Origin of the sequence: Cecembia lonarensis LW9, from assembly GCF_000298295.1 — a bacterium.
Classification (GTDB): domain Bacteria; phylum Bacteroidota; class Bacteroidia; order Cytophagales; family Cyclobacteriaceae; genus Cecembia; species Cecembia lonarensis.
In genome coordinates this window covers 1-57,671 of sequence record NZ_AMGM01000022.1, presented here as the reverse complement: position 1 = coordinate 57,671, position 57,671 = coordinate 1, and the positions used below count along the sequence as shown (strand labels likewise).

The following is a 57,671-nucleotide window of genomic DNA, read 5'->3' as shown; positions in this document are numbered from 1 at the left end:
CCTTTAGGGTCAGGCGATAACTACAAAAAACCATTCCCAAACCATGGGTTTCACCCATGGCTATTTAAATGTTTGACCCCATTCGGGGTCTAGTCTATTTCATTTGGTTGGGACATTTCTAAAATTATCATTAAGCATCAATATTCAAATGGTGGACAAAAGAAACACTAAAATTTTTTGGGTTAGTTTGAGTTCTAATTTATAATTTGGGTTCTAATTAAGGTTAATTTAGATGGAAATTAATTATCCCTGGTAATTACACCAAGTTCTGCAAAGGAGCCCTTCAATCCATCCGTTGTTCCCAATGCCCTCAGCCGGATATACCTGGCATCCACCCCATCAAATCTTATAGTCTGCTCAATAGGATTGTTGTAAATATTTGAGAATTCGCCTAAGGCCCTATCTGTCCAAGTTCTTCCATCTAAGCTACTTTGGAAAACAAACCTTTCAATCACACCACTCATGTACCTATTTTGGGGAGGAAGGTAGGTAAATCCATGGATGGTAGTGACCTCACCCAAGTCTACAATCAATTCATCCCCGGTGCTTTGCCAAAAGGTGTTGGGATCCTCATCAATGGCTTTTTCCGCATTGGGGTCATTGTGGATAACTTTCCATTTGGCTTTGGGCATATCCAAATCTTGCACTAAAATCTCACTAAGTTGACCAGTAACAGGATCATGACTAATGGCCTTCAATTGGACCGCTTGATCCACCATCACAGGCCTTTCATATTTTAGACTGCTGATGCTTGGATTACTGCCATCCAAGGTATAATAAATATCCACATTGCTTCCGGGAACATTCAAAGTCAAGGCTCCCGATTTATCCCTTTTCAACAGCGGCTCGATCAGCAATGCCGGCGCATGGAAAACACCTATCCTGGAAATGGTGGGGCTGGCTTTCGCATCGGTTATGGTAAACCTCAAAGCATCCGTATCCACATCCTCAAATCTCAGAATTCGCTTTGCCCCAATGGTGGTTCCATTGTGGATAAGTTCCCAGCCCTTTTCTGTTTTGGCTTCCAATGTAAAAGCTTTCACCCTTTGGCCTAAGGCAATATGCTCTTGGGCCATAAACCTGTTAATACTCTGTATTTGAGGAAATTGAATGATAATTTCATTGTGGATAACTCCATCTTCTGCTGCCCAATACTTATTTTTATCCTCATTGAGTACCTGTTTGATCTCAAAGCCTCTTCCTCTTTCATTAGAGGCGCTAAGTTTGGCTTTTTGTGCCAGGTCTACAGCGAAATCTTCCTTTATTTTTGTGGATAACTTCATGATCTGTTCCACGTCTTTCTCATGGATCAAGCCTCTTCTATCCACAGGAAAGTTGATCAAGAGGGCGGCATTTCTGCCAATGCTATTGTAATAGATATCCAGCAATTGTGGAAGGGTTTTCACTTTGTGGTCCTCGTATTCGTGGTAGTACCATCCCGGTCTAATGGATACATCCGCTTCCGCCGGCACCCAATGGGTTCCATCTTCCTGTCCCGAAGCATATTTTTCCGGATATTCCGGCATACCGGCATAGACAGAGTCCCGCATCAGATTGGACCAAGTGGTCTCATAAGCATAACCATCTTCATTGCCTACCCAGCGCACGTCAGGACCACCATCGCTGAACAACACCGCCCCGGGCTGCAATTCTCTTACCAAGGCATAGATATTCGGCCAATCATAATAAGTCAACTTATCCACATAGCGGTTTTCATTGGCACCACCATAGTAGCCGGTTCCCCCATTGGCTCCGTCAAACCATACCTCAAAGATTTCCCCATAATTGGTGAGTAATTCCGTCAACTGATTCCGCATATACGTGATATAGGCCGGTGTACCATAATCTGCATGGTTTCTGTCCCATGGAGAATAGTATATCCCCATTTCCAGCCCAAACTCGTCACATGCCTCCCTCAACTCTTGGATCAAATCCCCTTTCCCACCTTTCCAGGGGGAGTTCTTTACGGAATGTTCGGTATATGCTGAAGGCCAAAGACAAAAGCCATCGTGGTGTTTGGCCGTAATGATAATGCCCTTCATGCCCGCCTCCTTGGCTACTTTGGCCCATTGCCGGGTATCCAAAGCCGTGGGGTTAAAATCAGCTGGATCCTCATCCCCCATCCCCCATTCCATATCCGAAAAAGTATTCATATTGAAATGCACAAAGCCATAGTATTCCAGGTCATGCCAGGCCAATTGCCGCTCCGAAGGAATGGGATAAACAGGCGCTGGAGGCGCTACTTCAGGGCCTTGGCAGGCACAAATAATCAATGCAAGAAACAGGAGCTTTTTCATTTGAAAACCAATTGTTCTGAAATATTAATCATTTTTCCAGAAAACATACATACAACAGCCCAAATCCCTATCTACCTTGAGAAAATTTAGGATTAAAAGGATAAAACAGTACTAATTGACTAAATTTCACTGAAATTTATGTTTCTTTTCCAGTAAGCCCTTATCCCCAATGAGAATCGTACAGTTTAAAAATAAAGAGAACACCACCAATGTGGCTTTGGTAGAGGATGAAAATCTGCGCCTGTTGCTTGAAGTAAAAAATACCTATGAATTGGTGCAAAAATCCTTTACATCTGGAAAAAGTCTGGAAAACCTTGTCAACTATCTGGCAGGAGATCAAACAGTAAGTTATCAACCTTTATTAGATAACAAACAGGTTTTACTCCCGCTTACCCATCCTGACCTTTATCGCTGCTGGGTTACGGGCACTGGACTTACCCATTTGGGATCTGCGGCTTCCCGGGATAAAATGCACCAAAAACTGAAAAGTAGCAACCCTGATGCGCTCACGGACTCTATGAAGATGTTCCAAATGGGATTAGAAAATGGGAAGATGCTGAATGGAGAACCTGGCGTACAGCCTGAATGGTTTTACAAAGGAAACGGACTCTCTGTAGTACCCACAGGTCATGAATTGGTTTCTCCCCCTTTTGCCTTGGATGCGGGCGAGGAACCTGAATTGGCCGGCTTGTATGTCATCGATCCGGATGGCAATCCATTTAGAGTGGGTTTTGCTATTGGCAATGAATTTTCTGACCATAAAATGGAGAAGATCAATTACCTCTATCTCGCACATTCCAAACTTAGGGCAAGTGCCTATGGCCCAGAGCTCCTGATCAGCGAACTTCCTGATCATCTTGTTGGCCTAAGCAGTATCAAAAGGGGAGATCATCTGCTATGGCAAAAGGAATTCCTCACAGGAAATGCCAATATGAGTCATAATATAGAAAACTTGGAGCACCACCACTTTAAATATGACATGTTCCGACAGCCAGGAGATGTGCATGTGCATTACTTTGGCACCTCAGTAGCCAGTTTTGCCGATGGCATTGAGGTTCAACATGGGGACAGATTTGAAATTTCGATCCCTGAACTCGGAAAACCACTCATCAACACACTCAAACAGGTATAACAACCATGTTTATAACCCTAATCAACTTCTAATTTAGGTTGATTCAGAACTTTTGTGTAATAACATTAGGTTTAAGTTAGATTGGATTAAGCTTTTGGGTCATTCGTAAAATGCAATCTTTATCCAACTCTTTCATAAAAAATTAGGTTAAAAAAATAGAAAACGTAATTTGCCCACATGCAGCATACCTCTTATATAGAAATCAGTAAATCCGCTTACCAAAAAAACATTGAATTTATTAAAGAAGAAATCGGGCCCAAAACCCAGATTTCGATTGTAGTCAAGGGCAATGCCTACGGGCATGGCATAGAAAATATCGTCCCTATGGCTGAGGAAAATGGGATTAGACACTTTTCCACCTTCTCGGCAGATGAGGCATTGCGTGTTTACCAGGCAAGCCAACACCAAAGTCAGGTCATGATTATGGGTATGCTAGCTAATGAAGACCTGGATCAATTGGTTGAAAAAGGGATCAGTTTCTATGTTTTTGAATTTGACCGGTTGGAAGCTGCCATTGCTGTGGCCAAGAAATTAAACACCAAAGCCAAAGTCCACATAGAGTTGGAAACAGGCTTTCATCGCACAGGCTTTGAATGGGAAGATCGGGAATGGTTGGGTCAAATCCTTACAGAAAACCTTGCTCACCTGGAACTGAAAGGGCTTTGTACCCATTATGCTGGTGCTGAAAGTATCTCCAATTATGTGCGCGTAAGGAATCAGATCAAAAACTACAAAAAATTCAAAAAATGGTTTGATGCCCAGAAAATCAAATTTGAAAAATACCATACCGCTTGTTCTGCAGCCACACTCCTCTACCCAGAAACAAAAATGGACCTGGTCAGGGTGGGCATTGCTTCCTATGGCTTTTGGCCAACCCAAGAAACCTACATGTACCGGTTTCAATCACTGCCTGAGAACAACAAAAATCCCCTCAAAAGACTGATATCCTGGAAAAGCAGTATCATGAACACCAAGGCAGTCAAAATGGGTGAGTTTATAGGCTACGGATCCAGTTATATGGCACCGAGGGATATGACCATTGCTTTGGTCCCCATAGGCTATGGTCATGGCTACAGCAGGATGCTGAGCAATCAAGGTAAAGTCCTCATTTCAGGTATAATTGTTCCAGTAGTGGGAACGGTCACCATGAATAGCATTGCTGTGGATGTCACTGACTTGGAAAAAGTTCAAAAAGGGGATGAAGTAATCATTATCGGTAGCCAAGGCGACAAGGAAATTTCTGTAGCCTCATTTGGAGAATCTTCCCAACAGGTCAATTATGAATTGCTTACCCGCTTACCTCAGGATATACCAAGGAGGGTGGTCGAATGATGAATGGAATTGACCACTAAGCAGATTTTCAAACCAAACACCCAAAAATGGAGTCTTCTTTAAAGATTATCCATTAATTTTCCCCAAAACTAAACTTCTATTACGCTCATGTTTAAAAAGTCCTATCAAATACCATTTGTGTTGGTCTTTGCTTTTTTCACTGCATTTCACACGCAGGCACAGGAAGCTTTGACCTACCAAACTCCTCCACAGGCCATTGCGGACTTGGTAAATGCCGACCCTACGCCTTTGGTTAGTTTCAGCCGTTCAGGTGATTTTATGTTGGTTCTGGAGCGCACAGGCAATCCTTCTATTGAGGAATTGGCCCAAGCAGAACTTCGGATTGGAGGTATTCGGATCAACCCTGCCACCAACGGTCCCAGCCGTACCGGTTCTTTTAAAAATGTCATCCTCAAAAATACCCGTGGTGGTGAGGAGAGACAGGTAAAGGGATTACCTGAAAACCCAAGGTTAGGAGCTTTTTCTCTTTCCAAGGATGAAAAATTTGTGGTCTTGACCAATACCACCAATACAGGTATCAGCCTTTGGGTAGTAGACTTAACTTCGATGGAAGCCAAGCAGTTGACCGATGAAATTGTCAATTCGGTTTATGGAACAGGCATTACCTGGACTTCAGACAATAAAGTATTGTTTACCGGCATCAACCCTGATAGAGGAGCGATGCCAAAAGCACCTTTGGCCCCATCAGGTCCCAATGCGCAGGAAACATCCGGAAATGCAGCCCCATCCAGAACTTATCAGGATCTCCTGACCAACCCTTATGATGAGGCATTGTTGGAATACTTTATGGATTCCCAGGTCATGATGGTGGATTTAAATGGCAATCTGACCGGGATAGGTAAATCAGGGATGATCAAGTCCATGGATTTATCTCCTAATGGGCAATTCCTAACCGTAGAAATGATCCAAAAACCATTCTCCTACCTTGTGCCCGCATCCCGTTTCCCTTACACCGTGGAAGTTTGGGATATGGAAGGTAAGGTTATCAAAACTCTGGCAGAAATTCCTTTGGATGAAGTGAGGCCCACAGGATTTGATGCAACGGTCACTGGTCCAAGGTCTATTTCTTGGAGAGCAGACAAACCGGCCACCTTGTACTGGGTTGAAGCGCAGGATGGTGGTGACCCGAGGGTACAAATGGAGGAAAGGGAAATCATTTACACCCTGGATCCTCCTTTCAATGCAGAACCTTCCAAATTGGCGGGCATTGGATACCGCTATCGTGGCATCTTCTGGTCTGATGACAATTTTGCTTTGTTGAATGAGGGTTGGTTTTCGAGCAGACAGCAAAAGGTAACCCGCATCAATCCTTCCAAACCTCAGGAAAAAGGCACTGTAATCATCGAGCGTTCTTCGGATGACATTTACAATGACCCTGGCACACCGGTTTTCACCACCAATGCCTATGGCAGGTCTGTACTTTTGAGAAAAGGAGATGATGTCTTCATGACCTCAGAAGGTGGTAGCCCAGAAGGAAGCATGCCCTATCTGTCAGCATTCAACACCAAAACCAAGACCGAAAATATCCTTTGGCGCTCTCAGGCTCCTTATTACGAGCGGGTAGCCAAAGTTTTGGATGCCAATGCCACTGAATTTGTGACCTTAAAGGAAAGCACAGACATACAGCCCAACTATTGGTTGGTCAATACCAGAAGACGTATCGCTCCTGTTCAGATTACACAATTTGCCCATCCTTATGAATCCATCAAAGGCATCAACAAGGAATTGGTTAAATACAAGAGGAACGATGGCCTGGACCTATCAGCTGTAGTATATACCCCGGAAGGATATAATCCAGAAAAGGACGGCAGGTTACCGGTATTGATGTGGGCTTATCCAAGGGAGTACAAATCTGCTGCGGTAGCCGCACAGGTAAGAGGCTCCAAATATACTTTTACCCGCTTGAACTGGGGTTCTCCGATCTATTGGGTAACCCAAGGATATGCCATCATGGATCAGACAGAAATGCCTATCGTGGGAGAAGGTGATGAAGAACCAAATGATTTCTTTGTGGAACAGTTGGTGGCCAATGCAGAAGCAGCCATTGATTTTATTGTGGAACAGGGTATAGGTGACAGAAACCGTATTGCGGTGGGAGGTCATTCTTATGGCGCCTTTATGACCGCCAACTTACTTTCCCATTCGAATCTGTTTGCAGCAGGGCTTGCGAGAAGCGGGGCGTATAACAGAACATTGACCCCTTTTGGCTTTCAATATGAGCAGCGTACCTATTGGGAAGCCCCTGATGTGTATAACACCATGTCGCCCTTTATGAATGCCCACAAGGTAAAAACACCGATTCTTTTGATCCATGGAGAAGCGGATAACAATTCCGGTACTTTCCCTATTCAGTCCGAGCGTTATTACAATGCTTTGAAAGGTCATGGCGCTACTACCCGACTGGTATTCCTTCCTCATGAAAGCCATGGCTATGCCGCCAAAGAATCCATCCTGCATACTTTGTGGGAGCAACATGAGTGGTTGGAGAGGTATGTGAAGAATAGACAGTGAGAAGCGAGCTTGCCTACCTTTAGGTAGGAGATTAGAATCGAGAGATTAGAAACAAGACACTAGACACAAATAGCTAGCCTGCCTACCTTTAGGTAGGACTCAAGACCTTTGGATTCGTATCTGCAAATCCGAAGGTCTTTTTACTTCCATTGATCCTATGCAACAGAAAAAAGTTATCCACATCTTTTTGCTACGGTCTTGGCTTGCTTCCCGTTGCGGCCTTTGCGTGAAATTTTCTCTTTGAAAAAATCCTAAATACCACTCCAATTTTACTTTATTACTTTGTGTCTTAGTGGCTATTATAATGAACCACAACAGGAACAAAAGAAAACAAAAGTTATCCACAATAAAATTTTTGGGCAAAGAAATCTGTGTTAATCCCATTCATCCGTGGTTAATTAAAAGCCATCAAAGCTAATTTTTTTAGCCGCAACTTGTCCCATGCATTAAGGATAAATTGGCGACACCCAGCCTTTTTTAAAACCAGACAGTTGGCTCTTGGAAAACTGTATGTACTATGCTTGGAGTTGAAAAAATCCGCCACATAGGAGAAAACATAGCAGGGCAGCAGCAAACCTTTGTTTTTAAAATCAACCGGTTGATACAGGGAAGCTATGTGTGCTATCTTCTCCTATGTGGTTAAAAAAAAATCTGCCACAAATGTCCCTCTGCGGTAGGGAGGGATGAAGCTTCAATGACTGTCATTTCTTTTTCTGAACATTTTCCTAAATGTTGAATTCTCAGAATGATGGATCAAGTGATGTCATTACCTTTCTGTAAATGCAAAATTTTAAAATCTCAGAGTGACGAACATTTCAGTCATCTCTGGTCCAAAATCAAAAAGTACTTCAATAGTGGTTAAACTTAATTCTACTATGTTGTAAAATTCATGGCCTTACTCAACACTTTTTGCCTTTTTCTGCAAAACTGTTTTTTTACATATTAAGAATCAGGTATTCTAAAGACTGCTCATTTTCCAAATTCAACTTGGTGCGAAGCCGGTACCGAGCTTTATAGACGGAATCAGGAGAAACACCAAGAATATCCGCCATTTCTTTAGCGGTGTATTGCATTTTGATCAGGGAAGCCAACCTTAATTCCGCAGTGGTAATGCCTGGCATGGATTGTTTAAGTTGTGTCATAAACCCAGGGTGTAATCTTTCAAAGAGTTTTCTGAATACGGACCAGTCTTCCTCTGTTAGAATTTTCATTTCATTGATTCTCTCCAAGTCTTCCTGAACATCTACGCGATTCTGAATTACTGATAATCGATTTTCAAACTCTTGTAACATTTTCGACTTTTCCATTAAGCTGGATTTAAGCATATCCATTTGGCTTTCAATGGCTTTTTTTTCGGCTACCAAACGCTTACTGTCAGCTTCAGCCAATTGCCTTTGTACTTTCATTCTGTTTCTAGCTACCAGCAAAAAGCTTCCAATGACCAAAAACAATGAAATTATAATCACCAACATGATGTTTCTACGCTGGATAATACTTTCATTTTCTAATTTCGACACACTCAACTCCCAAATTGCCTTTTCATTATCCATGCGCAAGCGGGTGATATTTTGACTGCTCAAAATGGAAATGTACTGAATCGCGTCATTCAGTTCCTTATATTTTTCAAAGTATTCATTTGCAAGCCCATTATCCATATAAACCCTATAAAAATCTGAAAAACTCCTGTAAGTTTCCAGTAAATAAAACTGGGTTTGAAGCAAATATTTGTTTTGCGAATTCAGTAGCCACATTTCTGCATTTTCGAGATGAAACAAGGACTCCTGTTTTAAACCTTTATCCAGATATAACCTTCCTAAATAATTGGATGCATAGGCTGCGACGTTGAGTTCTGCTTCCAGGCATGTTTCAATGGCATGTTTCAAAAGTTGCGCTGCTTTTTCTGACTCTCCCAATGCCAAGTAAACATGGCCCAGGTAGGCATTATTAATTCCCTGCCACAAATTATCATGATACACTAAAATCTTTTCATTGGCCAGTACAAGGTATTCCTTTGCCTCAGAAAAGCTACTTTTTCGCAAAAATGCCTGCCCAATAGCATTGGTGGCAACAATTTTTCTTCGTTTATCGATTTCAGACTCTTCCAGTTTGTATTCCAAAAACAATTTATAATAGCGTATAGCGGCATCATAATCAACTACTTGAAAGGCCATCTCACCCAAAAATTCATATTTATCTGCCAATTTTATTTTCGGAATATATTCTTCCATCACTTCGATGGCATCTATACAATTTCCTAATGCAAGATCAATTTTAAGGAAGTCATGTAAAAGAAATCCACTGTACCACCTAGCGTGGCCCAACAATAAGCGATCTCCTGATCTTAACCCATTTTCTTTTAAAGCAGAAACAGTCTGCTCAAGGTTCATCGACTCGGATTTATCAAAAACCCGATATACCATGACTTCAAAAATCAGAAATCTTGTCCTTAGCCAGTGCTCATTTGGTTTTATCTGTGGACTTATGGTTTGGAGCAAATCTTCAAAAAATTCAAAGCCCATGGATTCATGGGTTTTAATTTCGTTTCTCATCAAATCCAAAAAAGGATCTTCCCTGGAAGAAATGGCTTCAAAAAAATCATTGGATGCACTTTTTGTAATGCTACTCGAGGATAATAAGATTATTAAAATCAAAAGAGCCTTTAGAATTTTGTGCATTTCTTCATAAATGGTACTTCATACCTAAATTATGCAAAAAATATTCTAATCAAAACTGAGCTTAACCGGATTGCCATAGACAGTCTATCAACTACTTAGAACATAAAAGCGAAAAATGAAAAACTACCTGCCGAAACAACAGGTAGTTAGTAGTTTACTTATGCAAAATTTAAAATGCTATTGAAGACTGAAGCGAATGGGTAATTGGTAGTAAGTTTCCACGGTAGTACGTCCTTGAGTTGCTGGATTCCACTGCGGCATTCCCTTGATTAAATCCAAGGCTGCCTCGTCCAAAATGGGTTTACAACTCTTTTTGATGGTGGCCTCCACAATTGTCCCATCTGAAGTAATTTTAAACATTACTAATACTGTTCCTTCCATTCCTTGCCGGATAGCTAAAGATGGGTACTTCAAATTATCCGCTATATAAGTCTCTAAGGCTTCCTGACCCCCAATAAATCCCGGAGGTACCATTTCCAAAAACATGGATTCGTTAACTGCCCCTGATTCTAGCATGGTTAACATTTTCTCTTCCCATTGTGCATTCACACTAAATGATAGCGTAAGTGTCAATAGGGTAATAACAGTAAGTTTGATCTTTTCCATAAGACATTGGATTAGTGAAAAATGAATTTTACATATGCTTAATTGCAGATTGTAAATTTACCTTTCCACTTCCCCTCAGCCTAATTTTCTATTAGGACAAAAATCAGACATCTTCCCTTATGATAAAAGATGTGGATATGGACAAAATCTGGACAAGAAAGAAATAAAATCAAAGACTCATCACATCTGCTTTTGAAAACGCCAAAGAGCATTCAATGGCCTTTTTATCTCAACAAATGCCAAAGTGTATACAATAATTCTTTGTGGCTCAAAGTTTTTGTGACTATCGTCTTGGACCGAAAAAGAATACAAAAGTTAATCACGGCGATTTCTCTGCGATCATGGCGTAAACCCGTTGCGGTCGTTGCGAGAAATTATTCTCTTTAGTTCACGCAGCGGACGCCACAAACACGCAGCGAACGCAACTTATCCACAAAACAAGTCAGAACCGTAATGGCATAAATATCTGCGTTTATCCTCATTCATCAGTGGTCAATTTCTTTAACTTCAATAAAAAAGTTATCCACAGAAGATCTTACAAACTTTTGTACATGATATAGGCATCTACCAATCCCAACTTTTGATGTCTGAAGGCTTGGGGAATTGTCCCGATGATTAAGAAACCAAAACTTTTCCACAACTTAACCGCGGAGGCATTGGTGCTTATTACCATGTTGAACTGCATCCCCAAATATCCTTTTTCCCTGGCAAAATCTATGGAGTGTTGGCACAAAAGCCTGCCTATGCCTTTTCCTTTTTCCTCTGAATGCACCATATACCCTCCATTGGCAATATGGCTTCCCAGACCGGGTTGGTTGGGCTTGACATAATAGCTTCCAACTATTTTTCCTGAGTTATCCACAGCTACAAAAGTATCCATGTTATCTGCAAACCAGAGCTTTTTCAAATCCGATTTGGGGGTTTCCGGTAGAAAGGAAAAGACATCCCCTCTGGAAATCACATCCAAAAAAATCTCCCAAACCCCATCAAAGTCCCTTTCAATATCTGCTTTCCTGATTACCATTTTATTTCATCCAATATACACCAGTATCCTTCAAAATATTTCTACCTATTTCCATTTTTTCCACCTATTTCAATTAGATACATATTTCCAATATCTATCCATATCCACCAGTATCAAACAATATCTCTACCTATTTCAATTTATTTCCACCTATTTCAGATTTATCTTCAACACATAATTATCCGCAGTCATAAAGAAGGATTTCTCATCGGTGGAAAATTCACAATTGGAAGTAGCCTCCCCGGTCCTCAGTCTAGCCAACACATTTCCACTGGAGTCAAATACCCAGACCCCACCTGGGCCGGTGGCGAAGATTATCCCCGAAGTATGAACTTTCAACCCATCAGGCAATCCCTTGAATCCCTCTTTCCGCACATAATCCGTGGCATCATAAAAGAGGCTTCTGTTTGAAAGAGTTCCATCCATTTCCACTTCATACACATACCAAACAGCCAGATCGGGATCAGAATTGGCCACATAAAGTAGGCGTTGATCCGGACTGAAGGCCAAACCATTGGGTCGGGTCAATTGGTCCAACAATTCCAATTCCCCCGAATTTCTCAACATATACAAACCTTGAAAGTCCAGTTCCTTGGCGGGATCGTCCATATTGAATTCCAGCCCATAAGGCGGATCCGTAAAATACATGTTTCCCCGCCCATCAAAAACCACATCATTGGGACTGTTGAGCCGCTTGCCCTGATAGTTATCCACAAGGGTGACAAATTGGGCTTTGGGTTGATCGAGCGGGCTGTCCATCCGTGCCATGCGCCGGTCTCCATGTTGGCACAGCACCAACCGTCCCATTGGATCCAAAGTCAGACCATTGGCCCCCACTTCCCCTCCTCTTGGGGAATCTCCGGTGTAGCCGGAAGGCTTAAGGAAAAGGCTGAGTGCCCCTTTCTCATCTATCTTAAATATTGAATTGTTGGGGATATCCGTAAATAGAAGGCTTTGTTGCCCTTCCAGCCACAGCGGTCCTTCTGTCCAGGCAAAACCTTCTGCCAGGATCTGGAAAGGTGTATCGGGATCCAGCAAATCCAAAATACGATCATCCAAAATCTCAATAAAGGCATCTTCTTTCATGGAGGTAGGTTTTGAGGTGCAGGAAATCAAAAACAGATGTATTAACAAAGTGGCAATTACCAATCTATACATGGTTTCAGATGGTTTTTAGTGATGTTTTCACCTAAATTAAATATTATTGTCTAAACAGTAAATATTCTTGGGGGATCTCAAGGAGATTTAGGGGCTAACATGATAAAGATAAAAGCCAGAGGATTGGGCTTAGTTTTTATAATTGTACAAAGCAGGTCAATGCACCATCCATTAATCACTACTCTCTCCGTCTTTCTCTTCTTTCTCCTTTTTGTTGAAGTGTTTTTCATAAAATTCGAAAACCCTCGTCCAATGATCATGGAAATCACGCTCATTGCTGGCGACACCCGCACCATGACCCCCGTTGAGGTAATTGACCCAGACCACATCTTTTCCTAATCTTCGCATGGCATAATAGAGTTCCCTCGAGTTGGTGCCTGGCACATTCCAATCCCCTTCACCTGTCATGATCAGATGAGGTGTTTTGATCCGGTCTGCATGCAGTACTGCTGTGGTGGCCAGGTATTTCAAAGGTGCATCCCAAAGGGTGCTACCGATTCGGTCCTGACCATATTCCGCTGCGGTATAATTCCTCGTTCCGATCTTGGGACTATCCCCAAGGAAACTGATGATATTGACCTTCCCGGAGATATTGATGGCTGCAGCAAATCTATCGGTCTGTGTAATCAGTAAGGAGGTGGCATAGCCGCCATAGCTTCCCCCCTGCACCCCTACTTTGTCATTATCCACCTTGCCTTCATCCACCAGTTTATTGATGGCTGCGGTGATTCCTTTTACCCAAGCTTCACCGGGATATCCCATTTCCAGGTCCACCGATGGACGCAGGGCGAAATAGCCCTGATTGGCAAAAAGGTTCATGTTCCTGTTGTAGCCATTTGCAAGGAAAGTTTCATAGACTTCGCAGACAAGGGGATACTTTTTGCCCTCTTCATAATCCACAGGATAATAAAGGATTCCTTTAAGCTCTTTGCCGTCTACATTTCTGTAGGTGATCAGCTCAGACCTTGTCATCTTCTTGTCCGCTAACCATGGATTGAGATGGGTCAAAGGCTTCATTTCTGCAAAAGACCAATCGCTCACTACCAAATCAGCAGGCATATCTTCATCGGATAAACTCAAAACGACTACATCTTCATGTTTGGCCTTCTGTAATCCTGTGTAAAGACGATCATCGATAATCAGATCTTCCATGGTACGGTCAGTGAGATCAAACCGGACAAAACCCCTTGTCCAGCGGTCTTTTTCACTGTATGAAAAATACAGGTAATTTTCATCCTTAGACCAATGCTCAAGGTTTAAGCTGGGGGCTTTTTCTTTATCCTCGGGAAATTCATAGACCATTTCCAACTGCTCCCCTTGGGCATTCGCCAACCAATAGCCTTTGTCCGAACTCAGGAGTAATTTGTTTTCCGAAGGAGACCAGGAAGTAATGGAAAACTTTACTTCCTTTTTCTTTTTTTCATCGGTGAAGGCTTTTCCTTTGGTGAGATTGAGTGAATCCAGCTGACCCAATGTCTGCACATATACATAGCCTGAGTCTACCCATGCAAATTTGGTTTTGGAATCAGACCAATTGTAATTTCTGCGTTTTTCGTTGCGTTTGTAGAGAATTTGCGTGGAATCTGGATTGGCAAGTTCCTTATAAGATACTTGGTACTCGGTACCTTCATTGCGGACGTAGGAAGTTTTCAAAGGGAAAGTTTCATTGAAAATCAGGAATTGATTGTCCTCTGAAAGGTAAACACCCCCATAATTGGCCTCAGGAAGCATTTCCTGAGACTGTCCATTCGTCAAATTAACTTTTAACACTTTGGTCAATGCATTGGTATTTCTGATTTCATCCCATTTGAGAAAAGGCTTATTCCCATCATATACCACAACCGGTCCTTTGGTAGCTTCATTGTAAAGGGCCATGGCCCTATCTAACCAATCATGATTTCTGGCATGGAGCAGTATGGACTTGCCATCGGAGGTCCAGGTCAAGTCTGAATTGGCCAACAAAGGATTACCACTGATCTTTATCTCCTTTATGCGTTTGCGGTTGGTATCGTAAAGCATCAGGTGAAGTTTGTCTCCCTTTTGCTCCAAAAATGCCAGTTCCTTGGAGTTGGGAGACCAGGAAAATGAGGTTACTCTGGATTGTTCCTTATAGGGATACAGCATTTCGCCATTTTGGGTGTCGAGGATGACAAATTCACCTGGTAGTACATTGAGGTAGGAGGGGTCCTGAAATCTGAAATGATCCACATCAAATCTGGCCCTGCCATCTGAAATCAGCCCTGCCAACAACTTTCCATCATCGGATAAAGCAGTATTGCCGATGGATTTGACGTTGATGGCATCTGCCACGGTGAAATTGGTTTTTTGGGCAAAAGCCAATGAGGATAACAGCAGGCCAAGCAGGATAAGGGGGAAAGCGAAAAGGTTTTTCATGGGAGGATTGTTGATATTCACTCCAACAAAAAACAGCATTTCCTTGGCTTTCCCCCTACCGTTGGCAAAAAAATCCAACTATCTGAAAAAAAACATCATTTTAAATACTGAAGTAAAAAAATGGTATCAGGGGCCTTGTTAATTACATTCCCCATCTGTAAACTTCAAAATACCTCTGGCACCGGCTTCACAGGCATTGCCGTAGGTTTTTCCATCGCAGCCGCACACTGGTTGATAGATGGCAGCACACATGGTATCCTCCTTGATCTGAAGGCTATCGAAGCAGTCAGTAGCCAACAATACCTCAGGTCCTGGGTCTAAGGTCTCACACATAAAAGCAGTGGATAATAAAAAAGGAAGGGCAAATAGCAGGTTCAGTGTTTTTTTCATGGTCTTGGTATTTTCTGTAAGACGAAAGTGGCTGGTGAAATGCTACAGGGAAGGGGGAAAACTTTTTCTAAAATTTCTATTTTTCGAATTTCTACACGTCTAATGAATTATACAGCTTATCGTCAAAAGTAATTACCAATTTTCAAGAATAAATTGTTATTTTGAAGATAAGTTTTTAATTCATTTCCTTTTTACATAATATGGCGTTGGATATCAGGCATTTAGAAAACGAAATCATTGATCAATACCTTTATGACGAAAATCCAAGACCTTGGATAATTGGGTTTAGTGGAGGGAAGGATAGCACGATGCTTCTCCAAGTAGTATGGAGAGCGTTAAAGAAAGTAGATCCTATCCTTCTAACAAGAAGAATTTATGTAGTATGTAATGATACCATGGTGGAGAATCCCAGAATGGTAAAATTTATTAAAACTACCCTCAATAGAATTCAGATTGCAGCCAAAGATCAACAAATCCCATTGACAGTCCATGAAACCATGCCTAGAATCGAAGATAGTTTCTGGGTCCGATTGATTGGATTAGGTTACCCTGCTCCTAACCGATTTGTAAGGTGGTGTACTGAGCGTTTGAAGATCAATCCTACTACCCGTTTTATCACTGAAAAAATCAACGAAGCAGGAGAGGCCATTATTTTATTGGGAACAAGAAGTGCCGAAAGTGGTAACAGGGCAAGGTCTATAAAAAGACATGAAATAAAGGGTCAAAGACTAAGAAAGCATCAATTACCAAATGCTTATGTGTATGCTCCAATCAAAGATGTAACAACCAATGAACTTTGGCAGTACTTAAACCAGGTACCCCCACCTTGGGGTGGCAATCATAAAGAGCTCGTAACCCTTTACCGGAATGCTAATGCTGGTGATTGTCCGCTTGTTATCGATGACACTACTCCAAGCTGTGGAAATAGTAGGTTTGGTTGTTGGACCTGTACAGTAGTCAATAAGGACAAATCAATGGAAGGTTTGATTGATAATGGGGAAGAATGGATGTTGCCTCTTTCAGAGATTCGGGACTTTTTGGTGGAGACCAGGGATAACCCTGAGAAATATAGAGATCCACGCAGGAGAAATGGAGAATTAAAAGAAGGTGTTTGGGGTCCTTATTTATTTGAGACAAGGGCTGAAATTTTGAGAAGAATTCTAAGGGCCCAAAAAGAGATTCAAGAATCTGAAGGAGTTGAACTGATTACACAGCAAGAGTTAGTATTGATCCAGTATCACTGGTTTAGAGATTGTTTTTTCCATACCAAAGTATCGGATATTTATAATGAAGTTTTTAAAAATAATATTGATATGAGTCGTCAAATTGAAAAACTAAAAGAAGAGGAAGATTTACTTGCTAAATCCTGCAAAGAGGAACCTAAAGACCTCAATTTTATCAGGGATAGCTTGGCGCTTCAAAAAACCAAAACTTTGATGATCCGAAAAAGAGGATTACAGGCTGATTTGGATAGAAGGCTTGAACAGTACATTGATGAATTAAGGATGAATTAAAAATGCTTTGCTTAAAATACTTTTTGAAATGGATGTTGTTTTATCAAAATATCTCAAAATTTTCAAAAAACTAAGGATTGACCGATCAAAAGGTTCAGCTCCTCACAAGCCTATTCTTCTTCTTTCCTTATTACAAACTTTTCAACAAGGAATAAATTTTGAAAAAAAAATATATATAAGTCCGGAATTAGTTTCTTTATTCAAAACTAATTGGAGCTTATTAGTAAAATCTAACCATGATTGTCGGTTTGCTTTACCCTTTTATCACCTGAGCGGGGATAAGTTTTGGAAACTAGTTCCTAAGCAAGGCTTTGAAAACATTCTACTTTTTCCAAACTCAATGAAAACTTTTTCCAACCTAAACATGGTAATTGAGTGCGCGATTATTGATCAGGATCTAGTTGATCTGATGACAAATCCAGAGTCAAATATAATGTTGCAGCAATTTATTCTTCAGGAATATTTTCCTGATACCAAAGATGAATTTGTAGATTCATTATTTGTTCAAAAAAAACATTTTGATACACTTGAAAATAAAATATTTAATGAATCATCGGAGAATTATCGTGAGGAAATCAAGAAATTAATCTTAGAAAAAAATGATGAAGAAATTTTTTTAAGAGGGAGTATTTTCAAAAGGGAAATACCCAAAATCTACGATAATACCTGCTGTATTTCAGGCATGAAAATAGATGCAACTTTAGATATATCTATGATTGATGCTTGCCATGTTGTTCCATTTAGTGAAAGTTATAATGATACTGTAGTAAACGGCATTGCTTTGTGTCCAAATTTGCATAGGGCCTTTGATAGAGGATTAATTGGGATTGATGATAATTATAAGGTAATTGTATCAAAAAGTTTTGTAGAGAGTGAATCGAATTATAGCATAAAGGACTTTGAGGGCCAAGAAATAAGACTACCCAAATTGATAGAGTACTATCCACTTAAGGAGAATATTTTGTGGCATAGAGATAATGTTTTTAAAAATTAATGCTTTTAGTATTTCAACATAACGAATCAAATAGCAGAGGTTATCTGGGCATCAGCCTTAATGAACAGGAATGTCGTGAACATTTACAAGGATTGGTAAAAGGCAATTTGCTTGACCGTGAAGAGAGGGATGATACTTTGGCGCAATTAAGGGCCAAAATAAATGAATCAGGATTTGACGCAACCGATGGTCTTATGGCGGACATTCAGGCTTTAGAAGATGAAAATATTCAAGTTCAAAACTTCAGAGTTGGTGAAGCTTTTGCTGAAGTAATTTTAGAACAAGAGTTTTCTTGCCGTTTTTATTGGAATGAGTTACGGGATGCTCGTAATCCGAGTGGCAACAAAACAGGAGCCGATTTGGTAGGTTTCATTAAAGTGGAAGGTCAAGTACTTTTTTTATTTGGTGAAGTAAAGACATCATCTGAAACGGCAAACCGACCGCCACAAGTAATGACAGGTTCAGATGGGATTGAAAGACAGTTAAGAGATTTATACAGCAATAGATCAAAACGTCAGATTTTAATTTCTTATCTAAAAAATAAAGTCCGTCTTTTCCCAGAGGGACATCCATTTAAAGTAGATTTTGACTCAGGGCTTAGGTCATATTATTCCAATCCTGAAGATTACCAGCTTATAGGTGTTCTTATTCGTGATGTTAAACTCGATGAAAGAGACTTATCTCTGAGTTATGGTAGGTTGAGAACACGTATATTGGAACCAATAGGGCTTAAATTATTGGCTTTATATCTTCCCATTCAACAGAAAGATTGGTTGAATATTATAAATGAGTTAACCGAATGAGCATACAAACTAAATATCAAATCTTAGAACAAGCATATCCTGATATGCTTGCAGGGATTGGTATGCTCATACAAAAGGGGAAGTTATCTAGGAGGTTTGCAAGTCTTCAACTCGATGAAGTTGAAATTCAAGAGCTCATCAAAGCCAAGGAATTATGCGAATTACGCATCATTGAACTTTGGGAACTACGAAATACTGAGCAGACATCAAACGAATTTAAAGCCTTGTGCTCTACCTATTTTGATATTGCCAGTCAGTTACCTGCAATTGTTGAAAGTGAGTATTTCGTTTATGAGACTCTTAAGCTGATTGCATTCGGATATTTAGGAGAGCATTGGCATTTTGTAAAGCAATACCTAAAAGGACTTGAAGAACAGATACATAACATTGAGCTTGTTAATAACTGGAACAATAGAATCTTGACCGTTTCTTTTAAGGCAATTGTACAATTGGTGAAAAAAGAAAATTGGCGAGATGTCAGCGAGGCTGTAAGTCTAATTAATCAATTAAGAACCGAACAACAACAGTTTGAGGCTAACTTTCTTAATCAGGTAAATGAGGAAAGTCGCCCTTATGGAGCGGCTGAATTGGTTTCTTTGTATCATTTCGCCAAGAGCATTGATATTTTAGGACAATACTTATTGGAAGGCAGGCCTTTAGAGCCGGAAGATCAGTTGCGCTATCATTTACAGATTTCAGGTGAGTATGCCCAAAAGTCAAGCAATATAAGTTTGAGCTTGATGTATCAATTCTTTGAAGCATTTGCTGTGAAAATGGTCAGAAATACCATCTGGCACAACACAAGAGGAATCAACAATTGGGTAACACATTTCAACAGATATATTAGTCGTCAGGAAAAAGGACGGTTTGAGTTGCTTTACCCTCAAAAGGAATCAATTTTAGAAGGTCAGCTATTAAATCCTGCACATCGGGCAATTGTTGTAAATCTACCGACTTCCAGTGGCAAAACACTCATTGCAGAGTACCGGATTTTACAAGCCTTGAATCAATTCAGAAATCAGGGTGGTTGGGTTGCTTATGTAGCTCCAACAAAGGCATTGGTTAACCAGATTTATAACCAACTAAAAAGAGATTTGGGAAATATCGGGTTAAGTGTTGAAAAAGCAAGTGGAGCTATTGAATTAGATGGATTTGAACAGCACTTGATAGAAGAAAACGGCAATCAAACCAGTTTTGATGTACTTGTAACCACCTATGAAAAAATGAACCTTCTTGTTCGTCAAGGTCTTGGTACTACTGAAGAAAGGTCATTGGTTTTAACAGTTGTGGACGAAGCACACAACATTGAAGAGAAACAAAGAGGTCTAAACCTTGAATTTCTTCTGTCAACAATCAAAAACGATTGTCAGGAAGCAAATTTCTTATTAATGACCCCTGATATTTCTAATTCTAATGAAATAGTCAATTGGCTTGCCCCAGAAAGAGGGCAAGTTATCAATTTAGAATTGGATTGGTGGCAACCAAATGAACGAGTTATTGGAGCTATTCAGGTAGAAGGTCAAAGAAGAGAGTATGACTATGTTTTACGAACTCTGCATACAGAGAAAGGAACGTATGAAATTGGAGATACAATACCGTTAATCAATCTGGTAAATGCTGATGAAACAGCATCACAAGCTAGAGTATCTAAAGTAAAAGTCGCAAAAACTGTAGCTGCCAATTTTTTAAATCTAGCGTCACCAATAATTGTTTTGGCATCTGATCCGAATGAAACTTATAGCATTGCTGAAACGCTTTTTGAGAAATCGGGTGATAATTTTTGCCATGATGATGATGTAGATTTATTAATCAAGTTGGTGCAAAGTGAGTTGGGAAATGATTTTCCCTTAGCAAAATTTTTAAGCAGAAGAATCGGAGTTCATAGCTCTGCATTGCCGGATGAAATTCGCTATTTAGTTGAAGATTTGATGTCCAATGAAAAATTGCAAGCTTTAGTGGCAACAACTACAATAGCCCAGGGGATTAATTTTCCTGTTTCAGCGGTGATAATGGGCTCATATAATTATAAAAGTAAAGCAGGTTCTGATGCTATGCCAGTTCGTGATTTCTGGAATTTGGCAGGAAGAGTTGGTCGTGCTGGTCAGGAAAGTATGGGTTGGGTTGGAATCGCTGTAAGAGATAAAGATGACTTTTCCAGGGTCACTCAATATGTGAAAAAAGCTTCAGATGAACTTCTTTCACAACTTATTGATGTGATTACTAATGCTATGGAAAATCCCGATGTTGATTTCGGAAGATGGCTTTATCATGATGATAGATGGTCAGCACTACTTCAGTATGTATCGCATTTAAGAAGGCAGTCAAATGCATTGGATTCATTCTTAGCTCAACTTGAACAGAAACTTCAAGGAACTTTTGGTTATCGTCAATTACCACCCGAGAAGAAAGCATTTTTGAGAAATCAAATTAGAAGATATGCTGAAAGTATTTCTGTAACAGATGCTGAAAGATCCGACAAAACAGGTTTCTCAACTGTTTCGGTTAATCAAATGATGTCTAGACTTAGAGGCGCAGGTCTTGTCAATAACGATTGGAATAAAAATCAGTTGTTTTCTGAGCAGAATCAAAGCATGCAAAAACTTGTAGGCATTATGCTAAACACCTATGAGATTCGAAAATCAATCGAAACCCTAAGTACTAGTGAAAGACCCTTAGATCAGTCAAGTATTGCTAGATTGATAATTGATTGGGTTAATGGACAATCAGTATCTCGTATTGCTAGTCGGTTTTATCCTGATGAAGAGTTGAATAATGCGATTCAGAAAACAACGCAAGCTTTATATAAAGTTGTAGCTCATTCCGCAACATGGGGTTTAGCGGCTTTGCAGAGTTTGCCAACAAGTGGAGTTGATTGGGAAAGTCTGTCCGAGATTGATAGAAAAAGGATGGCAAATCTTCCTGCCTACCTTCACTATGGTGTCAATACAGATGAAGGCGTGTTAATGCGAAAGAATAATATTCCAAGAAGCATTGCCAATCGTTTAGGTCAGTTATACGATGCAGCAGTAAATGGCGAAATTTTCTCTCAGCCAACCGATTCAGTTAATAATTGGCTTAGAAATCAGGAAAGAGAAACTTGGGAAAGTGTAAGACCTGCTGGTTCAAGATTAAGTGGTGAGGAATACAAACGAGTTTGGGAAAAATTAAATGGAATGAATTAAAAGTCCTTTAAATTATTTCATAGGGAAGTAATGTTTTTAAGAATAATTGAATCTTTTCAACTCAGTTGTTACATTACTAATCTTAGATACTATTTCACTTAAACAGAAGCTTTCTTTAAAGGCACACAATGAAAGCCTTATACAATTAAAAGCCCTAACCTCATTTAATCCCATGGCAATTAACACATGCGAAGGATCAATACGAGAAGCGGTACAAGCAGATCCATTACTTACTACGATCATTGGGGAGTCAGATTCAGGATTACTTAGTCCCATTATTAAGGCTTCACTGTCCACACCCTCAAAACCAATATTGGTTACATTGTAAAGCCTTTTTTCTCTGTTGCCATTGATCCAAGTACCTTCTATTTTAAGGAGTTCATTTTCTAAGAAGTCACGCATTTCCCGAATTCTCTTTGCATTTTCCACCATCTCATTCCCAGCCAATTCACAAGCCTTTCCCAAACCCACTATTCCAGGAACATTTAAAGTACCACTTCTCAATCCTCTTTCATGACCTCCTCCATGGATTAGAGCAGGAATTTTGATTCGGTTTTGTCTTTGACGGATATACAATGCTCCAATTCCTTTTGGACCATAAATCTTATGCCCGGAGAATGTCATCAAGTCAATCCCTAAGTCATCTACATTCACTGGAATTTTGCCTACAGATTGTGTTGCATCCGTCATAAAAATGGCTCCCTGAGCATGGGTTAATTTGGAAATGGCTTGGATATCCTGAATCACTCCTGTCTCATTATTCACATGCATCACAGAAACCAAGATGGTATCAGGTCTGATTGCTGATTTTACTACCTCCAAATCTAAAAGGCCGTCTGATTGAACAGGAAGATAGGTTACTTCATAACCTTTGGTTTCTAAGTACCTACAGGTATCTAATATTGCGGAGTGCTCAGTTGATACAGTGACGATATGCTTTCCTTTTTGGGAATGAGATTCTGCCACTCCCTTGATAGCCAAATTTATCGCTTCCGTAGCTCCTGAAGTAAAAATGATTTCATGTGTATCTGCACCGATTAGGTCAGCCACTTGTTGCCTAGCTTGTTTAACTGCCTCGTGTGCTGAAACACCAAACCTATGTGTAGATGCTGCGTTAGCATAATTTTCAGTCAAGTACGGCATCATGGCCTTTAATACCCTTGGATCAAGTGGGGTGGTGGCATTATTGTCCAAGTAAATTATTTCCGGTATTGCTGGCTCAGTACCGCTGACTGTCAAATAATTTGTCTGTATTTCCATGATACTTATTTAGGCTGATTTTGAAATTTTTCGAATTCTCCTCTAAAAGAATATTAACATACCTCTCTGAAAGATGAATATTATATTCAATGGAATGTTGATCCTTTTTTGAATTGACCTTTTTTTCATAAAAGGCAAAATGAATCATTGAAAAGTTAACAAAAATATCCATTAAAGAGGTTGCGATATTGCTATCAATTTTAAAAATCATTTTACCTCTATCCGGTTTTAAGTAGTTTCTAGGTTTTTCAATGAGCTTATACGTTTTTGGAATTTGGTACAAACAAAGATCCCAGTTTCCAAAAAATGCTAAATCATTAATTATTCTGGGCAGGGATTGAATAACCTCTTCAAAACAAGAATATTCTTTTGTTTTTATATTTATATAGCCGCTTTCAGAATTTCCGATTAAAATGAATTTGGAATATCTATCAAAGCCCTTAAAAACTAACGTTTCTTTATCTATAGTAAGAAATATCATTTAGCCTGATAAGCACTTAGGTTAAACATGGGTAAAAGAAAGCCCTTCATACAATCAAGTATGTCTCTTTTTTACTTATTTTTGATCATATCGAATTATATACAAATGTGTAGATATTTTTCTACATAAACAAATTTTATTTAGATAATTTTCTAAATGGGGGCTATTGTTAACCGGATAGGTTTATACGCTGAAACAAAAGGAATAAGCATTCGAAAGATTGAGGTAGAGATTGGTGCCAGCAATGGAACACTTTCCAAAGCAATCAGCAAAGAAAAAGATGTCCTATCAGAGTGGATTGCCGTGTTTGTCCAAAAATTTCCAGATGTCAATCCTGTTTGGCTTTTAACCGGTGAGGGAAATATGTCAATCAGTGAAGCACAATCTTTATCTATTGATAAAGAAAACGCCTACATAGAAAAGATAGCGCACCTAGAAGAATTATTAAAGGTTCATCAGGAAAAGAACAAATTGCTGGAAGATCTCATCGAAAGGATGAAGCAAGAGTGAATTTTCAATTTCCATACATAATCAAAAATCAATCAAATTAGATGAGGAAAATATCCAACTCCCATCCCACTCAAAACCAATCCTTTATAAATTTTTTCACAAGCATTTTGCCCCTTTTTTAAAACAAAAACCAACCCAAAACCTAAAAACTCAGTATATAATCTTATGAAAAGACTGTTGATCATTATCCTATTTGGTTGGTTGGCGCAATCCTGTATTTCCGCCAGAATCAACTCGCATCAAATGGTGCAGCAGCCGGAGCGCTTCAATCAACTCCTGCTATTGGTAACAGATTCGGACAATGTCTTTTATGAATGGAATGAGGACAATTACAATGCAGTGCTTTTGGGTCAGTTCAACAGTATGGATGGCTTCGGCCTGAGAAAAAGAATCCATAACCAATTGCAAATTCACTTGAATACCGTAAAAATTATCCCTGCAGACCAGAAATTTGATATCCATAAACTGGTCTCAATGGATGAATTTATCCTGAATATCAATGACCTGGAATATGATGGCATACTCTTGGTACATACGCGGGCACTTTGGCGGGAAGATGTGGTCATCAACGGGGACAGCTACTCCAATCCCCGCTCAGAGTTTCACGTATTCTTGATGGACAAAGACCTCTTCGAAAAGCAGTACATGGCCAAAATGTCGGTGGATGGTTCTGCCATAAACAGCTTCAATAACCTCTTCAGCCGCTTTTCCAGAGAACTCGCCAAGGACCTCAGCAACAAAGGATTTATCCTAAGACCTGCTGTATTGTGATCCAAGTATTTAGACCTGTTTGAAATACCACAGCATCACCCAGACAATCCTGCACGCCTTTTGCATCGCTGAAAAAATTTATGCCTGATTTTACAAAATGTAATTTACAATTTGTAAATTACATTTTGTAAAATCAAATCTTCAAATAATGCATCCAACAAGTCCTTTTCCCACTACAGGCTATTATGGCCCCAAGTACTTCTGTGACAGGGAGATTGAAACCCAAAACATCCTATCCATGTTGACCGGTGGTGAATCTTGTCTTTTGCTTGGTATCAGAAGACTAGGGAAAACAGCCTTGATACGTCATGTTATGGGTAAATTACCCAAAGGTTGGACAGGAATTTACCTTGATATCTTGCATACAGAAAATGAAAAGGAATTTTTGAATTCGCTTGCTTCAGGTCTTTTACAGTCCATACCTGAAAAAAGTCCGTTTGGAAAAAATGTTTGGAACTTCATCAAATCCTTAAGGCCAACGATTAGTTTTGATGCACTTTCTGGTATCCCACAAGTCGGATTGGATGTAAAAGACACCCCAAAACAAGTAAAGGACATCTTTCAGTTTTTGGTTCAACAGGATATCCCAATAGTAGTTGCCATCGATGAGTTTCAGCAGATAGGCAACTATCCAGGAAAAAACACGGATGCCTGGCTTAGGGGATTGATACAGTCACTACCCAACGTGCGTTTCATTTTTGCTGGCAGTCAGCAACATATACTCAGTAGTATGTTTACAGAACCTGGGAGACCTTTCTTCAAAAGTGCCAGTCCATTGAAAATTGAAAAAATCGATCAGCAAGCATATGCAAAATTTATTGAAGAAAAGTTTGCTGATGAGGGCAGAAGTATTTCTCCTTCGATCATTTATCAAATGCTGGACTGGACCATGTGCCATACTTATTACGTTCAGCTACTTTGCAATAGGGTGTTTCAAACTGGTAAGAAATTTATAGAAGAACAACTTTGGCATCAAGAAGCCAATAGAATTCTCCAAGAACAGGAACCATTCTTTTTCCATTACAGGAGTCTATTGACTATTCAGCAATGGAAGCTTCTAAAAGCAATTGCTCTAGAAAAAGAAGTCATCGAGCCCACATCCAAAGCCTTTGTTTCAAGTCATAATTTGGGAAGCCCTTCCACTGTCCTAAGATCTTTAGAAGCATTGCAATCAAAGGAACTGATTTATAAGGAATACAAGAAAAATGGTATGGCATTTTACGGAGTCTATGACGTCCTTTTCCAAAGGTGGATGGACCGGCAGGTTTAACCCGAAATATGCATATTATGGGTCCAACTTCAAACATGCTCCCAAACCGTTTACCACAAAGTAGGAGATTTTTTGACCCAATTGACATAAATTAAAAGGAGCATAGTCTAAGTCTTACCAAAATCAACAATTTATGAGAAACTCCTATATACATTTTCTTTGGCTCATGACCTTACTGTTTTGTGGGTTAAGCACTGTATTGTTCGCTCAGAGAAGAGATAGTTCTGGACCCACATCTGTGAATGAACTGTTTTCAGAAACCACTTTTAGCGGGCTGAAGCTCCGAAGCATCGGGCCGGCATTCATGTCAGGGAGGATAGCGGATGTGGCTATCGACCCGACCAACGAAAGCACCTGGTATGTAGCCGTTGGCTCTGGTGGAGTTTGGAAAACCACCAATGCAGGAGTTACTTTTACGCCCATTTTTGATGAACAGGGTTCCTATTCTATTGGCTGTGTAACCATTGATCCATCTGATCCGATGATCATTTGGGTGGGTACCGGTGAAGAAGGTGGTGGACGTCACTTTGGATTTGGTGACGGTATTTATCGCTCTGAAGATGGTGGCACCACATGGGAAAAACGTGGTTTGCCTAATTCTGAACACATTGGGAAAATCATTGTCCACCCTGACAATAGCGACGTGGTATTTGTGGCTGCTCAAGGGCCCTTGTGGAGTCCTGGTGGTGAAAGGGGATTTTACAAAAGCACCGATGCTGGCAAAAGTTGGAAAAAGACCCTGGGTGACGATCAGTTCACAGGTGTAGGTGATATCGCTATTGACCCACGAAATCCGGACAGAATCTACGCTACTACCTGGCAACGCCAACGAACCGTTGCGGCCATGATGGGCGGAGGAGTCAAAAACGGCATTTTCAGAAGTGAAGATGGCGGAGAAACATGGATGCAATTGTCTAATGGTCTTCCTTCCGGTAAAATGGGAAAAATAGGGTTGGCTATCTCACCGCAGCAACCGGATGTGGTCTACGCTGCCATAGAACTCGATCGACGCACAGGTGGCACCTGGCGATCTGCTGACAGGGGCATGAATTGGGTACAAACATCGGATGTGGTGGCGAGTGCCACAGGTCCACACTATTACATGGAGCTGTTTGCCTCTCCTCATCAATTTGATCTGATCTATATGATGGATGCCAGCATGAAATACTCTTCCGATGGAGGAAAAAATTGGCACATCGTCAACCGGGAACATATCCACGGTGATTTCCATGGCATGGCATTCAAAAAAAGTGATCCCAACTATGTGATGTTGGCAACAGATGGCGGTCTTTATGAAAGTTTTGATCTCACAAAAAATTGGCGCTTTATGCCCAATTTACCCGTTACGCAGTACTATAAAGTTTCTGTTGATGATGCCGAGCCATTTTACAACATCTACGGCGGCACGCAAGATAATGGAACACACGGAGGCCCTTCCCGCACGGACAATGTGCAGGGAATTCAAAACTACGACTGGAAACTTGTGCTCAACTGGGACGGTCACGCTACTGCCACCGAACCGGGAAATCCGGATATCGTCTATGCCGAACGCCAACAGGGTACGCTCAGCAGACTGGACATGTCTACCGGAGAAGTAATAGATATACAGCCTCAGGCGGGTGAAGGAGAACCACATGAGCGGTACAATTGGGATGCTCCCATTCTTGTGAGTCCACATTCCCCCAGCCGATTGTATTTTGCATCCTACCGGGTTTGGAAATCCAATAACCGGGGGGATAGCTGGGAAGCAATCAGTGGTGATCTTAGCCGGGGAGAAGACCGTTTGAGTTTGCCGATTATGGGTGCCTTGCAAAGTTGGGACTCCCCTTGGGATGTTTATGCCATGTCCAACTACGGAACCATTACAAGCTTATCCGAGTCACCTTTGGTCGAAGGGCTTATCTATGCAGGCACAGATGATGGCCTGTTACAGGTCACTGAGGATGATGGCAAGAACTGGCGCGCGGTAGAAGTGAGCAGTATGGGGGTTCCTGAAAGGGCCTTTATCAATGACATCAAAGCAGACTTACATGATCCCAATACAGTATATGTGACTTTGGACAATCATAAATATGGCGATTACCGTCCATTTGTGGTAAAAAGTACAGACCGTGGACGCACATGGCGAATGATCAAAGGAAACCTACCGGACAAGCTGATGGTTTGGCGACTGGTGCAGGATCATGTAAAACCAGAACTGCTTTTCATCGCTACGGAGTTTGGCTTGTATTTTACCATCAATGGTGGTGGACAGTGGACCAAACTGGAAGGAGGAGTTCCCACCATCTCTTTCCGCGATTTAGCGATCCAAAAGCGGGAGAATGACCTGGTGGGCGCATCATTTGGACGTGGGTTCTACATATTTGATGATTACAGTGTCCTCAGGGAAGTCAGTACTGCATCCCTTCAAAAAGAAGGCTCACTTTACTCTACCCGTAAAGCCTGGTGGTATATCCCCCGCTCCCATTTGGATTTCAGCAAGCCAAAAGGTACGCAAGGTGCTTCCTATTATGTTGCCCCAAATCCGGACTTTGGGGCAGTATTTACCTACCACCTGAAAGATGGTTTGAAAACCAAAGCGGAAATGAGACAAGCCGTAGAAAAACCTCTGACAGCCGCCGAACGCGACGTGCTGATGCCAAGCTGGGAAGAAAGAGCAGCCGAAGAGATTCAGGAAAAATCCAGCATTTTCATACTGGTACAGGATGCCTCTGGCAATGTAATCAGGCGTGTAGAAGGCCCAACGAAAAAGGGCTTTCATCGCATCTCATGGGACTTGCGGTATCCGGCACCTACGGCATTAAGCATTCATGGCGGGCAATCGTATGAAGAAGGTCTTATGGTCGCTCCTGGAACTTACACGGCTACACTTTACAAAAGGGTAGATGGTGTCACCACGGCTTTGGATGAACCGATTACCTTTGAAGTTGAGCGGATGTACAAAGGTGCGCTGGAAGGGGCTCCAGAAAATGAAGTGGCTGCTTTTTGGCGTTCGTATGAAGCAGCAGCAAGAGACGCCTCCGCACTTGACATCAACATAGACCGAAGTATAAAAACAGTGGACGCGATGCATAAGGCCTTGCTGCAATCTACCGCTAAACCTGGCACTATCGATGCCAAACTCCATGACTTGCGAAACAAACTCTACCAGCTGCACATGGAGGTATATGGCAATCCGGCGAAGCTACAAGTGGGTGAAAAAACTCCACCAACTATAGGTGAGCGACTATTTGCAGTTAATCGCGGTATTTCTACTTCTCTCTATGGACCAACAGAAACTTCCAAACAAACCCTGCAGATTGCCAACAACCAAATTCAGAAAGCAACTGAGCAGCTTAATAAGCTCAATCAGTCGCTGCAGTCCATAGGATCAGAAATGAAAAATGCAGGTGCGCCCTATATCGAGGGTATGAACTGGCCGGATTAATTTTTCTTAAAATGGAAAAAAGTTATACACTACTTTGCCAGTAGTTGTAATTCCCTTTAAGACCTCGGCTTGGTCGGCTAGCTTTTTTACCAGGTTTAGCCATCGCCGGTAAAGAGTTTTATGGTGGAATATGGAATTGAGAGCGCGGTGATACCTCGCTCTCAATTCCATCCCTTTTGTTTCAATGTTCCAGATGCCAAGCTTACATTCCTATCAGAAATAGTACGGAACCCTACAGGAAATCAAGCACTTATTTCAACTCTAAAAACATAGCTGATTTTACATTTTGTAAATTACAATTTGTGAATTACAACATATGAAATTACTTGGTACATGGTACATTGTACTTGGTACTTCATTTTTCTCCTGTTTCTTGATTCTTGATTCTTGTCTCTTGATTCTTGCTTCTTTCATTAAAAAGGTTCTTGTTGGCTGAGGCAATGAAAGCTTCCCAAGCCCCAGATCAAATCCCAGGAATCCACACCCACTACCTTTCGGTCAGGAAAGCAGCCTTGTAATAGCTCCAAAGCCTTTTCATCATTTAGATCCCGGAAAGTGGGCACAATCACATGCTTGTTGGCGATGTAGAAATTGGCATAAGAGGCCGGCAAACGCATGTCCTCAAAGATCACCGGAGCCGGCATAGGCAATTCAATGATATTGATGGATTTACCGTTCTCCAGCTTCAACTGGGAAAGTAATTCCGTATTTTCCTTTAAGGCTTGGTAATTCTCATCCTGCTTGTCATGTTCCACCACTGTGACGACCGTATCTTCATTCACAAATCGGGTAAGGTCATCGATATGTCCATCGGTATCATCTCCCACAATGCCATCTTTCAACCAAAGGATGTTTTCCACGCCATAATAATCCCGCAGGTACTTTTCGATTTGGGATTTGGAAAGATGAGGGTTACGGTTAGGATTGAGCAAACAGGCCTCAGTGGTCATCAAAGTACCCTTCCCATTGACTTCAATAGAACCACCCTCCATGACAATCCCAGGGGTAAAGCAGGGAGTGTCCCTGTACTTGGCGATATGGAAAGGAATCTCATTGTCCAAGTCATAGGGCGGGTATTTATTCCCCCAAGCATTGTACTTCCACTTGACCAGAGCTTTGCGCTGTGCTGCTTTTTCATTGATCAAAAACGCCGGACCATGGTCCCTGCACCAGGCATCATTGGTGGGGAAATGGTGGAAAATCACTTTAGATAAATCTGCTTCCGCATTTAGCAAATGGGATAGTGCAAATTCCTCCATCTTTTGGTCGGCCACATTGATATGCACCTCCTCTCCTTCCGCCAACAACTTCACAAATTGCGCATAGGCAGGAAAAATGGTAGCAATCTTCCCCGGCCAAGAGGCTTCCTTGTGTGGCCAGCTCAACCAAGTGGCGGCATGAGGATAGAACTCAGCTGGAAAAGTATAGCCCAGTTCTAAGGGAGTTTTCCCATTTTCAATCTTCATCGATAAATCTCTTCAGGATAGGGGAATAAGTTTCGATGCGGCGATCCCTTAAAAATGGCCAATGGGTCCTGTACCTGTCGGAAAGATCCATGTCAATTTCCTCCACATGCACCAGTTCTTTTTCGTGGTCTGCCTGATAGGTCACCCAACCAAAGGCATTGGTCACAAAAGAACCTCCCCAGAACTTCATATCTCCTTCTATGCCCACTCGGTTGACAGATACCACAGGAACCCCATTGGCGACTGCATGGGACTTTTGAATGGTCTGCCAAGCGTGATATTGCTCTTTGTTGGTAGTTTCATCCTGATCCTTATGCCATCCGATGGCCGTAGGATAAAACAGCAACTCTGCCCCCATCAAGGAGGTAATACGCGCCGCCTCAGGATACCATTGATCCCAGCAGATCAATACTCCGATCGTTGCAAACTTGGTTTTAAAGACTTTGTACCCCAGGTCACCGGGGGTGAAATAGAACTTCTCATAAAAACCCGGGTCATCGGGAATGTGCATTTTACGGTATTTGCCCAGATAAGTCCCATCGGCATCCAAAACTGCGGTGGTATTGTGGTAAAGCCCCTCTGCTCTTTTTTCAAATAAGGAAGCGATGATTACTACGCCCAATTCTTTAGCCAAAGCGCTGAATTTATCGGTGGAAGGTCCGGGAATTTTCTCAGCCAAACCAAAATTGTCATGGTCTTCCACATCACAGAAATAAAGGGAACCGAAGAGTTCCTGCAAGCAGATGATCTGCGCCCCTTTTTGTGCTGCTTCACGGATGCCTTGTTCGGCTTTATTAAAGTTGGAAGAAAGGTCGCCGGAGCAAGCATTTTGCACCAGACCTACTTTTATTTTTCTTTTCAATTGCTCACAAATTTTTCGATACTACATAAATGCGCCTGTAAAAATAACCTTTATCAGCCATTAATTTGCATTGGCACAGAAAAAGAAATAGCCTTAAACCCCCTAACTGAAAAAAACACTTATAATTTTGAAATTTAGGGTAAAATAAATAGCCGAAATTGAAAAAAGGTGAAAACTGATTCCCCTATGTCTCCTCTTTAAATTGGAAATTAAGGCTGGGATTGAAGTTTATCTTGAATCCTTGCCATGAGCTCCTGAAATACAACTCTTTCTTTTTCTTCCCAATCTTCAAAAACAGCATCCAAAGGTGAAGCTAGCGCATTGGCTTTATTCTGAAGTGCCCTCCCGGGATATGTCAGTTCTATGGTCACCCGGCGTTCATCGGCTTCACTTCTTTCCCTTTTCACAAGATTCATGGTCTCCAATCTTTTAAGCAAAGGGGTCAGGGTACCGGAATCTAAGCAGAGCTTTTCCCCAATTTGGGAGACCATCAAACCATCTTTTTCCCATAAACAAAGCATCACCAAGTACTGTGGATAAGTCAATCCAAGGGTTTGTAAAGGTTCCCGATAGGCTTGTGAAATCAATCTAGATACCACGTAAAAGGGAAATCCGGGTTCTTTTTCTTCTATTGCCATCACTTTAAATTGTAAACAATTCAATTTATGAAAATTTGAATGCAGAAGCAAGGAAACGATAGATTTTAATATCGAGGGAAATGACAGCTAGTAAAACTTCATTCTGAGATTTTAAATTCTTCATTTACAAATCATAAAATAACAAAAGGTTTCGCGCAGCGAAGTCGCCGCGATCGCCGCGAGAAATAGCTATTTGTCATTGGTAGCAAGGAACTGCTTTTCCCGCAGCATTGCGGGGGATCTTTCATAGTTTAGGAGATGCCCATAATCCCGGGGGGTCTCCTATTTTATGGGAAATTCCCCGTAATACTACGGGGACTCCGCAGGATCCGTCTACCATTGACAGATAGGAGTAAGCGTCATCCTGATCCCGATGGCTTGGGAGAAGAGTCTCCTAAAGGAAATGAGATTCTTCTCCTAATTGGGAAAGTGACCTATAAAACAATTTGTCCCATGTATTGAGGATAACTTGGCAACACCAAGCCTCTTTATAACCAGACAGTTGGCTCTTGGAAAACTATATGTACTATGTTGGGGTTGAAAAAATCCGCCACATAGCGACATAGAAAACATAGCAGGGCTGCAGCAAACCTTTGTTTTTAAAATCAACCGGTTGATTCAGGGAAGCTATGTGTGCTATCTTCTCCTATGTGGTAAAAAAATCTGCCACAAATGCCCCTCTGTAGTAGAGAGAGATGAAGCTTCAATGACTGTCATTTCTTTTTCTGAACATTTTCCTAAATGTTGAATTCTCAGTATGACGGTTCGCTAGATGTCATTGCCTTTCTGTAAATGCAAAATTTTAAAAAACAGAGCATAACGTTCAACTCTCCTATTAAAGAAAAATTGGCTATATTCCCACCAAGCTTTTGAAAACCATGTTGCTATGTTCCAGAAATTTTTAGAGATCCTCAAAGCGCCCATCATTTTTCTTTTGAGAAGGCCAATCTTATGGTTGTCCAAAAGGGTTTCCTCCGCTCCAGACAAAGCCTACATCTTTCAAAGGTTAAGCGATTTGTATCAAGACATTGTGGATAACCCCAAATCCAAGCAAGGGGCGCTTTACAATTTGGATTTAAAAAACGGCAGCACCATAATTTTTTCAGACCACCATAAAGGCAACCGAGGCCGGAGTGATGAGTTCCGTTTTTCCGAAAAAAACTACTTGGCTGCTTTAGAATACTATGACAAAAAACGCGCGAATTACATCAATCTCGGTGATGCGGAAGAATTCTGGAAATTCAATATCTTCTCCATCATCAAACACAATGAAGCCACTTTTGAGGCGGAAAAGAAATTTGTTAAGCGGAATGCATATTACAAGATTTATGGCAACCATGACATGTTTTGGAAGATTGATCCCTTTTCCAACATGTTTCTCAGGGAAATCTATGGCAAAGCCATAAATATTTATGGGGGCATTGTGATTCGGGTCAACTATGAGGATGGAAAACATATTGATGTTTTTTGTACCCATGGTCATCAAGGGGACAAGCGTTCGGACGGGAATGCTTTCTCTATTTGGTTTGTCACCTACATCTGGGCTCCCCTGCAGTCATTTTTGGATATCAACATCAATACACCGGCCAGTGTACAGGGAGAAAAGACCTTGCACAACCGCCTCATGTACGAATGGAGTCAGGAACAAAAAAACCTGATACTGGTGACGGGGCATACGCATCAACCCATTTTTCATTCTTACAGTCACATCATTACGCTGAAGCAACAATTGGAAGAAGCCCTTGCAAGTGGCAATCAACCTTTGGCCAATCAAATTTCCGAGAAAATAGCCCGGCACCCCAGTCAGTGTGAAAAAGAAGTAATCAAAAGCAGTCTATACAAACCCACCTACTTTAATGCAGGTTGCTGTTGCTACAGTGACCACAGCATTACCGGAATTGAAATTGCGGATGGATTTGTAAGACTCGTGAATTGGCATGAAGAAGAAGGAACATCAGTAAGACAAGTGATGGAAGAACTCCCTCTTAGCGAACTTAAGCATATGTTTTTCGCCACATAGCGATATAGAAAACATATTTTTTGATTTCCTTATTTTTGACAAGAACCACTAACTATGTGAATCTATGATTCTATTGTGGTTAATATTATTCCCTATTCAAAACTTAGTGACTAAGTGGCCAATCTATTGAACCACAAAAGGAACAAAAGACTCTTTAGTCTTATCTCTTGCTTCTTGTTTCTTGCATCTTGCCTCTTATTTCTAAAATCTAATCTCGGTCCCTGAGCCTGTCGAAGGGCTCGTCTCTCGCTTCTCGCATCTTATCAATAATATCTCCCGATCATCGGATGGTCCACAATGGCCCTGCGCAAGTCCAATGGCTTGATGGTACCCGGTATCCTATACACCACATTTCCTCCCGGTTCGATCAATAAAGTCAGTGGCAAACTTCCATCCCATTCGTTTTTTACCACACCAATCACCGCATATTTATCATCCGTATCCATCAGGTAGTTGGTTACAGCAGAATACTTGGATTGTAGAAATTTCAATACCTTATCCTCTTGCTCCGGATTATCCATGCTGATGGATACAAAACGGAAATCCCTTGCCCCATACATTCTTTGTATTTCTATAAATTCCGGGTATTCCACAATACATGGTCCGCACCAAGTCGCCCAGAAATTTACCAAAAGCAACTCATCCGTGTCATTGCTTAGCAATTCTTTCAAACCTGATGTGGATAACTTTTCTACAGTTACAGGTTTTCTCTTCCATTCCTCATTGGTTTTGATAGTGAATTCATTTTTCCAGGCCCATTTGGTCGAGCAACCGAAGGCAGGTGTAATGGCTTTGTCCGGATCCAAGGCCTCACCTGCCAAGGTCATATCAATCGCATGTCTGAGGTCTTCCGCATTGGCTGTCCCCGGTTTTTCGGAAGCATCCAATCTTCCGGAATATGTCATTTTCCTGTCCTTGTCAAAGACAAACACATGTGGAGTGGCCACGGGCCCATAGGCCAAAGAATATTCATGGGTATCCCCATCATAGAGGTAGGGGAAATTATAATTCAGATCTTCATAGCGGATCTGCATACTGTGATAGTCATCATTCAAGTCAGTATAACCCAACTCCTCCGGCAAAATGCCAATGGGGCTATTAGGAGAAATGGCCACAAATGCGACACCTTTACCCTTGTATTCATCTACCAAATTGATAAACCGCTCTTCATAGGCTTGGGCAGTAGGACAATGGTTACAGGTGAAATTGATCACCAAAACTTCCGCTTCCTTAAAATGATCTATAGAAACAAATTGTCCGTCCACATTCGGTAAATTGAAGTAAGGGGCCTTGTCTCCAATGGCCAATTTACCTACTGGCTGTTCTGACATTTCCTGTGGATTGGGCTCAAAGATACCGGCTTCAGCTTTTTCTTGACTTTTTTCCTGAGGACTACAGGATATCAACATCCAAAGTCCTGCAAAAATTAATGTGGATAAGTGGGGAATTTTCATGGCTTTTGAAGTTTTTATGTGTTATTGCCCGAAGTTTTCCACATCGGGTGCTGGGATAATAGCAAGAAATCAAGATACATCTGTCCCGCACTAAAAGCATGTGACAGGAAGTTTACTTCACATAAGAAGCATTATTAAGAAATTCAAAGCTCTGTTGCACACTTTCTAAAGGTTCGAAATTGTATCGCTCTACCTCTACGAAATAATCTTTCATTCCCTGTTTATACGCCGCTTTGAAAATGCCTTCAAAATCTAAAGTCCCACTGGCACCGATTTCTTCTTCATCTTTGATGTGCAATAAAGGAAACCTGCCTGCATACCTTTCCAGATATTCCACTGGGTCCTGACCTCCCTTTTGGCTCCAATATACATCCAATTCAAAGCATACCAGTTTAGGGTCTGTCATTTCTATCATGTGATCCATCATGATATGTCCCTCAATGGCCTCAAATTCCCTGGCATGATTATGAAAGCCAAACATCATTCCCGATTTTTTGGCAATTTCACCAATGCTATTGTAATAATCTATCCAATAGTTGAGCTCGGATAGGCTGGTAGGAATCGGCATGGAAGGTTTAATGATATACTTGGCGCCCATGGCCTTATGATCTGCAATGGCTTTTTTCCACCAATCTAAGGCCTCTTGTTTTTGTGAAGGTTCGTAATTTCTGGGGCCACCTACATGGGCGGAACGCAACCGCATCCCCAGGTCCTCAATGTACTTCCTGAAAAACACCGGCTCCATGCCGTAGACTTTTCCATCTGCATAACTGGCTGTTTCCAGACTTTTGTAGCCTATTGATGCCACCATCCGCAGTGTATTTTGTGGATCTTCCCGCATATCTTCTCTCAATGAATACAGCTGAAGGCCAATTGGCTTTTTGGCTTTGTTTAAAGCCAGCAACTCCTGAGGTTGAAATAGCGCTCCTGCAGCTAATGCGCTGGATAGCTTGAGGAAATCTCTTCTGTTTTTCATGCTTAATGGATTTTTAGTGTGTATCCGTTTTCGTAGTTATAATGCAACCGGGACTTGGCCTCCCAGTCATTGGGGAAAGTCTCATTGACAGGGTCCCAATCCAAAGGCCTGCCCAGTTCATGGGCAATATTTCCTATGGTACAAATCACACAGGTGCTGTGACCAACTTCTACAGGTACTATGGGATCTTTTCTTTTCAACACAGAATCTATAAAATCCCAATGATGCGCAGGATAGCCCAAATTGGGTCTTTCCATGGTCGGCTTAAGACTTTCATCGGAGGCGTCAAACTGTCCCCTGGAAACCTTTATCCATCCCTTGTCTCCTATAAATTTAACACCTTGTCTGCCTTCATCAAAAGGACCAACGATCATTTCAACCCCATTGGCATAATGATAGGTCAAAGGATTGCTATCTGTACCAGGTATTACTTTAACAGGGCCACTTCTGTCCATTCCCAAGCCCCATTGGGCAATATCAAACATATGTGCCCCCCAGTCAGTCATATATCCTCCGCCTGTTTCCTTAAACCAACGCCAAGCTCCCCATAATTTCTCGTTTTCTTCCGGATCCAAAGAAATGGGCGGATTAAGCTCTTCGTTGAAGTGCATAGCTGGCAAAGGACCCAACCAAGCTTGCCAATCCAAGCCTGATGGTATGGACTGTTCTTCCAGGTCATAAGCTTTAGGATGTTCGGGCTGACCAACATGCACCAAAACTTTCTGCACTTTTCCAATTTTCCCTCTGAGGGCCATTCTGGCGGCATGTTGAAAATTCAGGTCAGATCGCTGTTGAGTGCCTACAGCCAATACCGCTCCAGTACTTCTTACAGCCTTGACCAATTCCTGTCCCTCTTTGATGGTCAGTGTCAGAGGCTTTTCCAGGTACACATCTTTGCCTGCATGACAGGCATCAATGGCCATCAATGCATGCCAATGGTCCGGTGAGGCAATCACCACGGCATCAATATCCGTTCTTGCCAAAAGGTCCTTATAATTGGCATATGCCTCCACTTTGCCATTCGTCTTTCCAAGCTCATTGGCAATCCGGTCCACACGAAACTTGAACCGCTCTCTTTTGATTTCATATACATCTGCACATGCCAATACTTCCACACCAGGAATACGCATCATACCATTTAAAATGCCCATGGCCTGTCTTCCGACACCTATAAAGCCTAACCGGATCTGATGAATGTCTTCCTTTCTGAGGGGATTGTCCTGGCCTGCTATCGTCAAGCCGGGAAGAAAAGAAAGTCCGGCAGCACCAAGCATGCCTGCGCCCAGAAACTTCCTCCTGGAAAAAATAGATTGTTGATTTTTCATGCTACAATGGGTTTAAGGTTAATGCTATCCAAAAGAAATTACCACCAATAATCCACTGATAATTTGTTACTTTTGGATAAGATCAGTATAATATTACTTCAAAATCACTTGTGATAAAAATTTCACCTCCCAAAATTCAAACTCCAAAGTCTTCCCTTTGATAAAAGGCTTTTAGATCAGATATAAGGTATGTCCCCAAAACCCAAAATCCTCGTCATTGGCAGTGCCAATATGGACATGGTCATACAGTCTGACCATTTCCCAGCCCCAGGAGAAACCATTATTGGAGGAGAATTTTCCTTAATCCCAGGAGGCAAAGGGGCCAATCAGGCAGTTGCCGCTGCCCGCTTAGGTGGGGAGGTATGCTTTATAAGCAAACTGGGCCAGGATATTTTTGGACAGCAAAACCTGTTCAACTATCAAAATGAAGGGATTGATTGTCAATTTATTGGTCAAATTCCGGAGATACCCTCTGGAGTAGCCCTTATTACCGTAGATAAATATGGAGAAAACACCATCATCGTAGCACCCGGTGCCAACCATCAACTCCTCCCTGATGACTTGGATAAAGGCAGAAGGGCCTTTGAAGCGGCGGATATGATTTTGCTCCAACTGGAAATCCCCATGGAAACAGTCCTGGCTACCGTAAATTTGGGTTCAGCCTTGGGAAAGAGGATCATTCTCAATCCAGCACCGGCAGGTCCTTTGTCCGATGAACTTTTATCAAAGCTTTTTTTGATCAGCCCCAATGAAACAGAAGCGGAATTCCTAACAGGGGTCAAAGTGCATGATGAAGCCAGCGCCAAAAAAGCAGCCCAATATTTTCTTCAGAAAGGCGTGCAACATGTCATCATCACCATGGGGGCATCAGGTGCTTACTTGCACACCAACAACTTTGAAGGTGTCCTTCCAACAGATAAAGTAACTGCCATAGACAGCACCGCTGCCGGAGACACATTTAATGGCGCACTGACCGTGGCCCTTGGTGAAGGCAAGGACTTGGTATATGCCGTAAAGTTTGCACTTAAAGCAGCTACCCTATCAGTACAACGGATGGGTGCCCAGACTTCCATTCCACATATGCATGAAATAAACCCTTTCCAATAACCCGCCAGCCTATGAAAAACCATTTGAAAGTACCCATTGCTTTAGCCATTTCTTTGATGCTGTTCAACTGCAGCACAGAAAAATCAACAGAAAAAATCTTTCAAGACGGTGAAATTATCCGAATGGGCAAGGCCAACCTAAAAGATAAAATTATGGGGGGTTGGGCAGGACAGGTCATTGGATGTACTTATGGTGGACCTACTGAATTCCAATGGAACGGTACCATGATCGGTGACCATGTTCCTATACCTTGGGATGAAAATCAAATGCTCTGGTGGTTCGAAAATTCTCCAGGACTCTACGATGACGTTTACATGGACTTGACTTTTGTGCAGGTATTCGAAGAACATGGGCTGGATGCTCCTGCAGAATTGCATGCGAGGGCATTTGCCAATTCCGAATATCCTTTGTGGCATGCCAATCAAGCGGCACGTTATAATATTCTGAACGGCATGATGCCTCCTGCCTCAGGACATTGGAAAAACAATCCCCATGCGGATGATATTGATTTCCAGATTGAAGCAGACTTTGCCGGTCTGATGTCCCCTGGGATGATCAATGCTGCATCAGCAATCACCGACCCTATTGCACATATCATGAATTACGGAGATGGTTGGTATGGAGGTGTTTTTGTGGCCGCCATGTATTCCCAAGCTTTTATCAGTGATGATATCCAGTTTGTAGTCAGAGAAGCGCTGAAAGCCATTCCCCAAGAAAGCAGATTTTATAAAACCATTGCCGATGTGATCCAATGGCATCAAATGTACCCCGATGACTGGAAGCGGACCTGGTTTGAAATCCAAAAAAAATGGACGGCTGAAAAGGGTTGCCCCGATGGTGTTTTCAAAGCCTTTAACATAGATGCCAGCGTCAATGCGGCCTATATTGTATTGGGTTTATTGTACGGAGATGGAGATTATGGTAAAACCATTGACATCAGCACGCGGGCGGGCTACGATTCAGATTGTAACCCCTCCAATGCAGCAGGAATCCTTGGAACGATGATGGGCTACAGCAATATTCCAGATTACTGGAAACAAGGTCTTGACAAGGTGGAAAGTAAAAAATTTGCTTACACAGATATATCCTTATTGGATGTTTATGAAATAGGCTATGGTCATGCCTTACAAATGATAGAAAGGAATGGTGGTAAAATAGCCGATGAGCAAGTGGAAATCAAGTACCAAAAAGTACAACCCGTTCGCTTTGAGGAATCTTTTCAAGGCCTGTATCCCGTAAAAAGGATTTCCAAAACATGGGGTGATTTGTGGAGCGGATTTGGTCCGGGAAAAGAAGCATTCAAAGAAAAATTTACAGGATCGGCTGTGGTGGTTAGCGGTAGGGTAGAAAAGAAAAATCGCAATCTTCCTGATTATGAACTCAGCCTAGATGTGTATCTAAATGATACTTTGATGGAAACTGTAGTGATGCCTACCCGGCAAAACCTCCGGAAGCATGAAGTCTATTGGAACTATGAACTGCCCGAACAAGCGCATGAAATCCGCTTGGTTCCCAGAGATTTCCCGGAAGGCTATCAATTAGTTGTCAACGCGCTGATCATCTACTCCAATACAGCTCCGGGGAATCAAACCTATTATTGACCTTTGTACCCTTTATAATCAATGATGAAATGGCTTATCAATAAAAAATGACTAAAGATTCAACCTTTACTTACCCCATCCAAACACTCATGACCTTCCTTGTAGGAATGTTTTTTTGGGCTTGTCAACCAAAAACGGTTCAAGAAAAGGCGGTTGCATCGGAAAAGTTCAGGACGGTCATTTTGACCGATATGACCCATGATGATGGTAACTCCCTGATCCGGCACCTGTATTATGGGTCACTATTTGACTTGGAAGCCATGATCATCACCAATCAATTGCCAGATTTCAACCATGATGACCCGGGACCATGGAATAAAGGAATGGGCATATTGGAAGCTTACAGGGAGGAACTGTCTCAATTACGAAAACATGATCCTGATCTGCCATCCTATGAGGAAATACTGTCAGTGACCAAGCGGGGAAGGGGGGCTATTCCCATCATCTGGCTGACCAATACCTTGGAATTTTCCAACAATATTGCAGATAGGTATGTGACGAGTTCATGGGATTCTGTTTACTATCATGATTGGATCGGGGAAGGGTTGACCCCTCATGGAGAACCCAAGGATTCAGAGGGCAGTGATTTTTTGGTTAGTGTTTTTGAAAAGGACGATGAACGTCCCATCTTTATTCAGGCTTGGGGAGGAACCATCACCTTTGTTCAGGCCCTGCACCGGTTCAGAGAAAAACATGGGCATGAAAAATTCAAGCAACTGCTCCCGAAGTTGCACTTATTTGGGATATTGTTCCAGGACATTTCTTTTGAGTTTTTTGCAGATTTTGTCAAAATGCAGGAAGAAACCTGTGCGGATTTTGGAACAGCCATTCCTACTTATGGAGAGACTCCGGTGGATTTTGGTATGGTCTTGTATGACAATGGGCATTTTTGGCATTATGTCTGGAGTAGGGACCCAAATTGGAGGAAGCCAATAGGACCCGATGAGGTAAATGGTCATGGCCCCATGTCTGAGATTTACGACAATGGAGGTGAAGGGGACAGCCCCTCGTACTTTTATTTATTGAGTGCTGCTTTTGGTCTGAATGATCCTTTGGACCCTACACAAGGGAGTTGGGGATCTAGGTTCCAAGCTATGGGAGACGGATTCCCAGATAATTATTACTACACCTGTGATATTGATCAGAAGGAACTCAGTCGATGGGATGAGGCAGTTACCAACAGCTTCAAAAACCGCCTTCTTTGGTCCGTCAAAGAGTCTTGGGAAGTCAACAAAGAACCGGTTGCCATTGTCAATGGAGACCAATCCAAACAGGTCCTCCATATTCAGGGTAAAGCTGGAGATACGATAAAACTAGATGCCTCCCTTTCCAGAGATCTGGATGGCGATACCGTAAGTTTTAACTGGTTTCGATACGAGCTTGCAGATACTTACAACGGAAATTTTCAAATCTCCGAACCTACGCAAGCTATACAGGAAATCAAAATTCCAGAAGATTTGGATGATAAGGCCATCCATCTGATTCTGGAAGTAAAAGACCATGGAACGCCCTCATTGGTCAGTTACCGAAGAGTTATCATACAATCCCAATAACCTATAAAAACCTCTCCGCCTATGAAAAACTGGACTTATTCCCTCCTTGGTTTGATGCTTATTATTTTCTCTTGTCAATCTGGAGAAAAAAGTGGCTGAAGAAGAAACCGACGTAAAATCCAAAATCCGCTTGATCTATGATACCGATGCCAATAACGAATTGGATGATCAGTTTGCCCTGATGTACCTTTTAGTGAATGGGCCTACCTTTGACCTGGAAGGTGTTACGGTCAATGCGACACGAAGTGGGGGCAACATAGATGAACAGTATGAAGAAGCCAAACGGATCCTGAAGCTTGGACAGCGTTATGGGCAAATCCCTTTATTTAAGGGCGCAGATGGCAATTTTGAGACCATACGGCCTAATGTTCAGGAAGCCGATTTTGATGGAAAAGCAGGTGTGGATTTTATCATTGAGCAGGCCAACTTAGCCCATGAGCAAGAGCTCATTTTATTGGCTGTGGGTAAATTGACCAATGTGGCCTTGGCTTTGGAAAAAGACCCTGCCATCGCTTCCAAAATGCGGGTGGTATGGTTGGGTTCCAATTATCCCAAACCTGGAGAATACAATCAGGACAATGATACCGTGTCGATGAATTATGTGTTGAATACCCAGGTTCCTTTCGAAATGGTGACCGTGAGGTATGGGGACCCTAGTGGAACCGATGCGGTAAAAGTTACCCAAGCAGAAATCAATGAAAAAATGCCAGGCATGGGGCCTAAAATTGATACTCCCATCATTGGAAGACATGGAGGCGAATTTTACAATTTTGGAGATTATGCGGTCAGTCTCTTTGAGCATATTGACTATTACTCTGACCCTCCTGCCCGAGCATTATTTGATATGGTGGCTGCTGCCATTCTTAAAAACCCAAATTGGGGAGAGCAAAAGGAAATACCCGCACCGATACTTATTGACAATGAATGGGAAGAAAGGCCAAATAATCCAAGAAAGATGATCGTTTGGGAAAATTTTGACAAAGATGCGGTCATTCAGGACTTCTATTACACTTTGGAAAACTATCAACTCGTCTCACCAAAACAACCATAGCCATGTATATCATTGAATCTTATTCCATAGCAGTCCTATTTTGCATCATCACCATGTTGTGCTGGGGTTCCTGGGCCAATACCCAAAAGCTGGCAGGCAGCAGTTGGCGCTTCGAACTTTTTTATTGGGATTATGTAATCGGCATTTTCCTTTTGGCCTTGATTTTTGGATATACCTTAGGAAGCACAGGTGAGGCTGGAAGGAACTTTACAGAGGATTTATTTCAAGCTGATAGAAAGAGCTATTCCTTGGCTTTTATTGGGGGCGTTATCTTTAACCTGGCCAACATTTTGATTGTGGCGGCTATTGCTTACGCTGGCATGTCAGTGGCTTTCCCGGTAGGCATAGGCTTGGCTTTGGTTTTGGGGGTAATCGTCAACTATTTTGCTACCCAAAAGGGGGACCCCTTTCTCTTGTTTACAGGAGTAATTTTAGTAGTCATTGCCATTGTTATGGATGCCATGGCTTATAAAAAATTGGCCCAAAAAGACCGAAAAAACCCAAAAATAGGTTTGATCTTGGCATTGATTGGGGGATTTCTGATGTCTTTCTTCTACTTTTTTGTCGCCCAGTCCATGTCTTTGGATTTCAGCAATCCTGAAGGAGGAAAATTTACCCCTTATGGGGCTGTCTTTGTTTTTTCGATTGGTATCCTGATGAGCAATTTCGTATTCAATACCATTTTAATGAAAAAACCCATAGAAGGGGAGAAATTGTATGCTGCCGATTATTTTAAAGGAAGGCCTATGGTCCATTTGGTAGGTATTTTGGGAGGAATTATCTGGTGCGTGGGCATGTCCTTTAGCATCATTGCTGCTGAAAAAGCAGGACCAGCCATCTCTTATGGCCTCGGGCAGGGGGCTACCATGGTGGCAGCTTTCTGGGGTGTGTTTATCTGGCGGGAATTCAAAAACGCCCCAAAAGGCACCAATTTATTGCTTTCAGGGATGTTTTTGCTTTTTATTCTAGGATTGGGAATGATTGTGTATGCAGGGGTGTCATAAGTTCAGAACCACAGAAAAGAAAACATTTAAACCGGAATTAAGCATCAGTGTTTGTAGTATTTAACCACTTAGGAGAAGATAGCACACATAGCTTCTCCTGTATCAACCTGTTGATTTTAAAAATAAAGGTTTGCTGCTGCCCTGCTATGTATTCTATGTTCTATGTGGCGAATTTTTTCAACCCAAAACATAGTAGAAATAGTTTTCCAAGAGCCAACTGTCTGGTTATAAAAAGGCTTGGTGTCGCCAATTTATCCCCAATGCATGGGACAAGTTGTTTAATAGGTCACTTTCCCTTTTTACTTTTGCCTTTTTCCTTGGCTCTTGATTCTAGTCTCTAGCGTCTCGTCTCTAATAAGCTTCTTCCACATCATACTTCCATAAAAAGAATTGTGCCCTGTCCATGCCTTCAAAGGAACGCCCCGGATTGGTACGTATCGTAACCCTTTTACCCTCATCATCCGCTAATTTTACCATCTGATGACTTCCAAAATAGGAGATTTTGACAATTTTTCCGCTGAGTTGCTGCCCATCCCGCTGCACCACTTCACCATGTTCAGGCCTAAAGAGCAGTTTCACTTTATTTTTATGTTTTTTAGCTTCTGAGTCGGAAATGAAGCCAAATGTGGTGTGGTAACCATCCTCCGTAGGAATGGCTTCCATTTCATTTCTCTTTCCAAAGAAATTCGCCACATAAGGGTTCACTGGGTTTTCATAAAGAACCTTAGGGATATCGATCTGCTGTAAAAAACCCTTATGCAAAATGGCAATACGATCAGCAGTTGAGAGGGCATCTTTGGTGTCGTGAGTGACAAAAATAGCTGTGATACCCGTTTTCTTGATGATCTGTCGGATTTCCTCACGTATCTGATCCTTCAGCATGGCATCCAGGTTACTGAAAGGCTCATCCATTAGAAGAATTTTTGGATTGGGCGCAATAGCCCTTGCCAAAGCAACCCTTTGCTGTTGTCCTCCTGAAAGTTGATGCGGATATTTCGTGTAATCTTCTTTAAGACCAACCAATCTCAAGGTATCTTTAGCGACACGTTCAACTTCTTGATTGCTGCCTTTAAGGCCAAACTTGATATTATCCAGAATGGTCAAATGAGGGAATAAGGCATAATCCTGAAAAACCATCCCCACCTGTCTTTCATGGGCCGGCACGGACCTTTTCCCCTCCACAATTTTTTGGCCTGATAGCGAAATGATACCCGAATCGGGATGCTCCAATCCGGCAATCAGTCTAAGTAGGGTTGTTTTACCGGAACCACTTTCACCTACCAAAGCCAAGATTTCACCTTCCTCCACTTCAAAGGAGACATCGTTAATGGCAAAATCTATGGCCTGATTGTATTTTTTATTGACTTGCTGGAGACTTAAAATACTCATCCGGGTGTCCTATAATAGCGCTAAAGTTCTCTCTTTCTGATCAGCCTGTTGAGGAATATAATGGGTATAATTCCTGTCAGGATGATGATCAAGGCAGCATTGGCTGACTCGGCAATCATCTCGTTCGTGGCCATGTCAAAGGCTTTTGTGGCCAATGTTTGGTAGTTGAACGGACGCAGGATCAAAGTTAAGGGTAATTCTTTTAATACATCCACAAAAACCAGGATTATACCGGATACCAAACTAGTTTTGATCAGAGGAAGATCAATTTTCCAAAGGGTCTTGGTACTTCTAACACCTAAAAGCCTGCTGGCTTCATTGACATGGATGCCTATTTTTTGAAATCCTGCTTCCACAGGATTATAGCCTACTGCCATAAACCTGACGATATAGGCAAAAACAAGGGCAAATAAAGTTCCTGAAAAAAACAATCCAGCAGTCTGTGAGGTAATCAAATTACTGTAAATCCATTTGTCCAAAGCGATGAACGGAATCATAACACCAACAGCTATAACTGCTCCAGGTATAGCATAACCTAATGTAGCTACTTTGGTAATATTTTTAACCCATTTGAATGGACTCAAGCGCAAAGCATACAAAAGGATCACCGAGAAAACCACAATAGAAAACCCTGTAACTGCTGCCAAGCCAAAACTTCTGTAAATTAAAAGGAAGAAGTCCTGATTGACCACTTTATGATAAGTCATGCTCACCCAATTCAGCAATTGCAGAAAAGGAAAAAGGAAGCTGAGTAAAAAGATGGTAAGGCAAATGGCTGAATACAAAAGTTTTTTACCTATGGATGGATGTACCCTTGCGGTTGGTTTTTGTGAGCCATTAGAGGAGGAATATTGTCTATTACCACGCTGTATGGATTCTAGATAAAGGATAACAAAGACAAATACCATAAGAATGGCAGCCAGATAAATGGCCGTAGAGGCATCACCCATGGAAAACCAAGCACGGAAAATTCCAGTGGTGAAAGTATTCACGCCAAAATATTTGACCGTACCATAATCGTTAAGGACTTCCATAGCTGCCAAAGCAATGCCGGCCACTATTGCAGGTCGGGCCATAGGCAAAGCCACTTTGAAAAACGTAGTGAATCTATTGGCTCCTAACAGAAAAGAAGCCTCTTGCAAAGTTTTGGATTGTTGCAGAAAAGAGGATCTGGTAATCAGAAAAACATAGGGAAAAAGCGTAATGGAAAGTATAAATATCGCACCCGGCAGGTTCATGATATCAATCAAACTCCCTTTGACCTGAATGTCAAAATTATTCCTCAAAAATACCTGAATGGGGCCGGTGTAATCAAGGATTCCTACATAAGTGTAGGCCATGATATAACCCGGGAAACCTAATGGCAATATCAAAAGCCATTCAAAATACCTCCTTCCAGGAAATTCATAATTGGAAACCAGCCAGGCGGTGCTGACCCCCAAAAGGAAAGTCAGTACAGCTACCCCAATCAGCAAAAAGATGGTATTTTGAAAATAACCAAAAAGGAGATTATTGGCAATATGCTCCCAACTACCTCCTGGTTTATCAAATAGTTTGAAGAAAATGGTGAATAAGGGGGTGGCTACCAATAATAAAATCAATATAGAGTAGCCAGTCCACTTATTCCACCAGTAATAACTTTGCTTGACTGTTTTCAAATCAATTTATTATTTCCAACCTACCCTATCAAAAATCATCACGGCTTCTGAGTTTTTTTCTCCCAAAATAGAAAGGTTCAGTTCATCAGATTTGAAACTTCCCCATGCTTTGAGCAAATCGGAAAACTCAGTGTTAGGGTTTACCGGATATTCAAAATTGATGTTGGCCAAAAACTCTTGGGATTTTGCTTCAGAAAGAAACTCGATCAGTTTGATAGCATTGTCTTTGTTAGGTGCATATTTGGTCACACCGGCACCGGAAATGTTAATATGCGTACCTCTGTCCTCCTGATTTGGGAAGAAGATGGCAATTTTTTCAGCAGCCTTTCTTTCCTCTTCATTAGCGTCATTCAACATGATGCCAATGTAATAAGTATTCACGATAGCGACATCCCCTTCACCGGAAGCTACTGCTTTCACTTGATCCCTATCGGAGCCTTTCGGATCTCTTGCCATATTAGCCAGAAGACCGGCAGCCCATTCCTGAGCACCTTCTTCACCGTTATTTGCAATGATAGAAGCCAAAAGTGACTGGTTGTAAATATTTTCTGAAGACCTGGTCAATACACGACCTTTCCACTGTGGTTCTGTCAAGGCTTCATAAGAGCTTAATTCTTCTGGATTAACCCTCTCTTTGCTATAAGCAAAAATCCTGGCCCTGTAGGTTAAACCGAACCAAGATCCATCAGGGTCCCTGAATTTTGCCGGAATATTGGTTTCCAAAGTAGAAGAACTTACTGATTGCAACAGTCCCTTTTCTTCAGCACGGTGCAGACGACCAGCATCTACCGTAATCAAAACATCCGCAGGAGAATTGGCTCCTTCCAATTCCAACTTTTGGATCAATTCGTCCGCAGAAGCAGAAACCACATTGACCTTAATGCCGGTCTCTTCTGTGAACATATCAAATAATTTTTGGTCAGCTTCATAGTGTCTATGGGTATAAACATTCACTTCTTCCTGCTTTTCCCCTGTTCCACAAGCCAACATCAGAGCGCCACCTAAGGCAATTACAACTGTTTTTAGGATATGTTTTAACATAGTTTTGTTGATTTGAGTGGCGAAATTAATCATTATTTAAATCAAATCTAAATAAAAAGAAAAAGATTTTTATATTTGTGGGCTCTGATCTTTTGGGCAGATAAATGGATTATTTTGCTTAGTAAAACAAAGCTATGACGATTCAGCAATTGGAATATATCATCGCAGTAGATAAACACCGGCATTTTGGACAGGCCGCAGAATCCTGTTTTGTTACCCAGCCCACGTTAAGTGCTCAGGTGAGTAAACTGGAAAAAGAACTGGAAGTGATCCTCTTTGACCGATCCAAAATGCCCGTCATCACCACAGAAATTGGAGCGCAGATTATTGAGCAAGCCAAACGTGTGGTTTCTGAAAGCAAGGGCATCTATGAATTGGTCGCCCAACTGAAAGGTGACATCAGTGGAGTAATCAAAATCGGTATCATTCCCACACTTGCCCCCTACCTGCTTCATCGTTTTATCAAAAGTTTTCTGGAAAAATACCCGAATGTTAAATTACAGGTAGAAGAAACGGTGACAGAAGAAATCATCCGAAAACTCAAAAATGATGAGTTGGATCTGGGCATAGTGGTGACCCCTCTGAATGAAAACGGCATTTTGGAGAAACCCATTTTTTATGAAAAGTTCTTGGCTTACATGTCCAAGGATCATGAATTGTTGAAAAAAGAAAAAATTGGCGTTAAAGACCTGAATACGGATGACCTGTGGATGCTGCAACAGGGCCACTGTTTCAGAGACCAAGTGATTAACCTCTGCAATCAATCAAAATTCCAAAAACTGAATTTTCACTATGAAAGCGGTTCCTTGGAAGGATTGAGGAATATGGTCAACCGCTACACGGGCATCACCTTACTTCCCGAATTGGCTACATCGGAGCTAAAGGAGGAAGAAAAATCAAGGTTAAGGCGCTTTGAAGGAGAGGAGCCTATCCGAGAGGTAAGTATTGTCCTGACCAGAAGTTTTCTGAAGAAAAAACTGGTAGAACTTCTGTATAAAGAAATATCTGATTCCATCCCTCAGAACATGACTTCCAAAGCCCATGGCAAAGTAGTGAAATTCAGATAAACCTTTTTTCTATATAAATCAGGATGTCTGTGGATTGGAATGTTTACTTTTAAGGGCATTTAAAGTTTCCATGTTAAAAAGGCTATTGTTTTCTATTTGCTTACTCTTAGTGGCAGGTCCCGTTTTTTCCCAAAGTTTGGCAAAAAGGTACCTCAACAGCATATTTAATGACACTTCAGATGTAGCCAAATCCCAGTTTTTGATTTATCCTACTTTGGCCTATGCCCCCGAAACCAGTTGGGAAATAGGCTTATCTTCGTTATACGTGTACCATGCCAGGAATGATACCAACAATCGCCTTTCAGAAGTCAATGGATTTACTTTTTTTACTTTGGAGAATCAGTATGGTATTTGGTTTGACCATGCTTTGTACTCCGATCAAAACAAATGGTTTTTTCTTGGTCGGATCCGGATTCAAAGCTTTCCTTTGCGCTACCATGGCATCGGCATGGATACCCCCAAAGAGTATCTGGCTTTGGTTGATGCCAATCAGATCATCATCAAAGAACGCATTTTAAGAGAAATCAGAAAAAACCTCTATGCCGGACTCGAGGTAGATTACCAAAGATTTTCCAGAGTAGCTTTTATCGAGGCGCCAGAGGCCCCAAGTTATGAACTCCCTTTGGGTAATGAGGGTTCAACGAACACTGGTCTGGGATTGGGTTTGGTGTATGATGACCGACACAATGTACTGAATGTAAGAAAAGGAAATTTTATGGAATTGGCCTACCTGAAATACCGTCCTGCCTGGAGTACTTTTGATTTTAACACAATTATATTGGACACAAGATTATTTCGGCCAATTGGAAAACAAAATGTATTGGCCTGGCAGCTATTGGGACAGTTTACCAGTGGGGATGTACCTTTCAACCAATTGGCCTTAATGGGTGGGGAAAGCATGATGCGGGGCTACTACCTGGGAAGGTTCAGGGACAAAAATCAATTGGCTACGCAATTGGAATATCGCATGCTGCCCTTACCTTTGGGATTTACCGATCGCTTAGGGGCTGCCATATTTGCAGGGGCAGCGACCGTTTTTCCTGATTTTTCAAAAGCCGCTATCCACAAGGCTGTTTGGTCTGCAGGTGGAGGTTTGAGGTTTTTACTTTTCCCCAAAAAGGACATTTATACCCGATTTGATGTCGCCTTTACCCAAGAGGGGAGCGGTTTTTATTTGTTTATTGGAGAAGCTTTTTAGAAAAGAAACAAGAGGTGAGACATAAGACATAAGACACAAGACTCAAGACCCAAGACTCAAGAAAAAAGATTTAACTTCAACAAAAGGATTTTCTCAATTATAGCTCTTTAATGGAGTACGATTAGCACCAACAAAACTTTTGTTACCTTTTTTTCTTTTGTGGTTCCCATTTTTAGAGCTCTTTGAAATTTGCAACTCCAAACTTTGATAGGGACAAATTGGTGTTCACTCTATCCAGTCGGTTCTATTCAAATCTCGAAGTTGATAAAAATTAAGATTGGGTTGAATAAAAAATAATTAGGTCAATTCTATTTTTAGTTTTAAATTGAAGGTCTGATAGTCATTTTGGCTGAACTTTTGGCAACAAAACTTTTGATGTATGATTCGATTATATACACCCCTGCGTAAAGTTATCCCTCTTGTTATGCTACTGTTTTGCTTTTGGGCATGTGCGGAAAAGGGGTCAGAAGAAGGAGCAGGAAAATACTTAAATCTTACATTTACCATGGACACTGTGTTGGTGGATTCCAGAGATGAAATCCTAATGGCAGCTACAAGTCCGTATTCCCACGCAGTGAGTAAAGATTTGGGAACCTTGTATTACTGGGATTTTCAAGGTTCACAGATTGAGGTGATTGACTTGGAAAAAATGGTCTTTGTTGAAAAAATACCCGTAGAAAAAGAAGGCCCCAATGGTGTAGGCCAAAATGGTTACCTGATGTTCTTATTGGGAAATGGAAATAGGGCTTTTCTAGGTTGGGACAATAGAATTGCCATTACTGACACAGAAGGTAATATCATCAAAAGGATTAAATTAGATGAGCCTTGGATGACCGAAGGAATGGAGGACTTAGGTACTTTATCTTTTATAGGTTTCTCGGATGATGGCAGTCAGATCTACTGCACTTTTTCCAACTATAAGAAACTACAAGCCAAAGTGCTTGAATTGGACATTGAACAGGAAAAAAGAAGGCTTATTGAGGTTCCGGAATTTGAAAAAATGGACAAATTTCGGGTAAGTTGGACTTCAGATGACGGCTCAAGCAGGTCCATGACCCATCCATCTCTGAGTATCAGCCCATGGAATGACCAATATCTTTTCACCACCAATGTGCTGAACAGCATTTACCGCTTCGATTCAAGAGAAGAAGAAGCCATTCTTATCCGATATGAAAATACGTTGACGCCCAATGAAAAAACTGGTACATATAAGAATGAGGTGGCTTCTCAATCAGAAATTCAAGAAGTAAGCGCTAAAATCAGAGAGGAGGTCAATTTTCTCCGTCCAATCTGGGATGAAAAAAACCAAGTTTTCTATCGCTTTTCTTATTATGCTTTACCCCGCATCGCAGATGAAACAGTCAAAAGCAGGACCTTTCTCAGCATCTTGAATGCTGACTTTGAACTGATCGGTGAAAAAGAAGTGACAGACTTAGGACTGACTGTTTCACATGCTCAATTTGTGAAGGATGGACAGATTTATTTCTACCTGAATATGGAGGACGAATTGGCTTATATCCGATTAACCATCAATTAAATACCATGACTATGAAAAATATTTGTTTCCTATTGTTTTGTGGGCTCCTTTTTGGCTGTGGGGAAAAGAAAAGTTCGGATAACGCGGCACTTACCCAACTCGACTTCAAGTTGGATACCCTTCTGATTGATGCAGGAGAAGAGTTTTTTTACCTTCGGGATAATTTATGGCTTTCCGACATTTCACATGATGGGCACTATCTTTTCAATTACAACAGGAACGATGCGGTAATGGAAAAGATAGATTTGGACCAAGGGGTATTGGTCAAGAAAATCCAATTTGAAAAAGAGGGACCTGATGGTATAGGCGACTTTATTTCAAATTTCTCCCTTACAGCTGATGAGCAATTCATCGCTTGGTTTTATGGGCTGAACAAAATCTTCAGCCAAGAAGCCAAAGTGGTCAGAGATTTGAAATTGGATAAACTCTTAGCTGCAGATTTTTCTGAATATGATATCTATCCCATGTCAATTTTTGAAAGCCCGGATGATCCCAATAGATTTTTTGGTTTTTATGTACGGTGGAGCGATATGAGCTATTACCTGATGGATTTTGACCTTCAAAACGAAAGCTTCCGCAAGATCGAAATTCCGGATATGAACAAAATCATGGACTTTTCTACCGACCTGCTGTATGATGGCCAAAAAATGGGATCTATGGGCTCAGGAGCTTACGCCCTGTCCAAAGGCAACCAAATCCTCGTTTATAACAATTGTTTCAATGAAGTCTACATTTACGATGCAGGGATTGACAGCCTCTATAGAAAAGACTTGGAAGGCCCCCTATTGGGAGACAAAAAATCCTACCTTCCCCCCAAGGAAGTAGAAGGGGAGTCCAACCAACAATGGGAAGTGGAAAGGAAGCAAAGGGAAGACATCAATTTTGGATCTATCCACTGGGATAAACAAAACCAACGCTTCCTCAGACTTTCTTTTAAAGAGAAGTTTGGGGAAGAAATGATGGAAAGAAGGGGTTATCAAGCCCTTGGTGCAGAGGTTTTTTTAAGCGTCTTTGATCAGGATTTTAATTTGATAGCCGAATCCTTGGTGCCGGAATTAAACCAAAGGCCTACCAAACATTTTGTAAAAGATGGACAAATTTGGATTTTTGAGAATATGGACGATGAGATCGCTTTTTTGAGGCTTCAAATTTTGGATAGGTAAATAAAACATACATCAGCTCCTCACCCTCCACTTATCATTCATCACTTTTAATTTTACATTATTAATCCAAAAGAACCGCCCCAATGCCATTACCTTCCGGGAAAGTGACCCTTTCCGGCGTGATTTCCACTCCTTTGGCAATGTCTTTGGCCAATAACATGGCTCCATCCATATCCACATAATCCAACAAGGGAGCAATATGGGCAATAGCGGTAATACCCACTGAGGATTCTGTCATACAGCCTACCATGGTTTTCATGCCCAAGGTTTTGGCTTCATGGATCATTCTCAAACCTGGGGTAATCCCTCCTGCTTTTACCAATTTCACATTGATCCCATGAAATAGGTCATGGCACTTTTTGACATCTGCCTCCACAATGCAGCTTTCGTCCGCAATGACGGGAAGTTTGGAATATCGAAAGACCTCCTTCATGCCCTCCAAGTCATCCTTTCCCAAGGGTTGCTCCATAAATTCCACATTGAGTTTGGCCAATGCTTCAGAATAACGAATGGCCTGTTCGGCTGTCCAAGCACAATTGGCATCAATGCGGAAAGTAGCAGTCGTATGCTTCCTCAATGCCTTGATAATTTCCAGGTCATGGTTTGTACCCAATTTAATTTTATACAAAGGCCAATCCACCTCTTTCATCTTTTCCACCATTTTTTCAATGGAATCAATACCTATGGTAAAATTGGTCAAAGGGATATCTTTGGGATTCAGGCCCAGGTATTCATAGAGTTTTTTGCCTTTTTTCTTGGAAAAAATATCCCATGCAGCCATATCCAGGGCACATTGGGCAAAAGGATTGTTCTGGAATATTTCTTTTCCCATCTCCCAAAGTTCCTCAGGGTTTTGCCATTGGCTCTTTTCGACCAAATTCCTTGATGCCTCTAAGTGCTCCATGATATTCTCTGCTTTCATCCCATAAAAAGGGTTGGTGGTGGTTTCCCCCAGACCAAAAAGACCATTATCTTCCAGTTTGACGATGATGGTATCCTGCACATCACGACTTTGATGGGCAATGGTAAAGGTGTGTTTCAATGGCAAATCACGGACAAAGAAGGAAAGCTTCATGGAGATTATTTTGGTTTTGATACAAAAGTAAATTTATTTTTTTGTTGAAGTTCCTAACTTAGGCGGATAATTTGTCACCAAATTCCCTATTATGAAAAGATTAGCGCTTTTATATACCAGCACCATTTTGAGTCTTTGTATGCTTTTAGCTACCCTATCCTGCGGGCCCCAGGAAAAAGCATCTGATTTAGCCTTAGACCAACTTGAAAAAGCCTATGAAACTTATAAGGAGACAGCTGTCGACCACCGAAGATTCAAGTATCAAGAAGTGATCCATTTGGTTAAAAACAGGAAGGACAATTTTCAGGTGGAAGCAATCGGGAAGTCTGTGGATGGGAAGGAAATTTATCAAATGACCTGGGGCAATGGCCCCACCAAGGTCATGCTATGGTCCCAGATGCATGGAAATGAAAGCACGGCCACCATGGCTCTTTTTGACCTCTTCAACTTTTTGGAGGGTTCAAATGATGGATTGGAAACCATCAGAGAAAAGTTAAAAGAAAAATTGACCTTGCGCTTTATCCCCATGGTCAATCCAGACGGGATGGACCAATGGATTCGTAGAAATGCCCTTGACATAGACTTAAACAGGGACGCCATTAAATTGGCTTCTCCAGAGGCAGTTATCTTAAAAAATGCCAGGGATGTATTTTCACCTGAATTTGGTTTCAACCTGCACGATCAGCAAATCTATTACACCGCAGGAGAGACTTCCACTCCCGCATCTATTTCAGTATTGGCCCCTGCTTACAATTATGAAACTGAAGTAAATACCGTAAGACAAAAAGCCATGCAGGTAATCGTGGGCATGAACAAAGTCATGCAGCAATATGCACCTGGACATGTGGGAAAATACGATGATTACTTTGAGCCTAGGGCCTTTGGTGACAATTTTCAAAAATGGGGAACGAGTACCATATTAATTGAATCCGGAGGTTACCCCAATGACCCGGAAAAACAAGAAATCCGAAAAATGAACTTCCTGATCATGTTGCAGGCATTGATTGAAATTGCGGATCAGCGTTATGCCCAATATGCACTTGCTGAATATTACGAAATACCTGACAATTTTACCCGATTGATGGATCTAGTGGTAAGAAACATCAATTTGGAAAAAGAAGGACATAACTATGAAATAGACTTGGGTGTAAGAAGAAGAGAAGCAGATGCCCATGGTTCCTATTTTGTCACTGGAGCAGTAGATGACTTGGGGGATCTTTCTATTTTTTATGGATTTGAAGAGTTGGATGCGAAAGGGATGGAAGTTGTGGATGGAAAGGTCTTTGAACCTTCATTTACCGATCTGTCAGAAATTTCAGAAGAAAGAGCACTTTCCCTATTAAAAGACGGCTACCTGGCGGTAAAAGTAAAGGAGGCCTCAGATCGGGAATTGCACCATTTGCCGCTTCTTGTGCTAAAAAATGCCAATACCATTTCAAATGGTATCCGATTGGGAGGAAACCCAAATTTTTTCCTGGCACAAAACGGTAATCTGAGGTATGCGGTAGTCAATGGCTACCTCATTGACCTGAACAATCCCCCATCCAATAAGCTGATGCAAAGGGTGCAGTAAATTTGCGTTTTCCAACATAAACACTTCAATTAAAGCGGTTTATTTACTATCTTTTAGGATTCATCCTTAAAATTTATTTTATGACCGCAGTTATTATAGTAGCCGTAGTTTTAGCGCTTGGTTTTTATGTTGTTGGCATTTATAACAGGCTCATCAAATTGAGAACCAATGTTGGCGAGGCCTGGAGTGGCATTGATGTACAGCTCAAGAAAAGGTATGACTTGATCCCTAATCTGATCGAAACAGTAAAAGGTTTTGCATCGCATGAAAGAGAAACCTTTGAAAGTGTCACTAAGGCCAGAACAGTTGCTATGGGAGCCAGTGGTGTAGTAGACCAACAAGCAGCAGAAAACCAATTGACCAGGGCATTATCTGGTCTTTTTGCGGTGGCAGAACGCTATCCTGACTTAAAGTCCAATACCAATTTCCTACAAATGCAACAGGACCTGTCTGCTGTGGAGCAGGACATAGAGCGATCAAGAAGATATTACAATGGAACAGTCAGAGATCAGAATATCCTGATAGATTCTTTCCCAAGTAATGTTATCGCCAATAGTTTTGGGTTTCAAAAATCTGCCTTTTTTGAATTGGAATCTGAGAGCGAACGGGCAGTTCCTAAGGTGGACTTTAAATGAAAAGGTTTTTCCTTTTACTTTTTTATTGGCCGGCATGCAATTGTATGCCCAAGAAGAGTATATCCGCTCCTTTCATGCTGACCTCAAAATCGATACTACAGGTTTACTGACGGTAACAGAAACCATAGAAGTTTATGCCGCAGGTCAACAAATCCAACGGGGCATAGTCAGAAGTCTGCCTCTTTCGGGGACTGATTATCGGTACAAACAAGTAAGAACAGATTATAGCATCCTTGAGGTAAAGAAAGATGGGCAGGGTTCCCCATTCCATACGGATAAAAAGGATGGGAATTTAAATATCTACATAGGGGATAGGCAAAGCAAATTGAGCCCTGGCTATTATACTTATGAAATCAGCTATAGCGCAGAGGGGCAGCTGGGCTACTTTGAAGACTATGATGAGGTTTATTGGAATGTGAATGGCTTTGGGTGGCCTTTCAGGATTGAAGTGATTACAACATCAGTACACCTTCCCACTGGCGCAAGCTGGGATCAAAACGCATGTTACACGGGCTATTCAGGTTCC

43 protein-coding genes are annotated in these 57,671 nt (G+C 41.5%); 24 read left to right on the top strand and 19 right to left on the bottom strand.

The window, feature by feature from the left end:
- Positions 1-239: 239 nt before the first annotated feature.
- Positions 240-2,297 carry an alpha-L-fucosidase gene (locus B879_RS08925; protein ID WP_009184842.1) on the bottom strand — a complete coding sequence of 686 codons (2,058 nt, stop codon included), beginning with the start codon at positions 2,295-2,297 and terminating at the stop codon, positions 240-242.
- 169 nt (positions 2,298-2,466) lie between these two features.
- Here B879_RS08925 and araD1 point away from each other — a divergent pair, with 169 nt between their 5' ends.
- The 3 genes from araD1 (at position 2,467) to B879_RS08910 (ending at position 7,293) form a co-directional block, all read left to right on the top strand.
- Entirely contained in the window at positions 2,467-3,429 is a 963-nt protein-coding gene (gene araD1 / locus B879_RS08920) for an AraD1 family protein (protein ID WP_009184841.1), read from the top strand.
- 177 nt (positions 3,430-3,606) lie between these two features.
- Positions 3,607-4,761 (top strand): alanine racemase, encoded by a 1,155-nt coding sequence (alr, locus tag B879_RS08915; protein WP_009184840.1) that lies wholly within the window; start codon positions 3,607-3,609, stop codon positions 4,759-4,761.
- 108 nt (positions 4,762-4,869) lie between these two features.
- Positions 4,870-7,293 (top strand): S9 family peptidase, encoded by a 2,424-nt coding sequence (locus tag B879_RS08910; protein ID WP_009184839.1) that lies wholly within the window; start codon positions 4,870-4,872, stop codon positions 7,291-7,293.
- A 935-nt stretch (positions 7,294-8,228) separates the two neighbouring features.
- Here B879_RS08910 and B879_RS08900 read toward each other — a convergent pair.
- The 6 genes from B879_RS08900 to B879_RS08875 all read right to left on the bottom strand — a co-directional run bounded on the left by B879_RS08900 (position 8,229) and on the right by B879_RS08875 (position 15,540).
- A complete protein-coding gene (locus B879_RS08900; RefSeq protein ID WP_238542110.1) occupies positions 8,229-9,944 on the bottom strand; it encodes a hypothetical protein in 1,716 nt (571 codons plus the stop codon).
- 201 nt (positions 9,945-10,145) lie between these two features.
- The gene (locus B879_RS08895; protein ID WP_009184837.1) at positions 10,146-10,574 is read right to left on the bottom strand and encodes an energy transducer TonB; all 429 of its coding nucleotides are present in this window, start codon (positions 10,572-10,574) and stop codon (positions 10,146-10,148) included.
- A gap of 535 nt (positions 10,575-11,109) precedes the next feature.
- Positions 11,110-11,598, bottom strand: coding sequence for a GNAT family N-acetyltransferase (locus B879_RS08890; RefSeq protein ID WP_009184836.1), 489 nt, complete (start codon positions 11,596-11,598; stop codon positions 11,110-11,112).
- Between the two features lie 150 nt (positions 11,599-11,748).
- Entirely contained in the window at positions 11,749-12,756 is a 1,008-nt protein-coding gene (locus B879_RS08885; RefSeq protein ID WP_009184835.1) for an SMP-30/gluconolactonase/LRE family protein, read from the bottom strand.
- A gap of 171 nt (positions 12,757-12,927) precedes the next feature.
- A complete protein-coding gene (locus B879_RS08880) occupies positions 12,928-15,150 on the bottom strand; it encodes an alpha/beta hydrolase family protein (RefSeq protein ID WP_040400397.1) in 2,223 nt (740 codons plus the stop codon).
- A gap of 138 nt (positions 15,151-15,288) precedes the next feature.
- The gene (locus tag B879_RS08875; protein WP_009184833.1) at positions 15,289-15,540 is read right to left on the bottom strand and encodes a Kazal-type serine protease inhibitor family protein; all 252 of its coding nucleotides are present in this window, start codon (positions 15,538-15,540) and stop codon (positions 15,289-15,291) included.
- Between the two features lie 200 nt (positions 15,541-15,740).
- On the opposite strand from B879_RS08875, the gene dndC reads away from it, so the two are divergent.
- The 4 genes from dndC to B879_RS08855 are packed head-to-tail and all read left to right on the top strand — an operon-like array spanning position 15,741 to position 22,033.
- Positions 15,741-17,054: a DNA phosphorothioation system sulfurtransferase DndC gene (gene dndC / locus B879_RS08870; RefSeq protein WP_009184832.1), complete on the top strand. Its 1,314-nt coding sequence runs from the start codon at positions 15,741-15,743 to the stop codon at positions 17,052-17,054.
- Between the two features lie 28 nt (positions 17,055-17,082).
- Positions 17,083-18,048 (top strand): HNH endonuclease, encoded by a 966-nt coding sequence (locus B879_RS08865; RefSeq protein ID WP_009184831.1) that lies wholly within the window; start codon positions 17,083-17,085, stop codon positions 18,046-18,048.
- A complete protein-coding gene (locus B879_RS08860) occupies positions 18,048-18,851 on the top strand; it encodes a hypothetical protein (protein ID WP_009184830.1) in 804 nt (267 codons plus the stop codon). The genes B879_RS08865 and B879_RS08860 overlap by 1 nt, the downstream gene beginning before the upstream one ends.
- Positions 18,848-22,033 (top strand): DEAD/DEAH box helicase, encoded by a 3,186-nt coding sequence (locus B879_RS08855; RefSeq protein ID WP_009184829.1) that lies wholly within the window; start codon positions 18,848-18,850, stop codon positions 22,031-22,033. The genes B879_RS08860 and B879_RS08855 overlap by 4 nt, the downstream gene beginning before the upstream one ends.
- A 36-nt stretch (positions 22,034-22,069) precedes the next feature.
- On the opposite strand, the gene B879_RS08850 is transcribed toward B879_RS08855, so the two are convergent.
- Complete coding sequence (locus B879_RS08850; RefSeq protein ID WP_009184828.1) at positions 22,070-23,293, bottom strand: cysteine desulfurase family protein; 1,224 nt, start codon at positions 23,291-23,293, stop codon at positions 22,070-22,072.
- Positions 23,253-23,774 (bottom strand): hypothetical protein, encoded by a 522-nt coding sequence (locus B879_RS08845; protein ID WP_009184827.1) that lies wholly within the window; start codon positions 23,772-23,774, stop codon positions 23,253-23,255. The genes B879_RS08850 and B879_RS08845 overlap by 41 nt, the downstream gene beginning before the upstream one ends.
- A 156-nt stretch (positions 23,775-23,930) precedes the next feature.
- On the opposite strand from B879_RS08845, the gene B879_RS08840 reads away from it, so the two are divergent.
- From B879_RS08840 to B879_RS08825, 4 genes are all read left to right on the top strand, one after another.
- Positions 23,931-24,284, top strand: coding sequence for a hypothetical protein (locus B879_RS08840; protein ID WP_009184826.1), 354 nt, complete (start codon positions 23,931-23,933; stop codon positions 24,282-24,284).
- A gap of 165 nt (positions 24,285-24,449) precedes the next feature.
- On the top strand, positions 24,450-25,055 hold the full coding sequence (locus tag B879_RS08835) for a hypothetical protein (RefSeq protein WP_009184825.1): 606 nt from the start codon (positions 24,450-24,452) through the stop codon (positions 25,053-25,055).
- 148 nt (positions 25,056-25,203) lie between these two features.
- The gene (locus B879_RS08830; RefSeq protein ID WP_009184824.1) at positions 25,204-26,325 is read left to right on the top strand and encodes an AAA family ATPase; all 1,122 of its coding nucleotides are present in this window, start codon (positions 25,204-25,206) and stop codon (positions 26,323-26,325) included.
- A 133-nt stretch (positions 26,326-26,458) separates the two neighbouring features.
- A complete protein-coding gene (locus B879_RS08825; protein WP_009184823.1) occupies positions 26,459-29,752 on the top strand; it encodes a VPS10 domain-containing protein in 3,294 nt (1,097 codons plus the stop codon).
- A 413-nt stretch (positions 29,753-30,165) separates the two neighbouring features.
- Here the strand turns inward: B879_RS08825 and B879_RS08820 are convergent, their stop codons facing one another.
- The 3 genes from B879_RS08820 to B879_RS08810 form a co-directional block, all read right to left on the bottom strand.
- A complete protein-coding gene (locus tag B879_RS08820; protein WP_009184822.1) occupies positions 30,166-31,218 on the bottom strand; it encodes an agmatine deiminase family protein in 1,053 nt (350 codons plus the stop codon).
- Positions 31,208-32,080, bottom strand: coding sequence for a carbon-nitrogen hydrolase (locus B879_RS08815; protein WP_040400393.1), 873 nt, complete (start codon positions 32,078-32,080; stop codon positions 31,208-31,210). Before B879_RS08815 ends, B879_RS08820 begins: the two co-directional genes overlap by 11 nt.
- A 209-nt stretch (positions 32,081-32,289) precedes the next feature.
- Positions 32,290-32,718 carry a MarR family winged helix-turn-helix transcriptional regulator gene (locus tag B879_RS08810; RefSeq protein WP_009184820.1) on the bottom strand — a complete coding sequence of 143 codons (429 nt, stop codon included), beginning with the start codon at positions 32,716-32,718 and terminating at the stop codon, positions 32,290-32,292.
- Positions 32,719-33,604: 886 nt separating this feature from the next.
- Here B879_RS08810 and B879_RS08805 point away from each other — a divergent pair.
- On the top strand, positions 33,605-34,738 hold the full coding sequence (locus tag B879_RS08805; protein ID WP_009184819.1) for a metallophosphoesterase: 1,134 nt from the start codon (positions 33,605-33,607) through the stop codon (positions 34,736-34,738).
- A 263-nt stretch (positions 34,739-35,001) separates the two neighbouring features.
- On the opposite strand, the gene B879_RS08800 is transcribed toward B879_RS08805, so the two are convergent.
- From B879_RS08800 to B879_RS08790, 3 genes are all read right to left on the bottom strand, one after another.
- Complete coding sequence (locus B879_RS08800; protein ID WP_009184818.1) at positions 35,002-36,192, bottom strand: redoxin domain-containing protein; 1,191 nt, start codon at positions 36,190-36,192, stop codon at positions 35,002-35,004.
- Positions 36,193-36,304: 112 nt separating this feature from the next.
- Positions 36,305-37,168, bottom strand: coding sequence for a TIM barrel protein (locus tag B879_RS08795; RefSeq protein ID WP_009184817.1), 864 nt, complete (start codon positions 37,166-37,168; stop codon positions 36,305-36,307).
- 2 nt (positions 37,169-37,170) lie between these two features.
- Positions 37,171-38,493 carry a Gfo/Idh/MocA family protein gene (locus tag B879_RS08790; protein WP_009184816.1) on the bottom strand — a complete coding sequence of 441 codons (1,323 nt, stop codon included), beginning with the start codon at positions 38,491-38,493 and terminating at the stop codon, positions 37,171-37,173.
- Positions 38,494-38,682: 189 nt separating this feature from the next.
- Between B879_RS08790 and rbsK the strand changes: the two genes are divergently transcribed.
- From rbsK to B879_RS08765, 5 genes are all read left to right on the top strand, one after another.
- Complete coding sequence (rbsK, locus tag B879_RS08785) at positions 38,683-39,600, top strand: ribokinase (protein ID WP_009184815.1); 918 nt, start codon at positions 38,683-38,685, stop codon at positions 39,598-39,600.
- 11 nt (positions 39,601-39,611) lie between these two features.
- Entirely contained in the window at positions 39,612-41,201 is a 1,590-nt protein-coding gene (locus B879_RS08780; RefSeq protein WP_009184814.1) for an ADP-ribosylglycohydrolase family protein, read from the top strand.
- A 47-nt stretch (positions 41,202-41,248) separates the two neighbouring features.
- Positions 41,249-42,754: a nucleoside hydrolase-like domain-containing protein gene (locus B879_RS08775; protein WP_009184813.1), complete on the top strand. Its 1,506-nt coding sequence runs from the start codon at positions 41,249-41,251 to the stop codon at positions 42,752-42,754.
- 91 nt (positions 42,755-42,845) lie between these two features.
- Entirely contained in the window at positions 42,846-43,805 is a 960-nt protein-coding gene (locus tag B879_RS08770; protein ID WP_009184812.1) for a nucleoside hydrolase, read from the top strand.
- Between the two features lie 2 nt (positions 43,806-43,807).
- Positions 43,808-44,809: a GRP family sugar transporter gene (locus B879_RS08765; RefSeq protein ID WP_009184811.1), complete on the top strand. Its 1,002-nt coding sequence runs from the start codon at positions 43,808-43,810 to the stop codon at positions 44,807-44,809.
- 351 nt (positions 44,810-45,160) lie between these two features.
- On the opposite strand, the gene B879_RS08760 is transcribed toward B879_RS08765, so the two are convergent.
- Genes B879_RS08760 through B879_RS08750 form a run of 3 tightly spaced genes read right to left on the bottom strand, consistent with a single transcriptional unit; the run spans position 45,161 to position 48,930 of the window.
- The gene (locus B879_RS08760; RefSeq protein WP_009184810.1) at positions 45,161-46,198 is read right to left on the bottom strand and encodes an ABC transporter ATP-binding protein; all 1,038 of its coding nucleotides are present in this window, start codon (positions 46,196-46,198) and stop codon (positions 45,161-45,163) included.
- A 20-nt stretch (positions 46,199-46,218) separates the two neighbouring features.
- Entirely contained in the window at positions 46,219-47,856 is a 1,638-nt protein-coding gene (locus B879_RS08755; protein WP_009184809.1) for an ABC transporter permease, read from the bottom strand.
- A 9-nt stretch (positions 47,857-47,865) separates the two neighbouring features.
- A complete protein-coding gene (locus B879_RS08750) occupies positions 47,866-48,930 on the bottom strand; it encodes a Fe(3+) ABC transporter substrate-binding protein (protein ID WP_009184808.1) in 1,065 nt (354 codons plus the stop codon).
- A 101-nt stretch (positions 48,931-49,031) separates the two neighbouring features.
- On the opposite strand from B879_RS08750, the gene B879_RS08745 reads away from it, so the two are divergent.
- From B879_RS08745 to B879_RS08730, 4 genes are all read left to right on the top strand, one after another.
- The gene (locus tag B879_RS08745; RefSeq protein WP_009184807.1) at positions 49,032-49,964 is read left to right on the top strand and encodes a hydrogen peroxide-inducible genes activator; all 933 of its coding nucleotides are present in this window, start codon (positions 49,032-49,034) and stop codon (positions 49,962-49,964) included.
- A gap of 70 nt (positions 49,965-50,034) precedes the next feature.
- Complete coding sequence (locus B879_RS08740; RefSeq protein ID WP_009184806.1) at positions 50,035-51,162, top strand: BamA/TamA family outer membrane protein; 1,128 nt, start codon at positions 50,035-50,037, stop codon at positions 51,160-51,162.
- A gap of 379 nt (positions 51,163-51,541) precedes the next feature.
- Positions 51,542-52,699, top strand: coding sequence for a DUF4221 family protein (locus B879_RS08735; protein ID WP_157231570.1), 1,158 nt, complete (start codon positions 51,542-51,544; stop codon positions 52,697-52,699).
- Between the two features lie 11 nt (positions 52,700-52,710).
- The gene (locus tag B879_RS08730) at positions 52,711-53,862 is read left to right on the top strand and encodes a DUF4221 family protein (RefSeq protein ID WP_009184804.1); all 1,152 of its coding nucleotides are present in this window, start codon (positions 52,711-52,713) and stop codon (positions 53,860-53,862) included.
- 61 nt (positions 53,863-53,923) lie between these two features.
- On the opposite strand, the gene B879_RS08725 is transcribed toward B879_RS08730, so the two are convergent.
- On the bottom strand, positions 53,924-54,937 hold the full coding sequence (locus B879_RS08725; RefSeq protein WP_009184803.1) for a dipeptide epimerase: 1,014 nt from the start codon (positions 54,935-54,937) through the stop codon (positions 53,924-53,926).
- A gap of 91 nt (positions 54,938-55,028) precedes the next feature.
- Here B879_RS08725 and B879_RS08720 point away from each other — a divergent pair, with 91 nt between their 5' ends.
- The 3 genes from B879_RS08720 to B879_RS08710 all read left to right on the top strand — a co-directional run.
- On the top strand, positions 55,029-56,510 hold the full coding sequence (locus tag B879_RS08720) for a M14 family metallopeptidase (RefSeq protein ID WP_009184802.1): 1,482 nt from the start codon (positions 55,029-55,031) through the stop codon (positions 56,508-56,510).
- A gap of 80 nt (positions 56,511-56,590) precedes the next feature.
- On the top strand, positions 56,591-57,145 hold the full coding sequence (locus tag B879_RS08715; RefSeq protein ID WP_009184801.1) for a LemA family protein: 555 nt from the start codon (positions 56,591-56,593) through the stop codon (positions 57,143-57,145).
- The coding region (locus tag B879_RS08710; RefSeq protein ID WP_238542109.1) for a DUF2207 domain-containing protein at positions 57,093-57,671 on the top strand (579 nt) is incomplete at its 3' end. The genes B879_RS08715 and B879_RS08710, both read left to right, overlap by 53 nt.

Bases quoted from the DNA above. Each gene is read 5' to 3' on its own strand.
- B879_RS08850 (WP_009184828.1), bottom strand. From the start codon at position 23,293: ATGGAAATACAGACAAATTATTTGACAGTCAGCGGTACTGAGCCAGCA.
- B879_RS08715 (WP_009184801.1), top strand. From the start codon at position 56,591: ATGACCGCAGTTATTATAGTAGCCGTAGTTTTAGCGCTTGGTTTTTAT.
- B879_RS08745 (WP_009184807.1), top strand. From the start codon at position 49,032: ATGACGATTCAGCAATTGGAATATATCATCGCAGTAGATAAACACCGG.
- B879_RS08860 (WP_009184830.1), top strand. From the start codon at position 18,048: ATGCTTTTAGTATTTCAACATAACGAATCAAATAGCAGAGGTTATCTG.
- rbsK (WP_009184815.1), top strand. From the start codon at position 38,683: ATGTCCCCAAAACCCAAAATCCTCGTCATTGGCAGTGCCAATATGGAC.
- araD1 (WP_009184841.1), top strand. From the start codon at position 2,467: ATGAGAATCGTACAGTTTAAAAATAAAGAGAACACCACCAATGTGGCT.
- B879_RS08845 (WP_009184827.1), bottom strand. From the start codon at position 23,774: ATGATATTTCTTACTATAGATAAAGAAACGTTAGTTTTTAAGGGCTTT.
- B879_RS08890 (WP_009184836.1), bottom strand. From the start codon at position 11,598: ATGGTAATCAGGAAAGCAGATATTGAAAGGGACTTTGATGGGGTTTGG.
- B879_RS08835 (WP_009184825.1), top strand. From the start codon at position 24,450: ATGAAAAGACTGTTGATCATTATCCTATTTGGTTGGTTGGCGCAATCC.
- B879_RS08910 (WP_009184839.1), top strand. From the start codon at position 4,870: ATGTTTAAAAAGTCCTATCAAATACCATTTGTGTTGGTCTTTGCTTTT.
- B879_RS08885 (WP_009184835.1), bottom strand. From the start codon at position 12,756: ATGTATAGATTGGTAATTGCCACTTTGTTAATACATCTGTTTTTGATT.
- B879_RS08740 (WP_009184806.1), top strand. From the start codon at position 50,035: ATGTTAAAAAGGCTATTGTTTTCTATTTGCTTACTCTTAGTGGCAGGT.
- B879_RS08830 (WP_009184824.1), top strand. From the start codon at position 25,204: ATGCATCCAACAAGTCCTTTTCCCACTACAGGCTATTATGGCCCCAAG.
- B879_RS08855 (WP_009184829.1), top strand. From the start codon at position 18,848: ATGAGCATACAAACTAAATATCAAATCTTAGAACAAGCATATCCTGAT.
- B879_RS08730 (WP_009184804.1), top strand. From the start codon at position 52,711: ATGAAAAATATTTGTTTCCTATTGTTTTGTGGGCTCCTTTTTGGCTGT.
- B879_RS08760 (WP_009184810.1), bottom strand. From the start codon at position 46,198: ATGAGTATTTTAAGTCTCCAGCAAGTCAATAAAAAATACAATCAGGCC.
- B879_RS08780 (WP_009184814.1), top strand. From the start codon at position 39,612: ATGAAAAACCATTTGAAAGTACCCATTGCTTTAGCCATTTCTTTGATG.
- B879_RS08790 (WP_009184816.1), bottom strand. From the start codon at position 38,493: ATGAAAAATCAACAATCTATTTTTTCCAGGAGGAAGTTTCTGGGCGCA.
- B879_RS08810 (WP_009184820.1), bottom strand. From the start codon at position 32,718: ATGGCAATAGAAGAAAAAGAACCCGGATTTCCCTTTTACGTGGTATCT.
- alr (WP_009184840.1), top strand. From the start codon at position 3,607: ATGCAGCATACCTCTTATATAGAAATCAGTAAATCCGCTTACCAAAAA.
- B879_RS08840 (WP_009184826.1), top strand. From the start codon at position 23,931: ATGGGGGCTATTGTTAACCGGATAGGTTTATACGCTGAAACAAAAGGA.
- B879_RS08825 (WP_009184823.1), top strand. From the start codon at position 26,459: ATGAGAAACTCCTATATACATTTTCTTTGGCTCATGACCTTACTGTTT.
- B879_RS08895 (WP_009184837.1), bottom strand. From the start codon at position 10,574: ATGGAAAAGATCAAACTTACTGTTATTACCCTATTGACACTTACGCTA.
- B879_RS08880 (WP_040400397.1), bottom strand. From the start codon at position 15,150: ATGAAAAACCTTTTCGCTTTCCCCCTTATCCTGCTTGGCCTGCTGTTA.
- B879_RS08820 (WP_009184822.1), bottom strand. From the start codon at position 31,218: ATGAAGATTGAAAATGGGAAAACTCCCTTAGAACTGGGCTATACTTTT.
- B879_RS08865 (WP_009184831.1), top strand. From the start codon at position 17,083: ATGGATGTTGTTTTATCAAAATATCTCAAAATTTTCAAAAAACTAAGG.
- B879_RS08750 (WP_009184808.1), bottom strand. From the start codon at position 48,930: ATGATTAATTTCGCCACTCAAATCAACAAAACTATGTTAAAACATATC.
- B879_RS08925 (WP_009184842.1), bottom strand. From the start codon at position 2,297: ATGAAAAAGCTCCTGTTTCTTGCATTGATTATTTGTGCCTGCCAAGGC.
- B879_RS08725 (WP_009184803.1), bottom strand. From the start codon at position 54,937: ATGAAGCTTTCCTTCTTTGTCCGTGATTTGCCATTGAAACACACCTTT.
- B879_RS08775 (WP_009184813.1), top strand. From the start codon at position 41,249: ATGACTAAAGATTCAACCTTTACTTACCCCATCCAAACACTCATGACC.
- B879_RS08795 (WP_009184817.1), bottom strand. From the start codon at position 37,168: ATGAAAAACAGAAGAGATTTCCTCAAGCTATCCAGCGCATTAGCTGCA.
- B879_RS08720 (WP_009184802.1), top strand. From the start codon at position 55,029: ATGAAAAGATTAGCGCTTTTATATACCAGCACCATTTTGAGTCTTTGT.
- B879_RS08800 (WP_009184818.1), bottom strand. From the start codon at position 36,192: ATGAAAATTCCCCACTTATCCACATTAATTTTTGCAGGACTTTGGATG.
- B879_RS08765 (WP_009184811.1), top strand. From the start codon at position 43,808: ATGTATATCATTGAATCTTATTCCATAGCAGTCCTATTTTGCATCATC.
- dndC (WP_009184832.1), top strand. From the start codon at position 15,741: ATGGCGTTGGATATCAGGCATTTAGAAAACGAAATCATTGATCAATAC.
- B879_RS08735 (WP_157231570.1), top strand. From the start codon at position 51,542: ATGATTCGATTATATACACCCCTGCGTAAAGTTATCCCTCTTGTTATG.
- B879_RS08875 (WP_009184833.1), bottom strand. From the start codon at position 15,540: ATGAAAAAAACACTGAACCTGCTATTTGCCCTTCCTTTTTTATTATCC.
- B879_RS08805 (WP_009184819.1), top strand. From the start codon at position 33,605: ATGTTCCAGAAATTTTTAGAGATCCTCAAAGCGCCCATCATTTTTCTT.